37 protein-coding genes are annotated in these 42,600 nt (G+C 73.1%); 13 read left to right on the top strand and 24 right to left on the bottom strand.

Annotated features, from left to right (window positions below):
• Window positions 1-221: 221 nt before the first annotated feature.
• The gene (locus tag ABZ562_RS37475; protein ID WP_361488868.1) at window positions 222-1,163 is read left to right on the top strand and encodes a TauD/TfdA family dioxygenase; all 942 of its coding nucleotides are present in this window, start codon (window positions 222-224) and stop codon (window positions 1,161-1,163) included.
• A gap of 230 nt (window positions 1,164-1,393) precedes the next feature.
• Complete coding sequence (locus ABZ562_RS37470; RefSeq protein WP_361488866.1) at window positions 1,394-4,207, top strand: BTAD domain-containing putative transcriptional regulator; 2,814 nt, start codon at window positions 1,394-1,396, stop codon at window positions 4,205-4,207.
• Window positions 4,208-4,235: 28 nt separating this feature from the next.
• Here the strand turns inward: ABZ562_RS37470 and ABZ562_RS37465 are convergent, their stop codons facing one another.
• From ABZ562_RS37465 to ABZ562_RS37455, 3 genes are all read right to left on the bottom strand, one after another.
• Window positions 4,236-5,072 carry an SAM-dependent methyltransferase gene (locus ABZ562_RS37465; RefSeq protein WP_361488863.1) on the bottom strand — a complete coding sequence of 279 codons (837 nt, stop codon included), beginning with the start codon at window positions 5,070-5,072 and terminating at the stop codon, window positions 4,236-4,238.
• A gap of 58 nt (window positions 5,073-5,130) precedes the next feature.
• Window positions 5,131-5,454, bottom strand: a complete 324-nt coding sequence (locus ABZ562_RS37460; protein ID WP_361488860.1) for a hypothetical protein — start codon at window positions 5,452-5,454, stop codon at window positions 5,131-5,133.
• A 173-nt stretch (window positions 5,455-5,627) separates the two neighbouring features.
• Window positions 5,628-6,509 carry an alpha/beta hydrolase gene (locus ABZ562_RS37455; RefSeq protein ID WP_361488858.1) on the bottom strand — a complete coding sequence of 294 codons (882 nt, stop codon included), beginning with the start codon at window positions 6,507-6,509 and terminating at the stop codon, window positions 5,628-5,630.
• A 186-nt stretch (window positions 6,510-6,695) separates the two neighbouring features.
• On the opposite strand from ABZ562_RS37455, the gene ABZ562_RS37450 reads away from it, so the two are divergent.
• Window positions 6,696-7,646, top strand: a complete 951-nt coding sequence (locus tag ABZ562_RS37450) for a sensor histidine kinase (RefSeq protein WP_361488855.1) — start codon at window positions 6,696-6,698, stop codon at window positions 7,644-7,646.
• Between the two features lie 35 nt (window positions 7,647-7,681).
• Here the strand turns inward: ABZ562_RS37450 and ABZ562_RS37445 are convergent, their stop codons facing one another.
• The 6 genes from ABZ562_RS37445 to ABZ562_RS37420 form a co-directional block, all read right to left on the bottom strand.
• Window positions 7,682-8,068 carry a GtrA family protein gene (locus ABZ562_RS37445; protein ID WP_361488853.1) on the bottom strand — a complete coding sequence of 129 codons (387 nt, stop codon included), beginning with the start codon at window positions 8,066-8,068 and terminating at the stop codon, window positions 7,682-7,684.
• Window positions 8,065-9,015 (bottom strand): glycosyltransferase family 2 protein, encoded by a 951-nt coding sequence (locus ABZ562_RS37440; protein WP_361488850.1) that lies wholly within the window; start codon window positions 9,013-9,015, stop codon window positions 8,065-8,067. Before ABZ562_RS37440 ends, ABZ562_RS37445 begins: the two co-directional genes overlap by 4 nt.
• 100 nt (window positions 9,016-9,115) lie before the next feature.
• Entirely contained in the window at window positions 9,116-11,659 is a 2,544-nt protein-coding gene (locus ABZ562_RS37435) for a YfhO family protein (RefSeq protein ID WP_361488847.1), read from the bottom strand.
• 225 nt (window positions 11,660-11,884) lie between these two features.
• The gene (locus ABZ562_RS37430; protein WP_361488844.1) at window positions 11,885-12,634 is read right to left on the bottom strand and encodes a polysaccharide deacetylase family protein; all 750 of its coding nucleotides are present in this window, start codon (window positions 12,632-12,634) and stop codon (window positions 11,885-11,887) included.
• The gene (locus ABZ562_RS37425; RefSeq protein ID WP_361488841.1) at window positions 12,631-13,575 is read right to left on the bottom strand and encodes a DMT family transporter; all 945 of its coding nucleotides are present in this window, start codon (window positions 13,573-13,575) and stop codon (window positions 12,631-12,633) included. Before ABZ562_RS37425 ends, ABZ562_RS37430 begins: the two co-directional genes overlap by 4 nt.
• 7 nt (window positions 13,576-13,582) lie before the next feature.
• Window positions 13,583-14,410, bottom strand: coding sequence for an SDR family oxidoreductase (locus tag ABZ562_RS37420; RefSeq protein ID WP_361488839.1), 828 nt, complete (start codon window positions 14,408-14,410; stop codon window positions 13,583-13,585).
• Between the two features lie 135 nt (window positions 14,411-14,545).
• On the opposite strand from ABZ562_RS37420, the gene ABZ562_RS37415 reads away from it, so the two are divergent.
• Complete coding sequence (locus ABZ562_RS37415; protein WP_361488837.1) at window positions 14,546-15,676, top strand: galactosyldiacylglycerol synthase; 1,131 nt, start codon at window positions 14,546-14,548, stop codon at window positions 15,674-15,676.
• Window positions 15,677-15,802: 126 nt separating this feature from the next.
• Here the strand turns inward: ABZ562_RS37415 and ABZ562_RS37410 are convergent, their stop codons facing one another.
• Window positions 15,803-16,600, bottom strand: coding sequence for a prephenate dehydrogenase (locus ABZ562_RS37410; protein ID WP_361488835.1), 798 nt, complete (start codon window positions 16,598-16,600; stop codon window positions 15,803-15,805).
• Between the two features lie 360 nt (window positions 16,601-16,960).
• On the opposite strand from ABZ562_RS37410, the gene ABZ562_RS37405 reads away from it, so the two are divergent.
• A complete protein-coding gene (locus tag ABZ562_RS37405; protein WP_361488832.1) occupies window positions 16,961-17,806 on the top strand; it encodes an alpha/beta hydrolase in 846 nt (281 codons plus the stop codon).
• Here ABZ562_RS37405 and ABZ562_RS37400 read toward each other — a convergent pair.
• A complete protein-coding gene (locus ABZ562_RS37400) occupies window positions 17,769-18,788 on the bottom strand; it encodes a 2-dehydropantoate 2-reductase N-terminal domain-containing protein (protein ID WP_361488830.1) in 1,020 nt (339 codons plus the stop codon). The genes ABZ562_RS37405 and ABZ562_RS37400 overlap by 38 nt on opposite strands.
• Before the next feature lie 73 nt (window positions 18,789-18,861).
• On the opposite strand from ABZ562_RS37400, the gene ABZ562_RS37395 reads away from it, so the two are divergent.
• On the top strand, window positions 18,862-19,827 hold the full coding sequence (locus ABZ562_RS37395; RefSeq protein WP_361488828.1) for a D-2-hydroxyacid dehydrogenase family protein: 966 nt from the start codon (window positions 18,862-18,864) through the stop codon (window positions 19,825-19,827).
• On the opposite strand, the gene ABZ562_RS37390 is transcribed toward ABZ562_RS37395, so the two are convergent.
• From ABZ562_RS37390 to ABZ562_RS37375, 4 genes are all read right to left on the bottom strand, one after another.
• A complete protein-coding gene (locus tag ABZ562_RS37390; RefSeq protein WP_361488825.1) occupies window positions 19,814-21,415 on the bottom strand; it encodes a PucR family transcriptional regulator ligand-binding domain-containing protein in 1,602 nt (533 codons plus the stop codon). The two genes, ABZ562_RS37395 and ABZ562_RS37390, sit on opposite strands and share 14 nt — an antisense overlap.
• A gap of 100 nt (window positions 21,416-21,515) precedes the next feature.
• Window positions 21,516-22,898, bottom strand: a complete 1,383-nt coding sequence (locus ABZ562_RS37385) for an FAD-dependent oxidoreductase (protein WP_361488822.1) — start codon at window positions 22,896-22,898, stop codon at window positions 21,516-21,518.
• Between the two features lie 38 nt (window positions 22,899-22,936).
• The gene (locus ABZ562_RS37380; protein ID WP_361488820.1) at window positions 22,937-23,602 is read right to left on the bottom strand and encodes an HAD-IA family hydrolase; all 666 of its coding nucleotides are present in this window, start codon (window positions 23,600-23,602) and stop codon (window positions 22,937-22,939) included.
• 20 nt (window positions 23,603-23,622) lie between these two features.
• On the bottom strand, window positions 23,623-24,996 hold the full coding sequence (locus tag ABZ562_RS37375) for an MFS transporter (RefSeq protein ID WP_361488817.1): 1,374 nt from the start codon (window positions 24,994-24,996) through the stop codon (window positions 23,623-23,625).
• Window positions 24,997-25,460: 464 nt separating this feature from the next.
• Between ABZ562_RS37375 and ABZ562_RS37370 the strand changes: the two genes are divergently transcribed.
• Together ABZ562_RS37370 and ABZ562_RS37365 are read left to right on the top strand one after the other, a co-directional pair.
• Window positions 25,461-26,426, top strand: coding sequence for a D-2-hydroxyacid dehydrogenase (locus ABZ562_RS37370; protein ID WP_361488814.1), 966 nt, complete (start codon window positions 25,461-25,463; stop codon window positions 26,424-26,426).
• Window positions 26,427-26,515: 89 nt separating this feature from the next.
• Complete coding sequence (locus ABZ562_RS37365) at window positions 26,516-27,568, top strand: hypothetical protein (RefSeq protein ID WP_361488812.1); 1,053 nt, start codon at window positions 26,516-26,518, stop codon at window positions 27,566-27,568.
• A gap of 76 nt (window positions 27,569-27,644) precedes the next feature.
• Here the strand turns inward: ABZ562_RS37365 and ABZ562_RS37360 are convergent, their stop codons facing one another.
• A complete protein-coding gene (locus tag ABZ562_RS37360; protein ID WP_361488809.1) occupies window positions 27,645-29,660 on the bottom strand; it encodes a spermidine synthase in 2,016 nt (671 codons plus the stop codon).
• Window positions 29,661-29,884: 224 nt separating this feature from the next.
• On the opposite strand from ABZ562_RS37360, the gene ABZ562_RS37355 reads away from it, so the two are divergent.
• The gene (locus ABZ562_RS37355) at window positions 29,885-30,208 is read left to right on the top strand and encodes a plasmid stabilization protein (protein WP_361488806.1); all 324 of its coding nucleotides are present in this window, start codon (window positions 29,885-29,887) and stop codon (window positions 30,206-30,208) included.
• Between the two features lie 32 nt (window positions 30,209-30,240).
• Here ABZ562_RS37355 and ABZ562_RS37350 read toward each other — a convergent pair whose 3' ends face one another.
• Window positions 30,241-31,020 (bottom strand): SDR family oxidoreductase, encoded by a 780-nt coding sequence (locus ABZ562_RS37350; protein ID WP_361488804.1) that lies wholly within the window; start codon window positions 31,018-31,020, stop codon window positions 30,241-30,243.
• A gap of 95 nt (window positions 31,021-31,115) precedes the next feature.
• Window positions 31,116-32,120, bottom strand: coding sequence for a 1-aminocyclopropane-1-carboxylate deaminase (locus tag ABZ562_RS37345; protein ID WP_361488801.1), 1,005 nt, complete (start codon window positions 32,118-32,120; stop codon window positions 31,116-31,118).
• 237 nt (window positions 32,121-32,357) lie between these two features.
• Here ABZ562_RS37345 and ABZ562_RS37340 point away from each other — a divergent pair, with 237 nt between their 5' ends.
• The 3 genes from ABZ562_RS37340 (at window position 32,358) to ABZ562_RS37330 (ending at window position 35,370) form a co-directional block, all read left to right on the top strand.
• On the top strand, window positions 32,358-33,356 hold the full coding sequence (locus ABZ562_RS37340) for a dihydroxyacetone kinase subunit DhaK (RefSeq protein WP_361488798.1): 999 nt from the start codon (window positions 32,358-32,360) through the stop codon (window positions 33,354-33,356).
• A 34-nt stretch (window positions 33,357-33,390) separates the two neighbouring features.
• The gene (dhaL, locus tag ABZ562_RS37335) at window positions 33,391-34,101 is read left to right on the top strand and encodes a dihydroxyacetone kinase subunit DhaL (protein WP_361488795.1); all 711 of its coding nucleotides are present in this window, start codon (window positions 33,391-33,393) and stop codon (window positions 34,099-34,101) included.
• Window positions 34,102-34,269: 168 nt separating this feature from the next.
• Entirely contained in the window at window positions 34,270-35,370 is a 1,101-nt protein-coding gene (locus ABZ562_RS37330; RefSeq protein WP_361488792.1) for an acyltransferase family protein, read from the top strand.
• Here the strand turns inward: ABZ562_RS37330 and ABZ562_RS37325 are convergent, their stop codons facing one another.
• Both ABZ562_RS37325 and ABZ562_RS37320 read right to left on the bottom strand, forming a co-directional pair.
• On the bottom strand, window positions 35,371-35,739 hold the full coding sequence (locus tag ABZ562_RS37325; RefSeq protein WP_361488789.1) for a hypothetical protein: 369 nt from the start codon (window positions 35,737-35,739) through the stop codon (window positions 35,371-35,373).
• Between the two features lie 18 nt (window positions 35,740-35,757).
• Window positions 35,758-36,003, bottom strand: a complete 246-nt coding sequence (locus tag ABZ562_RS37320; protein ID WP_361488786.1) for a hypothetical protein — start codon at window positions 36,001-36,003, stop codon at window positions 35,758-35,760.
• A 236-nt stretch (window positions 36,004-36,239) separates the two neighbouring features.
• Here ABZ562_RS37320 and ABZ562_RS37315 point away from each other — a divergent pair, with 236 nt between their 5' ends.
• The gene (locus tag ABZ562_RS37315; protein WP_361488784.1) at window positions 36,240-37,394 is read left to right on the top strand and encodes a S1 family peptidase; all 1,155 of its coding nucleotides are present in this window, start codon (window positions 36,240-36,242) and stop codon (window positions 37,392-37,394) included.
• A 136-nt stretch (window positions 37,395-37,530) separates the two neighbouring features.
• Here ABZ562_RS37315 and ABZ562_RS37310 read toward each other — a convergent pair whose 3' ends face one another.
• The 4 genes from ABZ562_RS37310 to ABZ562_RS37295 form a co-directional block, all read right to left on the bottom strand.
• Window positions 37,531-39,630, bottom strand: a complete 2,100-nt coding sequence (locus ABZ562_RS37310) for a xanthine dehydrogenase family protein molybdopterin-binding subunit (protein WP_361488781.1) — start codon at window positions 39,628-39,630, stop codon at window positions 37,531-37,533.
• Window positions 39,627-40,622 (bottom strand): FAD binding domain-containing protein, encoded by a 996-nt coding sequence (locus ABZ562_RS37305; protein ID WP_361488778.1) that lies wholly within the window; start codon window positions 40,620-40,622, stop codon window positions 39,627-39,629. The genes ABZ562_RS37310 and ABZ562_RS37305 overlap by 4 nt, the downstream gene beginning before the upstream one ends.
• Window positions 40,619-41,209, bottom strand: a complete 591-nt coding sequence (locus tag ABZ562_RS37300; RefSeq protein ID WP_361488775.1) for a 2Fe-2S iron-sulfur cluster-binding protein — start codon at window positions 41,207-41,209, stop codon at window positions 40,619-40,621. Before ABZ562_RS37300 ends, ABZ562_RS37305 begins: the two co-directional genes overlap by 4 nt.
• 61 nt (window positions 41,210-41,270) lie before the next feature.
• Window positions 41,271-42,326 carry an NAD(+)/NADH kinase gene (locus ABZ562_RS37295; protein WP_361488772.1) on the bottom strand — a complete coding sequence of 352 codons (1,056 nt, stop codon included), beginning with the start codon at window positions 42,324-42,326 and terminating at the stop codon, window positions 41,271-41,273.
• Window positions 42,327-42,600 lie beyond the last annotated feature (274 nt).

Genomic DNA, 42,600 nt, shown 5'->3' with positions numbered 1-42,600 from the left:
CCGCCAGGACCGCGCCCGGTCCGCCTCCTGATCCTCCGGATCACTCCCGGACCCGACCGGCCTGAACCGGCCCCGACCGGGCACCACGGACGACACCGAGCGCACGTCCGCGACATCCGCACCGCATCCCGACGGGTCTCCCCGTGCGCGGCGCGAGGGCATCTCTGGCATCCGTCCCAGCGGCCTCGCCCTGCCGCCGCGTCACGCATGAGGAGAACACCATGACCGTCATCGACACCCCGCCGAACCCGCCGGTGCTGCGCGACGCGCGCATTCCCCCGGACGGTCTGTACGAGGGGCCGCGTACGCTGCGCCGACTGCCCGAGGGATGGCGGGAGCGCCCGTACGAGCGCTTCGAGCTGGTGCCCCAGGGGCGCACCATCGGGGCCGAGATCCGCGGGGCCGACCTCTCCCGGCCGCTGGACGCGGGGCTGCGCGAGGAGCTGAACCGCGCCCTGCTGGAGTGGAAGGTGCTCTTCTTCCGCGGCGCGCACCTCACCTCCGCCCAGCAGCGCGACCTCGCCCGCAACTGGGGGGAGCTGGAGACCAATCCCCTGCTCGCCGCCGGATCGAGCGAGGACGTGGTCCGCTTCGACAAGAGCGAGGGCGCCACCCCCACCTTCGAGAACGTGTGGCACGCCGATGTCACGTTCCGGGAGCGGCCCGCGCTCGGCGCCGTGCTCCAGTTGCGCGAGGTCCCGCCCGTCGGCGGGGACACCATGTGGGCGGACATGGCCGCCGCGTACGACAACCTGCCCCGGGAGGTGCGGGACCGCATCGACGGCGCCACGGCCGTGCACGACTTCATCCCCGGCTTCTCCCGCTTCTACGGCCCGGAGCGGCTGGCTCCGTTCCAGGACGTGTTCCCGCCCGTCGAGCATCCGGTGGTGCGCACCCACCCGGAGACCGGGCGGCGGATGCTCTTCGTGAACACCTCCTTCACCACCCGGATCACCGGCATGGACCGGGAGGAGAGCGACCGGCTGCTGGCCTATCTGTGCCGTCAGGCGCAGGTCCCGGAGTACCAGGTGCGCTTCCGGTGGCAGCCCGGCGACGTGGCGTTCTGGGACAACCGCGCCACCCAGCACTACGCGGTGAACGACTACGCGCCGCACCCGCGGGTGGCCGAGCGCGTGGCCATCGAGGGGGACCGTCCGTTCTGACGCGGTCCGGTCCGGCCGTTCCGGGCCGGACCGGTCGGCGGGGTGCGACGACCCGTGTGCCCCGCCGACCGGGAACGATGCCCCGCTGCTCGGGACTGATCAGGATGCGGGGATATCGGCGCGGCCATGGCCAAAGCTGAGGTATACCGTTACCGGGGCAACGAGTTGACGGTCTTCACGGGCCGATGAGACAGAGGCCGGGCTGTGGCAGGGGGCCTCGGAGGTTACGGGTGCGATACCGGGTCCTTGGGGCGCTCGAGCTGTGGGACGGGGACGGTTGGACGTCCCTCGGCCCGGCGAAGTGGCGGATGCTGCTCGCGGTGCTGCTGTGCCACGCCAACCGGACCGTCCCGGCCGAACGGCTCCTGGACGAGCTGTGGGGTGAGGGTCAGGCGCCGCAGAGCGCGGCCAAGTTGCTGCAGACGTATGTCTCCCGGCTGCGGCAGAGCCTGGGCGACGCGTCCGGCGGCGCCCTGATCACCGACAAGCAGGGCTACAAGGCGCACGGTTACCGGCTGGCGGTGGAGGCGGCCGACTTCGACGCGCACCGGTTCGAGCAGTTGGTCGAGGAGGGGCGGCGCGGTCTGGACCGGGAGGCCGAGTTTCCCAGTCCAGCCCGCGCCGCCGAGCGGCTGCGCGAGGCGCTGGTGCTGTGGCGGGGCACGCCGTTCGCGGACGTGCCCCCGACCCCGTCCGTGGAGGCGGAGACCACCCGGCTCGGCGAACTCCGGCTGCAGGCCGTGGACGCCCGCATCGACGCCGATCTGCGCTGCGGCCGGCACGCCGATGTCCTGGGCGAGCTGGAGGCGCTGACCGCCGAGCATCCGTACCGCGAGGGGCTGCGCGGCAGGTTGATGCTGGCCCTCTACCGCTCCGGCCGGCAGGCCGACGCCCTGGCCGCCTACCGCGATCTGCACCGGCTGCTGGCCGAGGACCTCGGGGTCGAGCCGATCCCGCCGCTGCAACGGCTCCAGCAGCGGATCCTCACCGCCGACGCCTCCCTGCTGGCGCCGCCGGCCCCCCGCAAGGAGGAGCGGCCCGCCGCTCCGGCCCCGCGCGCGGCCGCCCGGGGCCCTCGCCAACTGCCGCCCGCCAGCCAGGCGTTCACCGGCCGCCATGGCGAGGTGGCGGTGATCCGGGCCCTCCTGGACCAACGCGACCAAAGTGATCCGGGCGCGGAGGGTGGAGGGGACGGCGACGGCGGCGGGGCCGGGCGTCCCGTGGTGATCGCGGCCATCGACGGCACCGGCGGCGTGGGCAAGTCCACGCTGGCCATCCACGCCGCGCATCAGCTCGCCGACCGGTTCCCGGACGGTCAGCTCTACGTCGATCTGCACGGCACCACCGCCGGGCTCTCGGCCCTGGAACCGGCCGAGGTGCTCGGGCGGTTCCTGCGCGCCCTGGGCGTGGACGGGTCGAGCGTGCCGGGCGACACCGACGAGGCGTCGGCCCAATTCCGCTCGCTGGTGGCGGGGCGGCGGATGCTGGTCATCCTCGACAACGCCGCCGGCGTGGACCAGGTCCGTCCGCTGCTGCCCGCCGGACCCGACTGCGCCGCGCTCGTCACCAGCCGCGAGATGCTGACCACCCTGGAGGGCGCCACCCATCTGCATCTGGACGTCCTCCCCCACGACCAGGCCGTGGCGCTGCTGGAGCGGATCGTCGGGGTGGAGCGGGTGCGGGCCGAGCGCGAGGAGGCCGAGGCCATCACCCGGCTGTGCGGCCGTCTGCCGCTGGCGCTGCGGATCGCGGGCGCCCGGCTGGCCGCCCGCCCGGCCTGGCCGCTGCGCACCCTGGCGTCCAAACTGGCCGACGCGCGCGGCCGGCTGGACGAGCTGCGCTTCGGTGACCTGGCCGTACGTACCAGCTTCGAGGTGAGCTACGACGCGTTCCGGCTCGGCGGACGCTCCGACGACGCGGACGCGGTACGGGCCTTCCGGCTGCTCAGCACGGTGCCCGGGCAGGACGTGAGCCTGCCGGTGGCGGCCGCGCTGCTGGACCATCCGGCCGACCGCACGGAGAACGCGCTGGAGCGGCTGGTCGACGCGCAGCTGCTGGAGAGCCCGGACTCCGTCCGGTACCACATGCACGATCTGCTCCGGCTGTTCGCCTCGGAGCGGGCCGAGCAGGAGGAACCGGAGGCCGAGCCCGCGGCGGCGCTGGAGCGGGCGATGTCGGCTTACGTGGCCACCACCCAGCGGGCGGTCACCCTGCTCGACCCGCACCGGCCCTGGCCCCGCCACCCGGTCGAGGGCGCCGAGGTCCCGCTGCGGGACCGCAACGAGGCGGAGGCGTGGCTGAAGGCCGAGTCGGGCAACCTGCTGGCCGCCGTCGCCCACGCCGTCACCCAGTCCGACGCGCTCGCCCGGCTCGGGATCCGGCTGGCCCAGGCCCTGCAGTGGTTCCTGTATCCGCGGGCGCACGCCCAGGATCTGCAGACCATCAACGAACTGGCGATCGGGGCCGCCCGGCGGCTGGGCGACCTGGAGAGCCAGGCGTGGGCACTGGACCACCTCGCGGGCGCGCACTGGCTGCGGCACAGTTACGAGGAGATGCGGACCACCCTGGAGTCGGCGCTGGAGATCTGGCGCGCCATCGGCCATCAGCGGGGCGAGCAGCGGTCTCTGTGCAACCTGGCGGACGCGCTGACCGAACTGGGCCGGTTCGAGGAGGCCATCGAGGTGCAGCGGCGCCAGCTCGCCCTGGCCCGGGACACCGGGGACGTGGCGGCCGAGGTGATCGGCCTGGGCAACCTGGGCCGCGCCCACCGCGGTCTCGGCCGCCCCGAGGACGCCCTGACGTACTTCAAGGAGAGCCTGGAGCAGGCCCGGCGGACGGGCGACGTCCACCATCAGGGCTTCGCGATGTACGAGATCGGCATCACGTACATGGAGCAGGGGAAGTTCCCCGAGGGCCGGGCGCACCTGGACGAGGCGCTGCCGGTGTGGCAGCGGCCGGGCATGTACGAGAGCTGGCGCGGGCACACCTGGAGCGGGCTCTTCCCCGCCTGTATGACGCTGCAGATCGGCCCCGGCCCGCACTGAGGCGGGGCCGGGGGCGTGCGCCCGGTGGTTACGGCTTGCGGGCCACCCCGCCGTAGGCCCACACCCGGCTCGGGTCGTGCTCGGCACCGATGCCCGGACGCCAGGCGGCCAGCTGCACCAGGCCCGGTTCGAGCAGGTCGAGCCCGTGGAAGAAGCCCTTGATCCCGTCGTAGTCGCGCGGGGCCGCGGCCACCGGGCTGACGCTGAGCGGGGCCCAGTCCCGGTCCTCGGGCGTCTCGTCGGTGAAGTCGCCGGTGACATGGGACAGGATCAGACAGCTGCCGGGGGCGGCCCACTCCATGAGCCGGGCGACGACGCCGTACGGATCGTCCTTGTCCTCGAGGTAGTCGAGGATGAAGGTGAGCACGATCCCCACCGGCTTCCCGGGGTCGAGCAGCCGGCACACCTCGTCATGGGCCAGGATCTTCTCGGGCTCGCGCAGATCGCCGTCGATCATCGTGGTGCCGGGGACGGCCAGCCGGGCCTGTCCGTGGCTGGCCACGATGGGGTCGTTGTCGACGTAGACCACGCGGGCCCGGGGGTTCACGGCCTGGGCGATCTCGTGCACGTTCGGGGTCGTGGGCAGGCCCGAGCCGATGTCCAGGAACTGGCTGATCCCGGCGTCGGCCAGCTCGGCCACCGCCCGCTGCAGGAACCGCCGGTTGGACAGGGCGGTGTCCCGGATCTCCGGCGCGATCCGCAGAAAGCTCTGGGCCTGCTCGTAGTCGGCGAGGTAGTTGTCCTTGCCGCCGACGAGGTAGTTGTAGACCCGCGCCGGGTTGGCCTGCCGGCCGGAGTGGCGGCCGTGGTCGGCCGGCTGCCACTCCACCGTGGTGAGCCCGATGCCGGGCCCGCTGCTGTTCATCCGAGAATCCCCTGCCCTTGAGCCTGCGTCGCCCCGTCGCTTGCCGTCACCGTCACCGTCACCGCGGATGCGGTGCCGGGCCGGGACGCCAGGTGACCGTGTCACTGGGCCCGGGTTCCGCCCAGGCGACGGGGGCCCGCGACCAGAGGTGGAACGGCAGGTCGACATCCGCGGACACCCGGCTGAGCTGGCCCCAGGAATACGCGTGGGAGTGGACCACCGCGGCGTGGAGCGCCGCTTCGAGGCAGGCGCGCGCGGTCCGTTCCGCCCGGCAGGTACCGCTCGGGCCGGAGCCCTCCACCCCGCCGGAGACCTGATAGGTGCTCCAGGCGTAGAGGGGTTCGGCCTCGGTGTGCGGTTGCTGCTGCTGGTCGACGTTCACTGGCCCTCTCCAGACGCATCCCTACCGGCGGGGCTTGGCGATGCGTCCAGCATCGGGGAGGGCGGATTACCGGCGGTATAGCGGCGGTAAAGCGGTATGCCACCGCGCTATACCGGCCGGGACGTGCGGGACGTACGGGATGTGCCGGGTCTACAGGGGCGGGAGGAAGCGGCTCATTCGGCGAGCCAGGTCAGCACCTCGCGGTTGATCCGCTCGGGCTGCTCCAGGTGCAGGAAGTGGCCCGCGCCGTCGACGATTTCGATCCGGGAGCCCGCCGGGAGGTGGTCCTTGGCGCTGTGGACCACGTCGGAGCCGATGCAGCCGTCGTCGGTGCCGTGGAGGAAGAGGATCGGCCGCTCACCGGTGGCGGTGATCGCCTCCTGCTCCGCCGCGTACGCCGCCACGTGGCGCGTCGGGTCGAACAGCGCCTTGTAGTAGCCGAGCGCGGCGGCGAGGTGGGCCGGGTCCTTCAGGCTCTCCTTGACGTGGGCGATGTCCTGCGCGGAGTCCTGGTAGCCGGGCGACCAGTCGCGCCACAGACCGTCGATCAGCGCCATGTCGTGGGCCGCGGCGCCCGCCTCGGCCAGCGGGGTCTGGAACAGGAAGATGTAGAAGGAGCGCTTGAACTGGCCGTAGTCGAAATTGAAGAAGTCGGCCAGCACGCCGCCCAGCGGGGGCACGGACATCGTCACCGCGCGCCGCCAGCGCTCGGGAGCGTGGGCGGTGGCGCCGTAGGCGGCGATGGCGCCCCAGTCGTGGCCGATGAGCACCGCGTCGCCGTCGGCGCCGAATGCCTCGTGCAGGGCGTTGGCGTCGGAGGCTATCGCGCCCGCCTGGTAGGCGCCGTCGGCGGGGATGGCCGTGGGTGCGTAGCCCCGCATGAAGGGGGCGACGGCGTGGTAGCCCGCGTCCGCGAGGGCGGGCAGCAGATGGCGCCAGGAGTGTGCGGTGTCGGGGAAGCCATGCAGGCAGAGCGCCAGCGGGGCGTCCACCGGGCCCGCTTCGAGATAGCCGAGTTCGAGTCCATTTGCGGTGATGCTCTTGACCTGTGTCACGCTCAGCGATGCTAATTCACCGTCAGGAACACGTCCACGAACGGCATCGGGCGATTTCCTCACCGCCCGATGATCCGGCTGCGGGGTGGCCTTCGGGGATGGCAGACTGCGCGCTGTGCCGTCCGGATCCACGGGACCGGGAAACGGACACCCGCGTGATGCCCGCCCGGCCCGAGGGAGGCCCCCATGACCAGCCCGAGCAGCTCCGTAGCGGACCCACATGAGGCCATGGAGCACCGCGGGTTCCTCTACCGCGACGAGGGCGAAGTGGTCGACATCTGCGTGCCGTTCCTGCGGGAGGGGCTGGAGGCCGACGACGCGGTGGCCGTGGTGGCCGCCAAGTCGAACATCGCGGCGCTGCGGGACGCCCTCGGGCAGGACGCCCCGGCGGTGCAGTTCGAGGACGCGCTCAGCTGGTACCAGCACCCGGTGAAGACCATCGCCGCGTACGGCTCCTTCGTGAGGGCCGAGTCGCCGCGCCGGGTCCGGGTGATAGCCGAGCCGGTGTGGCAGGGCCGCACTCCGCTGGAGGTCGTGGAGTGGGCGCGCTACGAGTCGATCGTGAACGCGGCGTTCGCCCACTCCGGCGCCCGCGCCATCTGCTGTTACGACCGCCGGGTGCTGCACCCCGAGATCCTGACGTACGCGCGCCGGACCCATCCCGAGATCATCGACGGTCAGGGGCCGGAGCAGAGCCTGGAATACCTGGCCCCCGGCCCGTTCAGCGCCACCTGCGACCGCCGGGCGCTGCCACCCGTTCCGGCGGTGGCCGACCGGCTGCCGGTGGGCACGGCCGACCTCGAGGCCGTGCGGGTCTTCATCGCCGAGCGGGCCGGGCGGCACGGCATGGGCCAGGAGGCCCTGCGCAACATGGTCAGCGCCGTCACCGAGGTGGCGAGCACCGCCCTGCACCACGGCCGTGCCCCGGCGGAGCTGCGGGTGTGGGCCCAGGACGGCGATCTGGTCTGCGAGATCGCCGGACCCGGCCACTGGTACCCGGACGCCCTGTGGGGCTTCACCCCGCCGGAGGGGTCGGAGACCGGGTTCGGGCTGTGGGGCGTCCGGATGCTGTGCGATGTCGTCCAGATGCAGACGGACGCGGACGGCACGCTGATCAGGCTGCGCACGGGGCTGTGACCGGCACGGCCCCCTGGTGACCACCACGGGGCCGGTCAGGGAGTGCGCGGCCTGAGCATGATCGTCCGTGAGACGGCGAAGGTGACCGGCACGGCCGCCGCCGCGGCGATCAGCGGGGCCGTGCGGTCCCCCAGGTGCGCGAGGTCGACGAGGACGTACATCCCGCCCGTCGTGATCACGAAGTTGGCGGCCGTGGACAGCGGGAAGAGGAAGAAGGCGCGCCACGTCGGCCGCACCCGGTAGGTGAACCGGCAGGTGAGGAAGAACGAGCCGACCGTGCTCAGGGCGAACGCGGCGATGTGGGCGGCCAGATAGGGCAGCGGGACCAGCAGGGCCAGGTACAGGACGTAGTACGTACCGGTGTTGGCCACGCCCACCAGGCCGAAGCGGGCCAGCTGCCCGACGAGGGGGCCGTGTCTCACCGGACCAGCTCCTCCAGCCGGTCCGCCGGGACCGCGTTGGTGGACTGCACCAGGAAGTGCGGGCGCCGCTTGACCTCGTAGTAGATGCGGCCGATGTACTCGCCGATGACGCCGACCATCACCATCTGCACCCCCGCCAGCGCCGTGATGATCACGATGAGGGTGACATAGCCGGGGGTGTCGACCCCGTTGACGACCGCGCTCCCCACGATCCACGCGGCGTACAGCGAGGCCACGGCGAGCAGCAGCAGCCCGAGGTAGACGGCGGCCCGCAGCGGCTTGTTGTTGAAGGAGATCAGCCCGTCGGCCCCGTAGTTGAGGAGCTTGCCGAAGGTCCACTTGCTGCGGCCCTCCTCGCGCACGGCGTTCTCGTACTCGAAGGTGACGCTCGGGAAGCCCACCCAGGCGAAGAGCCCCTTGGAGAAGCGGTTGTACTCGGCGAGGCTCAGGACGGCGTCCGCCGCGCGCCGGGACAGCAGCCGGAAGTCGCCCACGCCGTCGACGAGTTCCACGTCGACCAGGCGGTTGATGAGGCGGTAGTAGGCGCGGGCGGTCAGGACGCGGGTGACCCGGTCGCCGTCCCGGGTGCGCTTGGCGATCACCTGGTCATGTCCCTGGGCGTGGAGCTGCACCATGCGGCCGATGAGTTCCGGCGGATGCTGGAGATCCGCGTCCATGATCACGACGGCGTCGCCCGAGGCGTAGCGCAGTCCGGCGAGCATGGCCGCCTCCTTGCCGAAGTTGCGGCTGAAGGAGACGTAGCGGACCCGCGGGTCGGTGGCGGCCAGCTCTTTCAGCAGGAAAAGGGTGCGGTCGGCGCTTCCGTCGTCCACGTAGACGAATTCGCATTCATGGCCCAGTAACGCCGCCTCTTTTACGACGTGGTCATGAAAACGAGCGATGACGGCTTCTTCGTTGTAGCAGGGAACGACGACGGAAATGAGCATGGATTCCCCCGGGATGACGGTGCGTGCGTCGGTGGAAGTGCGGGCGTCGGTGGAAGTGCGGGCGTCGGTGGAAGTGCGGGCGTCGGTGGAAGGGCGGGCGTCAGTGGTGGACAGGGCGGGCCTCCCCGCGACGGCGGGCGCGCAGCGCCCGGAGCGTGGCGACGGCGGTCAGGGCCAGCAGGGCGGCGGCACCCACGGCGCCTCCGACGCGCAGCCCGGGCGGCCGGAAGGTGCAGCTGACCGAGGTGGCGCCGCCGTCGAGGGGCACCGCGACGAGTCCGAGGTAGGTGGCGGCGGGCCGGTCCGGGCCGTCGCCCGCCGCGCACCGCCAGCCCGCGATGCGCGGGGCGGCGATCACGGCCAGGCCCCGGGAGCCGGGCGGCAGTTCGGCGCTCAGGGAGCCGCCGGAGACCCGTACGCCGGTGGCGCCGCGGGCCGTCAGCCGGTCGACGGCGGCGCGCAGCCTCGCGGTGTCCAGGCAGCCGATGGCTTCGCGCGGGATCACACCGTTCTTGCGGGCGGTCAGCGACACCTCCACCCGGCCGGAGCGCGGGGCCGGGCCGAGCGGCTGCATGGCCGCGAGCTTGGTGACCGGCCAGTCGCCGCGGAATCCGGACGGGGGCCGCCGGGGGCCGCGCATCAGCGCGTTGCCCCAGTAGTGCGGTGCCCACAGGAAGACCTCGCTGCCGCCCGGGCAGGTGGCGGTGAGCCGGGCCGCGCGCGGGGAGGCGGGCAGCCGGTAGCCGTGGGCGGGGCCGCGCTCGGCGGGCCCGCCGTCCGCACCGCGCACCGCGATGCCGCGCGGCAGCGTGTACACCCAGGCGCCGAGCAGGAGTTCCTGGTTACGGAAGGGCGAGGCGCCGTAACCGGGCGCCGTCCCGGCGGCGGGGCGGACGGTGACCAGGGGCGGCGCCTTCTGCCGGTCGACGGTGACCGTGGAGGGCCGGGCGGCGTACGCGTCCTGGTGCGGGTCGGCCGAGGAGCGCACCCGGGCGCCGACCGAGAAGATCGCGTCGGTGACCGGGTTGTCCAGGCTCTGCACCGCGCGGCCGCGTGAGGTGGTGCCGCCGCCGAGGGCGGTGAGGGTGCGGCTGAGCACATCGGAGGTGAGGCTGCTGTAGTACGCGGCGCCCTGTCCGCCGACCATCAGCGGGTCGTTGTTGACGGTCTGCTCGCGGCCCGGTTCGGTGCGGTAGCGGGGCCAGCCGTCCGCGTCGGCGATCACCTTCCGCTGGCGCTCCTGGCGCTCGCCCCAGGGCGCGTAGTCGTCGAAGTGGCGCAGCCGGAGCCGGTCGGCGACGGCCATGGTGGCCGCGGACTGGCCCACTTGGGCGCCGATGAGCACGACGACGGCGAGCACGGCCGGAAGCGGTCGGCCGAGCCGGGCGGCGAGGCCGTGCAGCGCCACGGCGGCCGCCACGGCGGCGACCCCGGTGAGCAGCAGCGGATACGTCCACCAGTGGATCTGCGCGCCGGAGCGCGCCGACACCGCGATCAGCGCCAGCAGCCCGCCCGCGGGCAGCAGGGCCCGCGCGGTCGGCACGCCGTGCGCGCAGGAGAGCCAGGCGGCGATCACCAGCAGCCCGCACAGTACGAAACCCTGCCGGTACTGGCTGCCGTTGGGCACGGCGAAGGCGTGCCAGGCCAGCTGGGTGGGCGCCCACCGCATGGACAGCGTCATCGCCGCCACCAGCAGGGTCCAGCCCGCGCGCAGCCGCCGGGGCGCGGCCGGGTTGAACGGCAGCGTCAGGGCGAGCAGCAGCGCCACGGTGTCGATGTACAGGGCCGGGCTGCTGAAGTCGTACGTGCCGGGCAGCATCCGGGCGAAGACGTCCGTCCAGGGCTTGGGCGTGAACCGCGCCTCCTGGCCCGGGTAGGCGTGCCGGGTGCCGAAGTAGACGACGCAGACCAGCGGCGCGGCGAGCCCCACGCCGAGCCCGCAGGCCGCCGTCAGCCGGGCGAGGGGGCGGATCCCCAGCGGTATCCGGCTGATCAGGGCCCGGGTGAGCAGGACCAGCGCGGCGCCGAGGGTGGCCATGTACGCGGTGTAGAAGTTGGCGATCCAGACCACCGCGACGACCAGCGTGGCCGTGACGAACCGCCGCCCGGCCAGCACCTGTTCGCCGGCCAGGCACAGCAGGGGCAGCGCGATGAGCCCGTCCAGCCACATCGGGTTGTACGAGGCCTCCGCCACGGACCAGCCGCACAGCGCGTACGACGCCCCCAGCGCCCCCGCGGCCCACCAGCGGCCCGGCTGGAGCCGCGGCAGCAGCACGGCCATCACCGCGCCCGCCGTGGCCGTCTTCAGCAGGGTGATGACGTACACCGCCAGGTCGATCTCGTCGCGCGGGAAGACGGCGACGAGCAGCGCGAACGGGCTGCTGACGTAGGTGCCGAGGTCGGGGAGGAGCGAGGCGCCGAAGCCGGAGTGCCAGTTGAGGAACAGCCCGCCGTCGCCGCGGACGTACAGCAGGTCGCGCAGCTGGGCGTGGAACGGGATGAACTGATTGCCCAGGTCGTTGACGGCACGGGTGCGCGGTCCGAACGGATAGCCCCCGGCCACGGCGTCGCCGAGGCAGAGCGCCACCAGGGTGAGGAGGGAGGCGAGGGCGGCGGCCCGGATACGCGTGCGCGGGCGCCGCACGGTGATGGGTCGCGGTAATGCGGCCGGTTCCCGGAGGGGCCTGCCGATATCGAGTTTCTGTATCACGTCAATTACTTGTCCGGGGAAATTGGTCTGGCGTGGTCGGTGTGTGCGGCGCTGCGATCGGTTTGACGGACACAATGCGCACGAGGTTGTGCGGGCCGGAGGGAAAGCAGGAATTCACTAGGTTCCAGGGACGGAATTAATGCTTCATATTTCCCGGGTTCACTTCGGCGCCGCCGGGAGTTGGGGCACTCCATGGTCGGCCAGCGGGCCCACCTCGAGCCCTGCGGCGCGGCACGCGGTGATCAGGTGCGGCAGGGCCGCCAGGGTGACGCGCCAGCAGCCGGGGGCGCTCGCCCGGTCGGAGTCGTGCAGCAGGACCGTGGCGCCGCCCCGGAGGCCGCCCCGGAGGGTGGCCAGCACCGAGGCCGGCGTGGCGTTCGGGGACCAGTCGCGCCCCCAGGCCGACCACAGCACGGGCCGCAGCCCGGCGCGTACGGCCGCGAGCCAGCGGCCACCGGTCAGGACGCCGTACGGGGGCCGGTACCACAGCGGTACGGCGCCGGTGGTCAGCCGTACCGCCCGGGCGGCGCGGCTGACCTCGGAGACGTCCCGGACCGGCCTCGGCAGCCAGGGGCGGTCGTGGGTCCAGCCGTGGACGGCGAGTTCATGGCCGCGGAGCGCGATCTCGCGCGTCGTGCGGGGATAGCGCACCACGCTCTCGCCCAGCACGAAGAACGTGGCGGTCACCGCCAGCTCGTCCAGGGCGTCCAGGAAGCGCGGGGTGGAGTGCGGATCGGGGCCGTCGTCGAAGGTGAGGGCGATGTGGTCCCACCGGCCCCGCCCGGCCAGGGCGGGGAAGAGGACGCGCCGGGGCCCCGACAGCCAGGTGCCGGCCGGGACCAGGTGCGCGGCCGCGGCCAGCACCGCCGCGTTCCGGGCCAGCCGACCGGTGCGCCGCCCGGCGGTCATGGCGGGCTCCCGCCACCCGGGACCCGTCGTACCGCCGGCCGTGCCGCCGCGCCGGCGGTGTCCGCGTCCCAGCCCTCGGCCAGGGCGGGCGACCGGGTGAGGCCGACGATCCCGGCCGCCATCAAGGCGACGCCGATCGCCTCGGGCAGCAGGCGCAGGCCCAGTTCGACGCGTTCGCCGAACAGCACCCAGCCCAGCGCGATGCTCACCAGCGCGTCCCCGAGGGTCAGGGCGGGCTGGGAGGCCGCCAGGGTGCCCGCGCGCAGGGTGACCTGGAGCATCAGGAAGCTGAGCAGCCCCACGAGGCACACCGCGTACAGCGGCCAGCCGGTGAACACCGCGGCCGCTCCCCCGCCGAAACGCCCGGTGAACTCCTTGATGAGGGCCGCCGTGCACGCGAAGCCGACGGCCGTGGCACAGCCGAGCGCCGCGGCCCGCCCCGCACCCCGCAGCACCCGCGCCACCAGGACCAGGGCCCCCACGACGAGCGCCAGGACCACCCCGGTGGGCAGCCACAGCCCGTTGCGGGACATGGCACGGCCGTGCGAGGGGTCGGCCGCGACGAGGAAGAGCGCGAGCCCGGCGGCGAGCATCACGAACGCCAGCCAGGTCCGGCCACCCGGCCGCCGGTGGAACACCAGGCTCCCCACCACCAGGGTGAACAGCAGCTCACTGACCAACAGCGGCTGTACGACGGAGAGCCGCCCCACCGCCAGCGCCCCCACCTGGGCCACCGCCGACACCACCATCGCCGCGCCACCGGCCAGCCAGTACGGGCGCCGCAGCAGCCGCGGCAGATGCCGGAGCGCCTGCCCCACCCCGCCGCCACCGGCCCCCCGAAGCTCCCGCGCCTGGTCCATCGCGGCGCGCCGCTGCAGGACGGAGGCGGCGCCGTTGCCCAGGGCGGACAGCAGCGCGAGGAGGACGGTCAGGACGCCCATGCCGCCCTCACCCGAAGCGGGCGGCCAGCCGGTGGTACAGCCCCGGCGCCGCGCCGCGCACCAGGGCGGGCAGCCGCAGCCAGGCCGGTACGTACACCTCGTCCCGGCCGCGCGCGACGGCGTCCCACACGGCGTCGGCGACCCGCTCGGGCGGCAGCGGGCGCGGCATCCGGCGGGTGTACGGGGCGCCGCGGCGGGCGAAGAACGGGGTGTCCACCACACCGGGGACCACATGGGTGACGCGTACGCCACCCCGGCGCACCTCGTGGCGCAGGGCGTCGGCGAAGACGCCGAGCGCCGCCTTGGCCGCGGAGTACACCGCCTCGCCCCGCACCCCGACGCTGCCCGCGACGGATCCGATGAGCACGATGTGGCCCCGCCGCTCGGCCAGCATGTGCGGCAGGACCATGCGGACCAGCCGCATGGTGGCGAGGAGGTCGACGCCCACCACACGGTCGATGGCGGCGGGCGGCATCGCGCTGAAGGGGCCCGCCCAGCCGATGCCCGCCCCCGCGACGAGCAGATCCACCCGTCCGGCGGTACGGAAGGCTGCCTCGACCAGGCCACGGCCGCCCTCGGAGGTGGCCAGATCGGCCGGGAGGGCGATGGCCGCGGTGCGGGCGGCCACCAGGTCCAGGCGTTCCCGGTGGCGGCCGCTGACCAGCAGCCGCCATCCGCCGCCCGCCGCGAACCGGTGCGCGACGGCGGCGCCGATCCCCGAGGACGCTCCGGTCACCAGCGCCACCCCGGTTTCGGTGGGGGCGCCTCCGGTGGCGGGACCGGCCGTGGTGGGCGCGGCGGCGTGCGGCTGTGCGTCCGGCAGAGGGCGGGCCATGGCATCTTCCTGTCTCGCTGCCGACCGGACGGCGCATGCACACCACCGGCCGTCGAGCGCGCGGTTTGACGGCACGCGGAGCGGATACCTCCAGTGAGCCATGAGCGGCCGCGCCTCGCACCATCGGAGGTGAGCATGCGCCTGCCGTCGCAGCGTTTTCTCGTGGTGAGCGCGAGCATGGGGGCCGGGCACGACGCGGTCGCCGCCGAGCTGGTGCGCCGACTGGAGCACGAAGGACACCGGGCGGACCGGGTGGATGTGCTGGACCTGCTGCCCGCCGGGGTCGGGCCGGGGCTGCGGGTCTTCTACCGGACGGCGGTGCGCCGGGCCCCGGTGGTCTACGCGGGCATCTACCGGGCGTTCTTCCAGCCCGGCCCCGGCCCCGCTCCCGGCCCCGGCAGGGGGCCACGGCCCGGCACCGCGCCACTGGCGGCGCTCGCCGAGGCCCGGCTGCTGGCGCTGACCGAGCGGCTGCGGCCGGCCGCGGTGGTGCCCGTCTTCCACCTCGCCGCACAGCTCACCGGCCGGCTGCGAGCCCGTGGGAGGCTGACGGTGCCGAGCGCGGTGGTGGTCACCGACTTCGCGGTGCACCGCCAGTGGCTGCACCCGGGCAACGATCTGCATCTGTGCGTCACCGAGGACGCCGCCGAACACGTACGGCGGAGCCTCGGCCGGCCCGCGCTGGCCACCGGCCCGCTGGTGGCGGAGCGCTTCCTCGGCCCGGCGCCCGGAGCTGCGGGCTGGCGGCGCCGCTTCGACGCCCATGCCCCCGGCCGGCCGCCGGTGGCCCTGTCCGCCGGGGCCTGGGGCGCCGGTACGCGGCTGGCGGCCACCGCACGGCTGCTGTCCGCCGCGGGATATCTTCCGGTGGCGCTGTGCGGCCGGGACGAACGGCTGCGCCACCGGCTGTCCCGGTGGCCCCGGGTGATGGCCCTCGGCTGGGAACCGGACCTGCCCGGACTGCTGGCCGCCACGCGGGCGCTGGTGGACAACGCCGCCGGACAGACCGCGTTGGAAGCACTGGCCACCGGAGTCCCGGTGGTGGGCTACCGCCCCATCCCGGGCCATGGGCGCGAGGGGGTCCGCCGGATGGCCGCCCTCGGCCTGACGGACCACGCGGCGGACTCATGGGAGCTGCTGCGCCTGCTCGACGCGCTCACCGCGCCCTCGGAGCCGCGCGAACGCCGTATCGCCGCGGGCCGACGGCTGTTCGCCTCCGACCCCGCCGACGTCACCGCCCGGCTGGCCGCGGTGACGTCCTCGTGAAGGAGTGGGTGGACCGCGGCTCCGGCGCCCGCACAGCCGCCGACCCGTCCGGGTCCACCCTCTCCCAAGGGCCACTTCCGCCCCCGCTACCGATGAGGTGGCGGCACACTGGCGGGAGAGCGGCGGTCAGCTGGTGGCCGCGGCCTCGTACAGGCCACGCCCGGAACGCTTGGCCCGCTCCGTCGTGCGCAGCCGCTCCAGCGTGTTGCGCACCGAGTTCACGTTGGTGCGCGTCTCGTCGCGGCCCAGGGCCTCGTTGACCTCGGACGCGCGCATCGGACGGCCCGCCTTCCTCAGGCAGCCGAGCACCGACTCGGCGAGCCCGGTGGAGCGCTCGGAGGAGGTGCCCGCCGCCTTGGCCGTCTTCTCGGTGGCCTTGGCGGTGGCCTTCTCGCTCGCCGGGGCACTCTTGTCGGTGGCCTTGGCCGCCTTGGTGGTGGCCTTCGTGGTGGACTTGGTGGTGTCCTTGGCCGCCGCCTTCTTGGCGGGCTTCTTGGCGGCGGTCTTCTTGGCCGCGGCCTTGGTGGCGGTCTTCGCGGTCCGGCCGCCGGTGGTGGACTTGGCCTTGCTGCGCTGTCGGCCGATGGCGGCCTTGCGCGTGGCGGTGGGTGTCCGGGTCGCCGCCGCCTCGGCGGCCGCCTTCGGCTCGGCCTCGGTAGCCGCGTCCGCGGCGGTGGCGGTGTCCTCGGACACCGGCTTCGGCTTCGCCTCCGCGATGTCTCCGTTGGCGGTCTGCGGGAGCGCGGCGGCTCCCGACAGGGCCTGAAGGCTGCTCAGCGCGGTGCTGACCACCTCCAGCCGCTGGGTGACGGCGTCCAAATCACCCTTGAGGGCCTCCTGTTGCTTCTCCAGCTGCGGAAGTTCTGCCTTCAGTGCCTCGATCGTCGAGCCCACACTCTTGTCGGCACTCAGCGCGTTCGCCATCGCTTCGTCCCCTTTCTGGGCGTCTGCGCCCATCGTTGCTGCGATTATGCCTGCTGTTAGGTGTGTGCGGTGCCCTGTGTGCCACCACGCAAAACAACTCGGACCGCCTTGACGGCTACGGAGCAGCCAACTTTCCATGAAGTCACGTGGCGCGAACCCCCTTGTCAGACCGGCCGTGTCATCCGCAGGAGTGGTGGCGCGCGTCGTGATGACGACACATCAGGCGCGAAAAACACCGCGCGCGCCCCACACCACCCGGATACCGTGAAACGCGCCTGGAGCCCGAGAGGTTCCGCTGGTGAGGGCGGGGATAGCGGCCGCGTCACCGACGCGGCCGACGACGAGAAGGCGACGCACACCATGAACGATCCGAAGGCCGGCACCCTGAAGGTGCCCGGCGCCACGCTCCATTACGAGGTGCGCGGCACCGGTCCGGTGCTGCTGCTGATCCCGGGCGGGGCCGGTGACGCCGCCTCCTACGACCACGTGGCCCCGGCCCTCGCCGGCCGGTACACGGTGGTGTCCTACGATCCGCGCGGCATGTCGCGCAGCCCGCTCGACGGACCGCGCGGCGACCAGCGGGTCGAAGTGCACAGCGAGGACGCGTTCTCGCTGCTCGACGCGGTGGCGCCGGACGGCGAACCGGCGTACGTGGTCGGCTGCAGCTCAGGCGCCATCGCCGCGGTGGACCTGCTGGCGCGTCACCCGGAGCGGGTGCGGCTGGCCGTCGCCCACGAGCCGCCCCTGGTGGAACTGCTGCCCGATGCCGAGAAGCAGCGGGCGTTCTTCGCCGAGGTGCGCGAGGCGTACCGCCGCGAGGGCATCGGGGCGGCGGTGGCGGTGATGTCCGCGGGGACCGGCCCGGCGGAAGGGGCCGCGGCGAAGCAGGATCGCGCAGCGCAGCCCCCGCCGCGTCCGGCCGAGGCGATCGACCGGATGATGGCCAACTTCCCGTATTTCCTGGAGCACATCCTGTGCCCGTTCACCGGCCACGTTCCGGATGTGGAGGCGCTGGCGGCCGTAGCGGAGCGGCTGGTCCCGGCCGGCGGCCGGGACTCCCGCGGGCTGCTGCTGTACCGCCCGGCGGTGGCGCTGGCCGAGCGGCTGGGCACCGGGGTCGTGGACTTCCCCGGCGGTCACACGGGGCTCAGTGAGCACCCGGCGGAGTTCACCGAGGTGTTGAGGGAGACGCTGCGGCGTCGATGAGGGCGGTCAGCGCTTCGGGAGTCATGCTGCCCGGCGCGCGGCGTTCGCGGGCGCAGGCGCCCGCGATCCGCTGCAGCGTCTCGTTGACCGGGGCCGGGATGCCGTGTTCGCGTGCGAGGAGCACGATCTCGCCGTTGAGGTAGTCCGCCTCGATGGTGCCGGTCCCCCGGGTCAGGCTCTGCCACGAGGAGCCGCCACCGCGCTCCACGCCGTCGGCGGGCCGTATCTCCACCTTTCCGGAGCGGAGCGCGGCCTGTTCGGCGGCGTCGGCGTGGGCGATGCCCGCGGCGTCGAGGACCGCGACCCCCTCGGCCTTCGCCCGGGCGCCGAGGGCCTGGGCCTCGTCCGGGACGAGCGGCCCGCAGATCGCCTCGACGGCGTTGACGAGGTTGTTGATGAGCTTGGCGTACTTCCAGCGCATCACGTCCGGTACGACCGGCGCGAGGAACACGGACTTCTCCAGGTCCGCGGCCACCCGCCGGACGGTGTCGTCCGCTCCGGACGGATAGCGGCCCAGGCTGAGGATCCCGGTGTACGGGGCGCACGGCGCGGCGACGAGCCCCGGCTCCAGGTAGGTCGAGGGCATCCAGACGCAGACGCCGTAGACCCGGCGGAAGCGGCGCAGCGCCAACCGCTCGTTCTCCACCCCGTTCTGGGCGCAGAGCAGCGGCAGCCGCTCCCCCGCGGTGCCGCCGCCGGTGACCGGGCGCGGCGCCCAGGCGTCCAGCGCCGCCGCGCTGTCCTGGGTCTTCACGGCGAGGACGAGCACGTCGTCGGGGCCCAGTTCGACGTCCTCGGGCCCGGTGACGGCGGGCGCCGGGATCTCGTGGGTGGACTCGGGCGCCGTGAAGCGCAGTCCGCGCTCGCGCAGCGCCTCGTGGTGCGCGCCGCGCGCCACCAGGACGACGTCGTGACCGGCGAGGTGGAGCCGGGCGCCGATCGATCCGCCGACCGCGCCCGCTCCGATGATGATGTATCGCACCAGGACCCTTTCCCCGTGGGTGGTAGAAACAACGTACCCGCACCGACCTGTTGGAAGAGCCCGAGGGGATACGATGAAGCTGCGCTGTGCCGTGCTCGACGACTTCCAGGACGTGGCCCTGTCCTCGGCCGACTGGTCGGGTGTCCGGGACGCGGTGGAGGTGGTGTCGCACCAGCGCCACTTCACCGACCGGGAGGCGCTGGTCGAGGCGATCGGAGACTGCGAGATCGTGGTCATCATGCGGGAGCGCACCCCGTTCCCCGCGGAGCTGTTCGCCCGGCTGCCCCGGCTCAGGCTGCTCGTCACCACCGGGATGCGCAACGCGTCCGTCGATCTGGAGGCGGCCGCCCGGCACGGGGTCACCGTGTGCGGCACGGCCAGCTCCTCCGAGCCGCCCGTCGAGCTGACCTGGGCGCTGATCCTCGGTCTGGCCCGCCACCTGGTGGCGGAGAGCACGGCGCTGCGGGACGGCGGGCCGTGGCAGAGCACGGTCGGCATGGATCTGCACGGCCGTCGGCTCGGCCTGCTGGGGCTGGGCAAGATCGGCACCAAGGTGGCCCGGGTCGGCCAGGCGTTCGGCATGGACGTGGCCGCCTGGAGCCAGAACCTCACGCCTGCGCGGGCGGCGGCGGAGGGCGTCGGGTTCGTCTCCTCCCTGGAGGAGTTGCTGGAGACCAGCGATGTGGTCTCGGTGCATCTGGTGCTCGGCGACCGCACCCGGGGTCTGCTCGGCGAGCCGGAGCTGCGGCGGATGCGCCCCACGGCGTACCTGGTGAACACCTCCCGGGCGGCCATCGTGGACCAGGCGGCGCTCGCGGACGCCCTGCGCGGCGGCTGGATCGCGGGCGCGGGGGTCGATGTGTTCGACGAGGAGCCGCTGGGTCCGGAGCACCCGTACCGTACGCTGCCGAATCTGCTCGGCACCCCGCACCTGGGCTATGTGACCCGGCGCAACTACGAGGGCTACTACCGCGACGCGGTGGAGGACATCCGCGCCTATCTCGCGGGGGAGCCGGTCCGCGTCCTCACCACGCCGTAGGGGGCGCGGGGTTCAGGGTGTCCAGCGCCATGACGGCGACGTGGAGCCGTGAGCGCTCGGCGCCGGACTCCAGGTTGCCGCCGACCAGCCGTTCGATGGTGTGCAGGCGCTGGTAGAAGGCCTGCCGGGACAGTCCGGCCTGTTTGGCGGCAACCGATTTGTTGCCCGCGGCGTCGAGGTACTGGCGCAGGATGGCCAGCAGGTCGCCGCCGTGCCGTTCGTCGTGCTGCATCAGCCGGCCGAGCTGCCGCTCCACATAGTTCTGGACGCGGGCGTCGCCGCGCAGGGTGTACAGCAGTTCCGGCAGCCCGAGGTCCGCGGACACGTGGAACGGCCGCCGCGGCGTGCTCGGGCCGATGGCGTCCGCGACCTCCTCGGCCTGCCGGAACGACCGCGCCACCTGGTCGAGCGCGGTCACGCCGGGGCCGACCGCGAGGATGGCCTCCTCGCCGAGCGTCTCCTCGGTGACCCGGCCGATGCGCTCCACGACGGGCTGCCACGCGGCGGCGAGCGGCAGGGTGAGCAGGACGCCGGTGCGGTCCGGGGAGAGCCTGCCGACCAGGGCGTGGATTCCGGCGCCGCGCAGGTCATCGCCGACCCGGCTGTCGAGGTCGGCGCGGTCGGCGGCGTCGGGCCGGTGGCCGATGGCCAGGGCGATGAAGAGGTGGCCGACGGTCGGCAGGCCGAGGGCCTCGACCCGGATGCGGGACTCGGTGCGGCTGAGGGGCTGTGCGTGCCGCAGCTCCAGCAGGGCCGAGGCGCGGGCCTGCCGGTCCCACTGGGTGTGGCCGGTCATCCGGGCCAGGGTGAGGGCGGTGGCGGCGCGCCGGAGGATCAGGGTGTGCTCGGGTCCGGAAGCCGGGCCGGTCTGGTCGGGCAGCGCGACCAGGCGCCCCCAGCGCTGCCCGTCGTGTTCGACGGGGGCCACCAGCCAGCCCTCCGGTCCGCTGGGCGCCGTGTGGTCGGGGGTGGGCGTGGCGCGGGAGCGGCGCTGCCACGCCTCCAGTATCTGGCCGCCGGGTGGGCCCGCCGTACAGACGATCATGGCGTGGTGCACCAGGTTCTCCAGCACCACCGACCGTCCCATCAGGTCGGCCGCGACCTGGACCAGCTCCTCGGGCCGGGCGCCGCGCAGGGTCAGGTCGGTGAAGAGTTCGTGGACCTGGTGGGAGCGGCGCAGCAGTTCGCCCTGGGCGTCCAGGATCAGCGCGTGGACGGTCTGGGTGACCTCGATGAACCGGATGCCGTGGGAGAGCACGATCAGCGGCAGGTCCCGGGCCCGGCAGGCGGCCACCAGGTCCGGGGGCACCTGCTGGTAGCGGCGGCCCAGCTCCACGACCAGGCCCGCCGCGCCGACGTCGGCGAGCTGGTCGGCGTAGCCGCGCAGCCGGGTGGGGTCGTTGGGCTGGGGCATGCCGGTGGTGAGCACCAGCTCGCCACCCTCCAGGAACGACGCCGGGTCCAGCAGTTCGGTGACGTGGACCCATCGCACGGGGCGGTTCAGCCGGTCCTCCCCGGCCATGACCCGGGGCAGCCCCGCGGCGATCACGGGCAGCCGCAGTACGTCGGCGACGGTGAGCAATGCCATCCGGCCCGCTCCCTCCCTGCGCTGTGCCCGCGGTGGCGGGCGGATGTCCGGGTCGCCCCGGCGGCCCCCGGGGAGGCGGGGGCGCCGGGACTCCAGGATCTCAGGGCCGGCGGGCGATGAGGTCGGCGACGGTGGCGATGGGCGAGGTACGGGTGCGGCCGCCCGCCTCGTGCCGGTCCGCCAGCCGGTAGGCGACGTACAGTCCGCGCACCCCGAGCCAGCGGAACGGCTCCGGCTCCCAGGTGCCCGGACGGTGCCCGGTCCAGGGCAGCCGGGTCAGCCGGGTGTCCCGCTTCAGCACCAGGTCGGTGAGGGTGCGGGCGGCCAGGTTGGTGGAGGTGACACCGTGGCCGACGTAGCCGCCCGCCCAGCCGACGCCGGTGGCCCGGTCCAGGCCGACGGTGGCCGACCAGTCGCGGGGTACGGCGAGGACCCCGCACCAGGCGTGGTCGACCCGGACGCCGGTGGTCTGCGGCAGCATCCGCTGGAGGGTCCGGGTGAGCTGGCCGATCGTACGGTCGCTGACCCGGCCCGAGTCGTCGGTGCGGGAGCCGAAGCGGTACGGCACGCCGCGCCCGCCGATCGCGATCCGGTCGTCCGGGGTGCGCTGGGCGTACATGTGGCCGTGCGCGGTGTCGCCGAGGGTTTCCCGGCCCTCCCAGCCGATCTCCTTCCAGATCTCCTCGGGCAGCGGTTCGGTGACGATCATCGAGCTGTTCATCGGGAGCCAGGCCCGCCGCAGCCCCTTGAGGGAGGCGGTGAAGCCCTCGGTCGCGCGGAGCACCACGGGGGCGTGGACCGTGCCGTGTGCGGTGAGCGCGCGGCCCGGCTCGATGGCGGTGACGGGGGACTTCTCGTGGATGGTGACGCCGAGCCGTTCCACCGTCTCGGCGAGGCCCCGGACCAGGGCCGCGGGCTGCAGCCGGGCGCAGTGCGGGGTGTACGCGCCGGCGGTCACCCCGTCGACGGCGATGTGCCGGGTGGACTCGGCGGGGGTGAGCAGGACGGATTCCGGCACCCCCCACTGGTGGTCCTGCTCGGTCTTGTGCCGCAGCCGGGTGGCCTGGGCGGGGGTGCGGGCGACGCGCAGGGTGCCGCCCTTGACGATGTCGGCGTCGATGCCCTCGCGCGCGGCGACGGCGATGACCTCGTCCACGGCCTCGTTCATGGCCCGCTGCCAGTCCAGGACGGCGTCGCGGCCGTAGGTGCGGGCCAGCCGGTCGCGGGCGCCGGGGATGAGTCCGGAGGCCCAGCCGCCGTTGCGGCCGGAGGCTCCGAAGCCGGCGAATTCGGCTTCCAGGACCGTGATGCGCAGCGACGGGTCGGCCTGCTTGAGGTAGTAGGCGGTCCACAGTCCGGTCATTCCGGCGCCCACGACGCACACGTCGGCGTCGCGGTCGCCGGGCAGCGCCGGGCGGGGGGCGGGCAGTTCGGCGAACCAGTGGGCGACGCGCCCGTTGACCGGTGCCGTGGTGGCGGACATGGGGTCCTCTCGCGGTGTGGGTGCGGCCGGGAGCCGGGTCAGACGCCGAGCAGGCCGGGCAGCTCGGACAGGTCCTTGATCTCCTCGTACGGCTGGTAGGCGGCCGAACCGGGGAAGCCGTACCGGTTGACCCAGATCCGCCGCATGCCCTCGTACCGCTTGGTGGGCATGATGTCGTACTCCCAGCCCTGGGCGGTGTGGATGATGTCCGCAGGACCCCGCCCGGTGGCCCGCATGAGGTATTCGAAGGCCTGCGGCAGCGGCTTGAAGGCACCCGCCTGCTCGGCGGTGAGGACGTAGTCCCACTCCACGCCCAGCTCGTCGACGGCGTAGGTGATCAGGTCGTCCTCGCTGTTGGAGAGGATGGCGATGTCGTACTCGCTCTTCAGGCGGCGCAGCGCGTCGGGGACCTCGCGGAACGGCTTGAACCGCTTGATGGCCTCGATCAGTGCCTCGCCGTCCTCGTCCCGGTACGGCAGGCCGTGCAGCAGCATGACGTTGTGCAGGGTGCGGCGGACGGTCTCCCGGTACGGGCGGTAGTGGTCCACGACGCCCTGGAAGCGCATCACGTACGCGTCGTGGTGGAACTGCTCGGCGTCGACGCCGTACTCGGCGAGCCGGTCCTTGACGATCTCGTGGGTGGCGCTCCGGGTGTCGAAGTTGATGAGGGTGCGGTAGCAGTCGAAGGAGACGAGCTTGCGCATGGGGGTTTCCTTCCGGGGGTTCAGGCGCGGCGGCTGGCTTCCGCCAGGCCCAGGTCCTTGGTCTCGGGGGCGAGGACGATGCAGGCCACGAGGCCGATGAGGGTGATGCCCACGCCCATCGCGAGGGTGCCGCGGACACCGAAGTCGGTGGTGAGCATGGGGAGCAGGAAGGTGCTGGAGGCGGAGCCGACCCGGCTCATGGCGGTGGCGACGCCGACGCCGGTGGCGCGCAGGTCGGTGGGGAACAGCTCGCTCGGGTAGACGAACTGCAGTCCGCTGCCCGCCGCCTCGAAGAACTGGAACCCGGCGAAGAGGGCGACGACCAGGAACGCGTAGTGCGGGGGCAGCACGATCAGGGCGATGAGGCAGACGTTGATGCAGGCGAAGCTGCCGATGAGCAGGGGCCGCCGGCCGATCCGGTTGACCACGAGCAGCCCGACCGCCGTACCCGCCACCGCGATCGTGGTGATGAGCGCGCTGGCGCCGAAGGTGCTGCCCACCCCGAACGACTCCAGCATCTGCGGCTGGAAGGACCGTACGGCGAAGGCGGGCGCCACCTGGCAGATCCAGAACACCGAACAGAACAGGGCGGGGACCGCGTAGCCGCGGCGGAAGATCTCCACCAGGTTGCCCAGGCCCGAGCCGCCACGCTGCGGCCGGCCGCTCTCGGCGAGCAGTTCCTCGGTGCTCACCTCCTGGCGGAGATGGCGGCGCACGACCTCCTTGGCCTCCTCCACCCGGCCGCGGGAGGCCAGCCAGCGGGGCGATTCGGGCACTCCGGTGCGGAAGAACATGAAGATCACGGCGGGGACCGCGCCGGAGGCCAGCATCCAGCGCCAGGCGTCGTCGCCGGTGCCCAGCAGCAGCCAGCCGGCCCAGTAGCTGACGCCGTAGCCGACCCACCAGGCGAGGACCAGGCCGGACAGGGCCGGGCCGCGTATCTTGCGCGGCACCAGCTCGGTGGTCAGGGCCGACGCGATCGGGTAGTCGGCACCGATCGCGATGCCGATCAGCAGCCTCAAGCCCAGCAGCTGCCACGCCTCGGTGACGAAGAACTGCAGGGCGGAGAAGACCACGAAGGTCATCAGGTTGAGCACATACATCAGATGGCGGCCGACCCGGTCGGTGATCGGTCCGAAGACCACACCTCCGATGAAGACGCCGACCAGGACGGAGGCGGCGATCAGCCCCTCCCACATGGTGTCCAGGCTGAGCGCCGGGGTGATCAGGCTGAGGGCGACGCCCATGATGCCCAGCAGATAGCCGTCGCAGAACGGTCCGCCCATGGCGACGGCGACCATCCTGCGGTGGAAGCCGGTGACGGGGGCTTCGTCGAGGCTCCGGGCTCTTGTGGTGGTTTTCTCGGCGGGGTGGGAAGAGGGGGACAAAGACATGCTTGAGACTCCCGGGGACGAGGAGACACTGAGGCGCTGAGGGCGCTGGGCGATGCGGCACGCGGGGCGGCATCGGGCGTCAAGCATTCGTGCGGTGCGCGGCGGGGGCCGCGGGGTGTGCTGCCGGGGACGGGCAGATGACGGGCGGATGGATGGCCCTCACCATGGTTCAGCCGCCCAGCACCGTCAACGGCCATCCTGTTCCATCGCCCGGCCCGTGGTGGACACTGTGTACGCCCGGTCCGCACCGGGGCTGCGCAGGACTTTGGTCCCGGATCGTGGCGGTGCGGGGGACACAGCGTCCACAACGGCCCGCCGGAGGGGACACTGTGCCCGTTGCCCCTCCGCGCGGGCGCGGTCAGGGTGTGGGGATCCGTTCCGCGCCCTTCCTGACCTCGGGAGAACCGTCATGACACTCCGGTGTGAGCCCCCGGGCGGCCTCGGCGAGCCGTCGGGAGGCGGCCGTGGGTGACCGGCTGATCGTCCTGTACAACGACCACCTGCCGTACAACCGGGAGCGGATCGAGTCGCTGGCGCGGACCGTGTACGCGACCGAGGAGGAGCTGCCCGCGGTCCTCCCCGGCGCGGACGCCCTGCTCGCCTGGTGGCCGCTGAGCCCGGCGGTCGCCGCCGCGTGGCCCGACGATCCCGCGAAGGCCCCCCGATGGGTGCATGTGGCCGCCGCGGGGGTGGACCCGTATCTGTTTCCCGCGCTGACCGGCAACCCGGATGTGGTGCTCACCAACTCGCGCGGGGTGTACGACCAGCCCATCGCCGAGTACGTCCTCGGGCTGATCCTGTCCCTCGCCAAGGACTTCCCCGGCATGTGGGACCACCAGCGCGGCCGCCGGTGGCGGCCGCGCGACAGCGAGCGCGTCGCCGGCCGCACCGTGCTGGTCTGGGGCACCGGGTCCATCGGCCGGGCCGTCGCCCGGCTGCTGCGCGCGGTCGGCATGCGGGTGAGCGGCGCGGGCCGCACCCCCCGCGCGGAAGACCCCGACTTCGGCACCGTGCACGGCCCGGTGACCCTGCGCGCCGGGCTGGGCGAGGCCGACTACGTGGTGCTGGCCGCCCCGCTCACCCCGGCCACCCACGGCATGGTGGACGCCTCGGTGCTGGCGGCCATGAAGCCCGGCGCCCGGCTGGTCAACGTGGGGCGCGGTCAGCTGGTGGACGAACCGGCGCTCGTCGACGCCCTGACCGGCGGCAGGCTGGCCGGCGCCGCGCTGGACGTGTTCGCCCGGGAGCCGCTGCCCGCCGCCTCCCCGCTGTGGGAGCTGCCGGGGGTCATCGTCTCCCCGCACACCGCGGGCGAGGTGACCCGGTGGCGCGACGACCTGGCCGAGCTGTTCCTGGACAACCTGGTCCGCAGGGCCGAGGGCCGTCCGCTGCGCAACGTAATCGACAAGGAGCTGGGTTACGTCAGGTAAGTGGTGGCCACCGCTCCGTTTCATTGTCGCTCCCGCCGGAAAGCCGCAGAGGACGAGGAAAAACCATTCGCCCCGCGGACGGAGAGAACGTGGCGCACACGACACCAGGTCAGGGCACCGGCGCCGAGCGGATCCGGGAGAACACCAGAGGGCAGGGCGCCCCGCCGACCCGGCGGGGGCTGCTCTCGGTGACGGCGGCGGCCGGTCTGGGTCTGCTCACCGGCTGCGGTGAGCAGAACACCGACTGGGCCAAGCCCGCCAGGAGCCCCACGCCGTCCGAGGGCCGCGAGACCTCGGCCGCCGGCTCGGACAACCGGGCCTCGCCGTCGCCGCGGCCGACCAAGCGGCGGCCCGAACTCCCGCGCGGCGGCCGGGATCTGTCCCGGTACCGCCTGGTGGGCTACTGCGGACTGCCCGGCGCCGCCGCACTCGGCCGACTCGGGACCGGGGACCTGAACCAGCGGGTCAAGGAGATCGAGAAGACCGCGCGCGACTACGCCGCCGACCGGGAGCCGCTGCCGGTCCTCGAACTGCTCGCGACCGTGACCAACAGCTCCGCGGGGTCGGACGGCACCTATCGCACCCGTGTCCCGGAGGACACCATCCGCCGTTTCCACACCGCCGCCCGGCGCCATGACGCGATGCTGCTGCTCAACATCCAGCCGGGCCGGGCCGCCGCGCTGGACGAGGTCAAGGCGCTGCGCAAGTGGCTCGTCGAGCCCGATGTGGGCATAGCGCTGGACCCCGAGTGGGACATGGGCCCGGGAGAGACACCGGGCGACACCTACGGCCACACCAGCGGGCAGGAGCTGACCGACGTGGCGCGCTATCTGTCCGGGATCGTGGAGGAACACGATCTGCCGGAGAAGCCCCTGGTCTTCCACCAGGTGGCGGTGTCCGTGGTCCGCGACCAGTCCGCGCTGCGCCAGCAGCCCGGCGTCGTCATGATCAAGAGCGCGGACGGCATCGGCTCGCCGGGCATGAAGCGGGACACCTGGCGGCAGCTGGTCAAGGACCAGCCGGAGGGCCTGCGCACCGGTTTCAAGCTCTTCTACGAGGAGGACGCCGAGGTCAGCCGGCTGATGACGCCGAAGGAGGTGCTGGCCCTGCGGCCGCGGCCGGACTACGTGATGTTCGAGTGACAGGCGGGAGGCCGCCCCCGGCCCGTGAAGCGGACGGGACCGGGGGCGGCCTGGTGTCGCGTGACGCCTGCCGGGGTCAGGTCTGTGGCGCGGTGGGCACGGTGACCCGCTCGTGTGCGGAGCGCTCGTCGGCACCGGGCCGGGTGAAGCGCATCAGGGCGCAGGCGCCCGCGTACAGCACCGCCACCACGAGCAGCAGGGCCTGGTAGCCGGTGACCAGCGCGAGGTATTCGAGGGTTCCGCCGACCAGCGAGCCGAGCAGGTTGGCGCCGAAGGCCGCCGTGGGGTCGGAGGCCACCGCCAGCCGGTCGGAGAAGATGAGGTTGGCGCAGAAGATGGGGGCGAAGGCCAGCGCGATCGCGGCGGCGAGCCGCCCCGCGAAGGGCAGCCCGAGCACCAGATGCGCCGGGATGAGCCAGGAGACGGCCAGCGACGCGAACAGCAGCAGCTGCAGCGCGAGCTGGTTGAGCTTGCGGATGCGCCGCCGTACCTCGACCGCGCACAGGACGGCCAGCAGCACACCGGCGAACACCATGGCGTTGACCAGCCAGGTGGTGCCGAAGTACAGCGCGAAGCCGATCACGTTCTTGGTTTCGAGCAGCATGAAGGCGGCACCGAGCAGGAACATGTCGGCGTAACGGGCTGTCCGCCGCAGCCGTACCCCGGTCAGCCGCACCGACGCCAGGGTCACCAGCAGGATCGCGCCCAGCACCCCGAGGTAGAGGCTGGGAATGGTGCGGTGCAGCAGATACGGGAACGGATGGTCGTCGCTCGCGGCCTTCGGCACCGGCCCGGACGCCTTCCACGTGGCACCGCAGGACTGGGCCGCCGGGGTGGTGCCCGCGACGAGGACCGCGGCCCGCTTGTTGCCGTAGTGGGTGATGCAGGGGGCGTGCCCGAAGACGGAGGTGAGAGTGCCGGCGAAGCGGTCGATGAGCCAGTTCTGCCGGTAGTAGTTGTACATGGCGAACGCGCCGCCGGGCGCCAGATGGCGATGCGCCGCCTCGAACGCCTGCCGGGTGAACAGATAGCTCTCCAGGCGCAGGTTGCTGGCCCCGGACACCAGGGTCAGGGAGTCCGGCAGCGCCAGGACGATCAGGTCGTAGCGGGCGGTGGTCTGTTCCAGGAAGGCCCGCCCGTCGTTGATGTGGACGTGCACCCGGGGGTTGTCGTACGGCCGGGCCGGGTGCAGGGACGCGCCGATCTCCTGCAGCCTCGGGTCGATCTCCACGGCGTCCACCCGGCGGGCCCCGTGGGCGAGGGCGAGTGCCACGTCGTTGCCGTTGCCCGCGCCGATGACCAGCACCCGGCGGTGGGAGTTGCGCGGGGTCTCGCGGTAGGGCTGCTCATACGGTGAACCGGGCTTCGTCAGCGCCTTCAGCGGGGCGATGGACTGGTGCGGAACACCGTTGGCGGCGATGTTGTAGTCGCGGGCCTTCGAGGCCGACCGCTTGACCTCGATCTTGTAGTACGGCGACCAGGAGACGCCGTTCGCCACCGACTCCAGGGCCAGCACCACCACCATCACGGTCAGCGGAACCGTGTACCGGACGGTGTTGCGCCGCCCGCCCAGCACCAGCATCGCCAGCGCCGCGAGCACACCCCACACCACCGACGGGGCGCGCAGCCAGGACAGCAGCGCGAAGGACACCGAGCCGGTGAGCGAGCCGAGCAGGTCGTAGCGGTACGCCTCCAGCGACGGCAGCCGCCGGAACTGGTCGGCCGTCATCTTGCCGATCGCCGCCATGATGAGCGCGGTCAGCCCGAACAGCACGGGCAGGGTGACCCACTGCGGCAGACCGGTGGTCTTCACGGCGGTGAAGTAGATGACCTCACCGCTGGACTGCCGCACCTGGACGGGAAACTCCCGGACCAGGACGACCAGAACGGCCAGCGGGATGGGTGCCCAGCGGGTGAGCCACTGCCCGCGCCCGGCGGGGAGGAGGAAACCGAGGCCGATTCCGAGGAACGAGCCCAGGAGGATGAAGTTCGAGAAATAGCTCAGATGGACGATATTGGCGCCGGTCCACCGGATCAGCGCCAGCTCGACGAAGAGCATGGTGGCGCTGGCCAGCAGCAGCCTCGCGCGCACGTTTTGCGGTCCAGGGCTGTGCTCCATGTCGGCCCACGCTGTCATCCGAGGCGGGGCAGGTCGAGCACCAGCAGGGCGGTCCGACCGCCCCCGGAGCACATCTCACCTGATGGGCCCAATCGCTCGTGGCGGGCGGCCGCAGCGCTGTTGCGAGCCGGGTGTCCGGAGCGAAAATGGTGGTGCTTGTCTCTGTAGTGCTTGTCTCTGGAGAGAAGGTGCACACCATGCCCAGGGGATCGAGCTCCAAGCGGGAGAGACAGTACGAACACATCAAGGAGAGCGCGGAAGAGCGCGGCGCGAGCGAGCGCCGGGCCAAGGAGATGGCCGCGCGCACGGTCAACAAGGAGCGCGCCCGCTCCGGGGAGGCCCGGAGCGCGAGCCGTACCTCCACCCAGGACATGTCGTCCTCGCGGCGCGGCGGCAAACGGTCGCACACCGGGGCGGAGGGCCCCACGCGGGATCAGCTCTACGCCGAGGCCAAGCGCCGGAACGTCGAGGGCCGGTCCCAGATGAACAAGTCCCAGCTGAAGAAGGCCCTGGGGAAGTAGACCGGGGAAACCGGCCCGGGGACACTGACGGATCAGTGTTCCTGGGCCGTGGGGCGCACCAGGATCTCGTTGACGGCGGCGTGCGCGGGCTGGGTGACCATGAAGCCGATGGAGCGGGCGACGTCCTCGGCGCGCAGCCAGTCCTCGCGTGGCATCCCGCGGGCGACGGTCCCGGTCGTGGGGTCGTCGGTCATCTCGGTGGTCGTCATGCCGGGCTCGACCAGCCCCACCCGCACGGCGCGCCCGGTCACCTCCTGGCGCAGCGCCTCGCTGAACGCGCCGACCGCGTGCTTGGTCGCCGAATAGACGCTGTTGCGCGGCCGCGCGACCCGGCCCGCGACCGAGCTGATGGTCACCAGGTCGGCGACCTGGCGCGGGCCCCCCGCCGCCGCGCGCAGCAGATGCGGCAGCGCCTGCTGCGCGGTGTGCAGGACGGCCTTGAGGTTGAGGTCGACCATGCGCTCCCAGTTCTCCGGGTCGCTCTCCTCGACCCCGGCGGCCGCCACGAACCCGGCGCTGTTCACCAGCACGTCCAGCCGCCCGAACCGCTCGGCCGCCTCGTCGACGCAACGCCGCGCCCGGGCCGCGTCCCGCAGGTCGGCGGTCAGCGGCACACAGGCGCGGCCGAGGTCCCGGATGCCGGAGGCCAGCTCCTCCAGCCGGTCGGTACGGCGGGCGACCAGCGCGACATCGGCGCCCTGCCGGGCCAGCAGGCGGGCGGTGGCCGCCCCGATGCCGCTGGAGGCGCCGGTCACCAGCGCCACGCATCCGGTCAGCGGGGCGCCACCGTCACCGGTGTTCGTCTCCGTCACGTGTGCTCCTCGTGGTCCTGCGAATGGTCCACGGGCCCGGGTACCCGCTCGGCGGCGGTTGACCGCCCGCCGCCGTACCTTCCTGGGCGCAGTCGCTAGAAGGCGCCGCTGTACGCGTTGAGCGCGGGCTGGCCCCCGAGGTGTGCGTACAGCACCGTGGAGTCCTTGGGGATCTCGCCGTGGCGTACGAGATCGATGAGCCCGGCCATGGACTTGCCCTCGTAGACCGGGTCGAGGATCACGCCCTCCAGACCGCCGGTGAGGCGGATGGCGTCGAGGGTGGAGTCCACCGGGACGCCGTAGGCGTCTCCGGCCCAGCCCTCCAGCAGGGTGATCTCCTCGTCGCGCAGCTCCCGGCCGAGTCCGATCAGCTCGGCGGTGTTCCGCGCGATCTTCTCCACCTGGGCGTGGGTCTCGGCCGGTTTCGCGGAGCCGTCGATGCCCAGCACCCGGCGGGGGCGGTCCTGGCCCGCGAAGCCCGCGATCATCCCGGCCTGGGTGGAGCCGGTGACGCTGCACACCACGATGGTGTCGAAGAACACGCCCAGCTCGCGCTCCTGCCGCTCGACCTCGTACGCCCAGTTGGCGAAGCCCAGCCCGCCCAGTGGGTGGTCGGAGGCACCGGCCGGGATCGGGTACGGCGTGCCTCCCGCGGCGCGCACCTCGTCCAGCGCGTGGGTCCAGCTGTCCTTGAACCCGATGCCGAATCCGGCGTCGACCAGCTGGACCCGCGCCCCCATGATGCGGGACAGCAGGATGTTGCCGACCTTGTCGTTGACGGCGTCGGGCCAGTCCACCCAGCTCTCCTGCACCAGGACGGCCTTCAGCCCCAGCCGGGCCGCCACGGCGGCGACCTGGCGGGTGTGGTTGGACTGCACTCCGCCGATGCTCACCAGCGTGTCGGCGCCCTGCCGCAGCGCGTCGGGCACCAGGTATTCCAGCTTGCGGGTCTTGTTGCCGCCGAAGGCCAGCCCGCTGTTGCAGTCCTCGCGCTTGGCCCAGATGTGGGGCCCTCCCAGGTGGTCGCTGAGGCGGTCGAGGGGGTGGACGGGGCTGGGACCGAAGAGCAGGGGGTGGCGGTCGAAGTCGTCGAGGGACATGACGGGCTCCTTGGGGCCGGGGCGTGCGCGGTGCGTGTCGTGCGGTGGGGGTCGTGGTGGCTGCCGGATGGGTGTCGTGGTGTGTTCGCGGTGGTCAGTGAGCAGCCCTACCCCGTCGCACGACCGGCCTATGCGTGTACTCCGTTCGGGGTCGGTCGGCGCGACGAGTCCAGGGGCGCGGCGGACCATCGGTGCGAGTGCCCCTGTCCGTCCCACTCCTCCAGGGGAGCCGCGACCATGCCGCTGTATTTCGCCGACTCGTCCGAATCACTGGTCCCCGACGCGCACGCCGGTTTCGCCACCGCCCACGCCACCCTCGTCGAACACCATCCCGGCCACGGGTACTTCCGCGCCCGTGCCACCTCGCCCGCCCGCCGGGTCGGGCTGGTCTCCGGCGGCGGGTCCGGCCATGAGCCGCTGCACGCCGGGTTCGTCGGCGCCGGGATGCTGGACGCCGCCTGCCCCGGCCGGATCTTCGCCTCGCCGCACAACCGGCAGATCTTCGAGGCCAGTCGTGCCGTCGCCGGGGACGACGGCGTCCTGCACCTGGTCAAGAACTACACGGGTGACCGCATCAACTTCGGCATCGCCGCCGAACGCCTCCACCACGAGGGCATCCGCTGCGAGCGGGTGCTGATCGACGACGACCTCGCCACCGACTCCGACGAGATCGCCGTCGGCCGGCGCGGCACCGGCGCCACCCTGATCGTGGAGAAGATCCTCGGCGCCGCCGCCGACGAGGGACGCGGCCTGGACGAGCTGGTGGCGCTCGGCGTCGACCTGACCCGCCGCTCCCGCAGCCTCGCCGTCGCCTCCGCCGCGCACACCACCCCCGCCTCCGGGACGCCGGCCTTCGACCTGCCCGAGGACGTGCTGGAGTTCGGCGTGGGCATCCACGGTGAGCGCGCCGACAAGACCGTGCCGCACGCGCCGCTCAGCAAGCTGGTCGAAACCATGACGGACCGGCTGCTGGCCGCGCTCCCCCACGGCCCCCGGCCGCGGGTCCTCGCGCTGGTCAACGGCCTGGGGTCGGTCACCTCCCTGGAGCTGTACGGGATCCACCACATCCTCGCCAAGGCCCTCGACGCCCGGGGCACCGCCCTCGACCGGTCCCTGACCGGCACCTTCGTCAGCGCCCTCGACATGCGTGGCTTCTCGCTTTCCCTGCTCGCCACCGACGACGAGGTGCTGCGGCTGTGGGACGCCCCCGCCCGGACCGCGGCCTGGCCCCTGTGACCCCCGACCGCCCGCAGCAAGGAGCCCCCGCACCATGACCATGAACCCCGCTCCGCGGTCCCTGACCCGCGCCACCGTCACCGCCTGGCTGACGCGTTTCGCCGCCACCGTACGGTCCGTCGAGCCCGAGCTGACCGCCCTCGACCAGCAGGCGGGCGACGGTGACTTCGGCGCCAACCTGGCCACCGGGATGGACGGGGTGCGGCGCGCCCTGGACGGCCTGTCGGCCACCCCATCGGTCGGCGAGGACACCGCGGTGACACCGCTCGCCGCCGCCGCCCGGGTCTTCCTCGACGAGGTCGGCGGCACCAGCGGCCCGCTGTTCGGCCTGCTCTTCCAGGAGTTGGCCGACGCGGTCGCCACGGCCGCCCCCACCCCGCCCGGCACCGGCGAACTGGCCGCCGGGGTCGCCGCCGGGACGGCCGCGATCCAGCGGGTCGGGGAGGCCGAGGTCGGCGACAAGACCATGATCGACGCCCTTCTCCCGGCCGCGAAGGCGCTCGCCGACTGCCCGACGACCGCCGACCCGGCCCGCTCGCTGCGGCTCGCCGCGGTGGCAGCCCATCGCGGCGCGCGGGCCACCGCCTATCTGCGGGCCCGGCGCGGGCGGGCCAGTTACACCGGGGACCACTCCGTCGGCGTCCCCGACCCGGGCGCCCTGGCCGTGGCGCTGCTGTTCGCCTCCGCCGACGGCGAGCTGACCACCGTTAGCAGACTTCCGGAGCACCGGGGCGCCGAATACTGAGCTTTAGGGATCTTCATCGAATCCGGACAGTTCCGCGAATGTGGGGTGTCATTCGCCACTAACGTGAACGGTCATGAGCGGGGCCACGTCGGGCAGGCGAAAAGGAAACCTCGCTGGCTCGATCGAAGGTGACCGGGAGAAGCAGTGCACCAGGACACCCCCACCCGTGTGACAACCCCGCGCCCCACGGCGGAACGACCGGCACGGGGTGAGGGCGCGGCGCCGGGCAAGGCCCGTGACGCGTACTTCGACAACGCGAAGTACCTCACCATCGTGCTGGTGGCCTGCGGCCACGCATGGGAACCACTGACGTACGGCAGCCGGGCCTCCATGGCCATCTACCTGCTGGTGTACGCGTTCCACATGCCCGCCTTCGCGCTGATATCGGGCTACTTCTCCCGCAGCTTCGACATGGCGCCGAAGCGGCTGCGGCGGCTGGTGACCGGCGTGGTCGTGCCGTACGTCGTCTTCGAGGTCGCGTACACCCTCTTCTCCCGCTGGGTACTGGACAACCCGGATGAACCGTTCAGTCTGCTCGACCCGTGGTACGTGATGTGGTTCCTGGTCGCGCTGTTCATCTGGCGGATCACCACCCCGCTGTGGCTGGCCCTGCGCCATCCGGTGCCGGTCGCGCTGGCCGTGGCCGCGCTCGGCTCGCTCTCGCCGGAGACCGGCGGCGATCTGTCGCTCCAGCGGACCCTGGCGTTCCTGCCGTTCTTCGTGCTCGGGCTCACTCTCCGCCCGGAACACTTCGCCCGGCTGCGCACCTGGCGGGCGCGGTGGATCGCGCTGCCGGTCGGGATCGTGGCGCTGATCACGGCGTACGTGGTGGCGCCGTGGTTCAACTCGGAGTGGTTCTACCACCGCAAGAGCGTCGCGGCCCTGGACGGCGTGCCGGAGTGGGCCGGGCTGCTCTCCACGCCCATCCTCTTCGTGGGGGCGCTGGTGCTGACGGCGTGCTTCCTGGCCTGGGTGCCGGGGCGGCGCACCTGGTTCACGGTGCTCGGCGCGGGGACGATGTACGGCTATCTGCTGCACGGCTTCATCATCAAGTCGTCCCGCTTCGGCGGGTGGTACGACCACCCGTGGCTGCACACCCCGCTGGGCGAGCTGGCGGTGACCGCCGCCGCCGTCACCATGATCACGCTGCTGTGCACGGCGCCGGTGCGGCGGGTCTTCCGCGCGGTGGTGGAGCCACGCATGGAGTGGGCGTTCCGGCGCGCCGGGTACGAGAAGTCCGGCACCCGGCGCGCGGAGAACTCGGCGTAGTCAGCGGCTCTCCAGCCGCAGACGCAGTTCACGCTCCTGGTCACCGGCCATCCGGCCCTCGTCGCGTACGACGAAGGCGGTGGCCAGGACGTCGCGCAGCTGCTCCACCTGGCGGGGGCCGCCCTGGAGATCGGCGGTGAGCGGCGCCCCCAAGGGGGTGGGAGTGGGCTCCTGCCGCACACCGGCCACCTCGAAGGTCGCGCTCCACACCGTGGGGTGCCCGTCGGCCTCCTCGCGCGGCGGGGCGCCGGAGGCCGGGCCGGAGGGGTAGCAGGCGCGGAGCACGCCGAACACGGTGTCGGCATCCTCCTTGGAGTGTCCGTTGAGGGCTACCACGACCTGAGTGGCTGAGCGTTCCTGACTGGCCATTCGTGAATACCTTCCTCTTCATCCGGAGGGCTCGTCGGGCACCGGCTGCTCGGGGTGCACGCCTCCGCTGTGCGGCTTTCCGCGCCGACGGGTGCCGGGTTCGTCCAGGTCGGGGACGTCTTCCGGGCTGTGGGGCGGAGCGGAGTCCGGTGTGCCGCTGGTGATGTCCAGCGGGTCCGGACCGCCCTGCGCCTGCTGGTCGGGCAGGTCCCTGGGGATGACGGGAGGGTGTTCCCCGGGGGCTTCCGGTCGCTCGTCACTCACGGTTCGCTCCTCTCTCTTGCGGCGGGTCCCGTTGGACGGAAAGGGACACAGGACGGCCGGTACCCCGCATAGGGACACCAATGCAGGCATTGCCGCTCCACGTCGCACGGTGTGAGCCCCGTCACCGCGTGGCGGCGGAAGGGGGCTGAACACAATCAGCGGCCCATGCGTATGAACCTCCGTAGCGAACCCCGTCCCCTGCGTACGACCCCGTGCGCCCCACAGGAGGTCACAAGTTGAGCCGGAGTCACAAGCGCGCCCCCAAGACAAAGATCGTCATCGGGGCCGCCGCGGCCGCCGCCGTAGCGGGCGCGGCCATTCTGCTGCCCAACGCCAACGCCTCGCAGGACAAGAAGTCCGAGGCCCTCGACGCCAAGCCCAAGGCGTTCAACGCCGAGTCCGCTTCGGACGTGATCTCGCAGCTCGCGTCGAGCCTGGGCGAGGCGTTCGGCGGCGCCTGGTACGACAAGGACCAGCAGCAGGTCATCGTCAATGTCATCGGCGACAACAACAATGTCGATGTCGCCGCGGTCAAGAGCGCCGGGGCCGTCGCCAAGGACGCCAAGAACAGCATGAAGTCGCTGAAGGCCGCCGAGGCGACACTGAAGGAGAAGGCCACCATGGCGGGCACCGCCTGGGCCATCAACCCCAAGACCAACAAGCTCCAGGTCACGGCGGACAGCACCGTCAAGGGCGCGAAGTGGGACACCCTCCAGTCCACCGTCAAGTCGCTGGGCGCGGACATGGCCGACGTCAAGCGCTCCGCGGGCACGTTCAAGACCTTCGCCGCGGGCGGTGACGCCATCTTCGGCGGCGGTTCGCGCTGCTCCCTGGGCTTCAACGTCACCACCGACAGCGGCGACCCGGGCTTCCTGACCGCCGGCCACTGCGGTGTCGCGGCCGAGGAGTGGTCGGAGACGCAGGACGGCGCCCCGGTCGCCACGGTCAAGGACGCCACCTTCCCCGGCACCGGTGACTTCGCGCTCGCCACGTACGACGACACCGCCACCGATGCCCCGAGCACGGTCAACACCGGCGACGGCAAGACGGTGAACATCACCGAGGCGGCCGAGGCGTCGGTGGGCCAGGAGGTGCAGCGCATGGGCAGCACCACCGGACTGAACGGCGGCTCGGTCACCGGTCTCAACGCGACCGTCAACTACGCCGAGGGCTCGGTCAGCGGGCTCATCCAGACCGACGTCTGCGCCGAGCCCGGCGACAGCGGCGGCTCCCTCTTCACCGAGGACGGCAAGGCCATCGGCCTGACCTCCGGCGGCAGCGGCGACTGCACCGCGGGCGGTGAGACGTTCTTCCAGCCGGTGACCACCGCGCTGGAGGCGGTCGGCGCCACGATCGGTGACGCCGGAGCCGGTGGCGGCGCGGCCCAGTAAGGCCGTACCGCCCCGCATCCGGCCCTCACGCTCCGGGTGTCCCGCGCCGTTACCGCGGGACACCCGGGCGGGGGCGTTGTCAGCCCCCTCCAGTGTGTCAGGTTCCCTGGTGTGTCAGGTCCCTTGGTGTGTCAGGTCACGGCGTCCGGCCGGCGCGCACCCGCTCCAGGGTGATCGGCAGGTCGCGCACCCGTACCCCCGTCGCGTGGTGGACGGCGTTGGCGACGGCCGCGGCCGTCCCGACGATGCCCAGCTCCCCGACGCCCTTGGCGCCGATCGGGCTGAGCTGGTCGTCCTCCTCGTCGATCCAGTACGCCTCGACATCACGCACATCGGCGTGGGCCGCCACATGGTAGGTGGCGAGGTCGTGGTTGGCGAAGTCGCCGAAGTCGGGGTCGAGTTCGAGGTTCTCGTACAGTGCCGCCGACAGCCCCATGCACATGCCGCCGCGCAGCTGCGAGCGGGCGGTGCGGGCGTTGATGATGCGCCCGGCGGCGAACATCCCCAGCAGCCGGTCGACCCGCACCTGCCCGGTGTCCGCGTCCACCCGCACCTCCGCGAACTGGGCGCCGTAGGCGTGGCGCGCGAGGTCCTTCCGCGCCCGGACGTCCGCGGTGGTGTCCGCGTGCGCCTCCAGCCCGCCGGGCGGGACCTGGCCGGCCAGGTCGCCGAGCCGCTTGGCCAGCTCCCGGCACACCTTGCTCACCGCCCACCCCCAGGAGCTGGTGCCCATGGAGCCGCCCGCGAAGGGGGCCGAGCCGTAGGAGCTGCGGCCGATGTCCAGGGTGACCCGGTCCAGCGCCACGCCGAGTGCGTCGGCGGCCACCTGGGTCAGCGCGGTACGGGCGCCGGTGCCGATGTCGACGGCGGCGATCCTCACCGTGAAGCGCCCGTCGGGCTCCGCGCGGGCGGTCGCGGTGGCGGGCCAGGTGTGGGCGGGGTAGGTGCCCGCCGCGACGCCGGTGCCCACCAGCCACCGCCCCTCGCGGCGGCGGCCGGGGCGGGGGTCGCGCCCCGCCCAGCCGAACCGGGCCGCGCCCTCGCGCAGACAGGCGACCAGGTTGCGGCTGCTGAAGGCGTTCCCCGACTCGGGGTCCACGGACGGCTCGTTGACCACCCGCAGCTCGATCGGGTCCATCTTCAGCGCGTACGCCAGCTCGTCCATCGCGCTCTCCAGCGCGTACATCCCCGGGGACTCGCCGGGCGCCCGCATCCACGACGGCGTGGGCACGTCGAGCTGTGCCAGGCGGTGGATGGTGCGGCGGTGGGGCGCCGCGTACATCATGCGGGTGGCGACGACGGTCTGCTCGCAGTACGGGGCGAGCCGGGAACTCTGCTGGAGCGCGTTGTGCGAGATCGCGGTGAGCCGGCCGTCGCGCTCGGCGCCCAGCCGGACCCGCTGCACGGTGGGGGTCCGGTACGAGACCATGGTGAACATCTGCTGCCGGGTCGCCGCCACCTTCACCGGGCGGCCGACCGCCCGCGCGGCCAGCGCGGCGAGCACCGTGGGCGGGCGGGGCAGCGCCTTGGAGCCGAACCCGCCGCCCACGTGGTCCGCCACGATCCGTACGGCGCCCTCGGGGAGCCCGAACAGGGCGGCGAGCGTGTTCGCCGTCACCCAGGGCCCCTGATCGCCGTTGTAGAGGGTCAGCGTGTCGCCGTCCCAGACCGCGATGGTGGCGTGCGGTTCCATCGCGCAGGTGTGCTCGGGCGGTGTGGTGTACGTGGCGTCGATGGAGACCGGAGCGGTGGCCAGGGCGGTGTCCACGTCTCCCTGCTCCGTCCGGCCCACGTATCCGGCGTTGACGGTCTCGGGGACGAAGATGTGCGGATCGCCGTCGCGGAGTTCGACGTCGTGCGGCTCCTCCGCGTAACCGACGCGTACCGCGGCCGCGGCCTGACGCGCCGTCTCATAGCTGTCCGCGACCACGGCCGCCACGATCTGCCCGCGGTAGGCGACCTCGGCGGACTGCAGGACGGACAGCTCCGGGTCGTCGGTCGGGTGCAGCCGCGGCACACTGCCGCTGTCCAGCACGGCGACGACCCCGGGCAGGGCCGACGCGGACCCGGCGTCGACGGAGCGCACCCGGCCGCGGGCGATGGTGGACTGCACCGCCACGGCGTACAGGGCGTCCGGTACCGGGTATTCGTACGCGTAGAGCGCGGTGCCGGTGACCTTCTCGCGCCCTTCGACGCGGGTCACCCCGGCGCCCACGGCCCGTTCGAGGGTGGTCATCGCCCCTCCCCTGCCACGAGGTCGCGCACGGTGGCCGTGATGAGGTCCGCGGCGAGGCCGATCTTGAAGGCGTTGTCCGGCAGCGGGCGTGCCGAGGCGAATTCGGCCAGCGCCGCGGTGCGCAGCGCGTCCTCGGTCGGCCGCTGCCCGGTCAGCAGCCGCTCGGCCGTGTGCGCGCGCCATGGCTTGGGCGCCACCCCGCCGAGCGCGAGCCGGATCTCCCGCAGCGCTCCCCGGCCGTCGGTGGCGGCCACGGCGGCGAGGGACACCACGGCGAACGCGTAGGACCAGCGGTCGCGCACCTTGCGGTAGCGCATGGCGCCGGGCGGCGGCGGGGGCAGCTCGACGCCGGTGATGAGGTCACCGGGCTGGAGCACCGTCTCCCGGTGCGGGGTGTCGCCGGGCAGGAGATAGAAGTCGGCGAGCGGCACGGTGCGCGGGCCGCCATCGGCGCGCCGCAGGTGGACGACGGCGTCGAGCGCGGCCAGGGCCACCGCCATGTCGGAGGGGTTGGTGGCCACGCAGGCGTCGGAGGTGCCGATCACGGCGAGGTCGCGGTGGCTGCCCCGGATCGCCGAACAGCCCGTCCCCGGGGACCGCTTGTTGCAGGGCTTGGTGATGTCCTGGAAGTACACGCAGCGGGTGCGCTGGAGCAGATTGCCGCCGGTGGTCGCGCGGGTCCGGAGCTGTCCGGAGGCCCCGGCCAGCAGCGCCTGCGCGAGGGCGGGGAAGCGGGTCCGGATGCCGAGGTCGCCGGAGAGCCGGCTGCCCGGCACCAGGGCCCCGATGAGCACCCCGCCGTCGGGCCGGTGCTCGACGCGATCGTACGGCAGTCCCGTGATGTCGACGACCATGGCGGGCTCGGTGACGCCGAGCTTCATCAGGTCGACCAGGTTGGTGCCCCCGGCCAGGTACACCGCCTCGGCGGAGTCCGCGACGAGGGAGGCGGCGGCCTCGGGGCGGGTGGCGCGCTGATACGCGAAGGGTTTCATCGCACACCGCCCCGGACCGGCACGCCCGCGCCGTCCGCCCCGGCGGCCTCACGGATGGCGTCCACGATGCCGCGATACGCCCCGCAGCGGCACAGGTTGCCGCTCATCCGCTCCCGGATCTCGTCGTCGTCCAGGGCGTCGGGCGCGCGGACACCGGCGGCCACGTCCTCGGTGACGTGGCTGGGCCAGCCGCGGGCCGCCTCGGCGAACGCGCCGATGGCCGAGCAGATCTGGCCCGGGGTGCAGTAGCCGCACTGGAAGCCGTCGTGTTCCAGGAACGCCTGCTGGAGCGGGTGCAGATCCTCCGTGGCGGCGAGGTCCGCGACGCCCTCGATGGTGGTGATGTCGTGGCCGGCGGCGGTCACGGCGAACACCAGGCAGCTGTTCACCCGTTCGCCGTCGACCAGGACCGTGCAGGCGCCGCACTGGCCGTGGTCGCAGCCCTTCTTGGTGCCGGTCAGCGCGAGGTGTTCGCGCAGGGCGTCCAGCAGGGTCACCCGGTTGTCGAGGGTGAGGGGCCGGTCGGCGCCGTTGACACGCAGCGTGAGATCGGTGTGAAACCTCTGAGCTGTCACAACCCTCACCATGACACCGGGTTCGGGGCCCCGCATCTTCACCCCGCGCCACCGCGCGCGCCCGCGAGCCCGGTCACCCGGCGCCCGGTGGCGGGGGCAGCCGCAGATGGGCGAGGTCGTCGGGGACCGGGCTGCGGGGCCGGTAGAACGGCGGGGCCTGGTCGGCGGCGGGCGAGTCGGCGAGCCGGAAGCGGTCGCGCAGCCGGTGGTAGAACTCGGCGGGCCGCATCCGTACCAGCCGCAGCCGGGCCGGGGCCCGGTACGCCGCCACCCAGTCGCCCGGCTCCAGCACCCCGCGCAGCTGCCCGTCGATGGAGACCGCCACCCGCCCGGAGTGCGGCAGCACCCGGATCGCGACGGCCTCGTCCACCGCGGCCACCACGCTGCGGTCGAAGGCGATGTGCGGGGCGACGGGGGTGAAGAGCACCGCGTCCATGTGCGGGGAGACGACGGGGCCGCCCGCGGCGAAGCTGTAGGCGGTGGAGCCGGTGGGGGTGGCCACGATGATGGCGTCGGCCGAGTACGAGGCGAGCAACTGCCCGGACACATAGACCGCCAGTCCGGCCTGGCGGTCGCGGGCCAGCTTCTCGAACACCACGTCGTTGAGGGCGGTGACATCCAGTGCGACGCCCCAGCCGACCTCTTCGGGGCTGCCGGGCCGGATCTTCGGCGCGGGCAGCACCGGCCCGCGTCCGTACCGCAGCAGCGCGTCCATCCCGGCAGGCATGTCCAGCGGCCGCGACGCGCGCAGCGTGAGCATCATGCGCTCCTCGACCGTGGTGCGGCCCGCCTGCACCGCGTCCAGGGCAGGTCGCAGGTCGTCGGGGGTGATCTCGGTGAGGAAGCCGACCCGGCCCACGTTCACCCCCAGCGCCGCCGCACCGTCCGTGGCGGCGATGCGGGCCCCGCGCAGGAACGTGCCGTCACCGCCGAAGGTGACGATCAGATCGGGATGCCCGGCCGAGGCGGACTCCTCCCGCGCGCTGCCCCGGGGATGGCCCCCGCGCCACACGTCGATCTCGGTGCAGGAGATGTCCCGCGCTGCGGCCCAGGAGTGCGCGGCACGGGCCGCCGCGACGGCGGCGGGGCGGGCCTGGTGGACGACCAGGCCGAGCCGGTTGACAGGCATCCTCCTCCCCACCGTAGAGCGCCCCGGCGCACGGCGCCCGGCAGCGGGCGGATCACGGGGCTGATCTAGGGGGGTGTCGTGTGGATCAGGCGGGATCAGCGAGCGGCGTCTGGTGCAGGGGGCACCTCCCAGCGGTAGCTGGGGGAGCCCCGCAACCCGCGTGAGGAGAGCGCAGCGGGGCTGCGTGCGACGAGCGCGGGGCCGCGAGGTGCCGCCCGCCGCGGCAGCGGCTGATGTCACAGCGGCGTCGGGAGCCCGGCATGATCCACACGAC

The sequence above is a fragment of the Streptomyces sp. NPDC019937 genome (assembly GCF_040631655.1).
Taxonomy (GTDB): domain Bacteria; phylum Actinomycetota; class Actinomycetes; order Streptomycetales; family Streptomycetaceae; genus Streptomyces.
This window is presented reverse-complemented; position numbering and strand designations above follow the sequence as displayed.

Bases quoted from the DNA above. Each gene is read 5' to 3' on its own strand.
- dhaL (WP_361488795.1), top strand. From the start codon at position 33,391: ATGACCATGAACCCCGCTCCGCGGTCCCTGACCCGCGCCACCGTCACC.
- ABZ562_RS37375 (WP_361488817.1), bottom strand. From the start codon at position 24,996: ATGTCTTTGTCCCCCTCTTCCCACCCCGCCGAGAAAACCACCACAAGA.
- ABZ562_RS37475 (WP_361488868.1), top strand. From the start codon at position 222: ATGACCGTCATCGACACCCCGCCGAACCCGCCGGTGCTGCGCGACGCG.
- ABZ562_RS37355 (WP_361488806.1), top strand. From the start codon at position 29,885: ATGCCCAGGGGATCGAGCTCCAAGCGGGAGAGACAGTACGAACACATC.
- ABZ562_RS37420 (WP_361488839.1), bottom strand. From the start codon at position 14,410: ATGGCCCGCCCTCTGCCGGACGCACAGCCGCACGCCGCCGCGCCCACC.
- ABZ562_RS37390 (WP_361488825.1), bottom strand. From the start codon at position 21,415: ATGGCATTGCTCACCGTCGCCGACGTACTGCGGCTGCCCGTGATCGCC.
- ABZ562_RS37295 (WP_361488772.1), bottom strand. From the start codon at position 42,326: ATGCCTGTCAACCGGCTCGGCCTGGTCGTCCACCAGGCCCGCCCCGCC.
- ABZ562_RS37380 (WP_361488820.1), bottom strand. From the start codon at position 23,602: ATGCGCAAGCTCGTCTCCTTCGACTGCTACCGCACCCTCATCAACTTC.
- ABZ562_RS37385 (WP_361488822.1), bottom strand. From the start codon at position 22,898: ATGTCCGCCACCACGGCACCGGTCAACGGGCGCGTCGCCCACTGGTTC.
- ABZ562_RS37450 (WP_361488855.1), top strand. From the start codon at position 6,696: ATGACCAGCCCGAGCAGCTCCGTAGCGGACCCACATGAGGCCATGGAG.
- ABZ562_RS37405 (WP_361488832.1), top strand. From the start codon at position 16,961: ATGAACGATCCGAAGGCCGGCACCCTGAAGGTGCCCGGCGCCACGCTC.
- ABZ562_RS37305 (WP_361488778.1), bottom strand. From the start codon at position 40,622: ATGAAACCCTTCGCGTATCAGCGCGCCACCCGCCCCGAGGCCGCCGCC.
- ABZ562_RS37425 (WP_361488841.1), bottom strand. From the start codon at position 13,575: ATGGGCGTCCTGACCGTCCTCCTCGCGCTGCTGTCCGCCCTGGGCAAC.
- ABZ562_RS37415 (WP_361488837.1), top strand. From the start codon at position 14,546: ATGCGCCTGCCGTCGCAGCGTTTTCTCGTGGTGAGCGCGAGCATGGGG.
- ABZ562_RS37395 (WP_361488828.1), top strand. From the start codon at position 18,862: ATGAAGCTGCGCTGTGCCGTGCTCGACGACTTCCAGGACGTGGCCCTG.
- ABZ562_RS37430 (WP_361488844.1), bottom strand. From the start codon at position 12,634: ATGACCGCCGGGCGGCGCACCGGTCGGCTGGCCCGGAACGCGGCGGTG.
- ABZ562_RS37340 (WP_361488798.1), top strand. From the start codon at position 32,358: ATGCCGCTGTATTTCGCCGACTCGTCCGAATCACTGGTCCCCGACGCG.
- ABZ562_RS37310 (WP_361488781.1), bottom strand. From the start codon at position 39,630: ATGACCACCCTCGAACGGGCCGTGGGCGCCGGGGTGACCCGCGTCGAA.
- ABZ562_RS37325 (WP_361488789.1), bottom strand. From the start codon at position 35,739: ATGGCCAGTCAGGAACGCTCAGCCACTCAGGTCGTGGTAGCCCTCAAC.
- ABZ562_RS37465 (WP_361488863.1), bottom strand. From the start codon at position 5,072: ATGAACAGCAGCGGGCCCGGCATCGGGCTCACCACGGTGGAGTGGCAG.
- ABZ562_RS37440 (WP_361488850.1), bottom strand. From the start codon at position 9,015: ATGCTCATTTCCGTCGTCGTTCCCTGCTACAACGAAGAAGCCGTCATC.
- ABZ562_RS37300 (WP_361488775.1), bottom strand. From the start codon at position 41,209: ATGGTGAGGGTTGTGACAGCTCAGAGGTTTCACACCGATCTCACGCTG.
- ABZ562_RS37345 (WP_361488801.1), bottom strand. From the start codon at position 32,120: ATGTCCCTCGACGACTTCGACCGCCACCCCCTGCTCTTCGGTCCCAGC.
- ABZ562_RS37410 (WP_361488835.1), bottom strand. From the start codon at position 16,600: ATGGCGAACGCGCTGAGTGCCGACAAGAGTGTGGGCTCGACGATCGAG.